This is a genomic window from Kitasatospora sp. NPDC028961 (assembly GCF_055564815.1).
On record NZ_JBVHVO010000020.1, the window covers coordinates 1 to 43766 of the forward strand.

37 protein-coding genes are annotated in these 43766 nt (G+C 74.3%); 17 read left to right on the forward strand and 20 right to left on the reverse strand.

Features of this window, described 5'->3' with window-relative positions; all coding sequences use genetic code 11:
* Positions 1-179 precede the first annotated feature (179 nt).
* From ACZ4UX_RS26945 to ACZ4UX_RS26980, 8 genes are all read right to left on the reverse strand, one after another.
* Positions 180-800, reverse strand: a complete 621-nt coding sequence (locus ACZ4UX_RS26945; RefSeq protein WP_352286824.1) for an L-threonylcarbamoyladenylate synthase — start codon at positions 798-800, stop codon at positions 180-182.
* A gap of 198 nt (positions 801-998) precedes the next feature.
* Positions 999-1838 carry a hypothetical protein gene (locus ACZ4UX_RS26950; RefSeq protein WP_465708583.1) on the reverse strand — a complete coding sequence of 280 codons (840 nt, stop codon included), beginning with the start codon at positions 1836-1838 and terminating at the stop codon, positions 999-1001.
* Positions 1839-2110: 272 nt separating this feature from the next.
* Positions 2111-3214 (reverse strand): o-succinylbenzoate synthase, encoded by a 1104-nt coding sequence (gene menC, locus ACZ4UX_RS26955; RefSeq protein WP_352286827.1) that lies wholly within the window; start codon positions 3212-3214, stop codon positions 2111-2113.
* Positions 3211-4053 carry a GNAT family N-acetyltransferase gene (locus ACZ4UX_RS26960; protein ID WP_465708584.1) on the reverse strand — a complete coding sequence of 281 codons (843 nt, stop codon included), beginning with the start codon at positions 4051-4053 and terminating at the stop codon, positions 3211-3213. The genes menC and ACZ4UX_RS26960 overlap by 4 nt, the downstream gene beginning before the upstream one ends.
* Positions 4050-5132: a M20 family metallopeptidase gene (locus ACZ4UX_RS26965; RefSeq protein ID WP_465708658.1), complete on the reverse strand. Its 1083-nt coding sequence runs from the start codon at positions 5130-5132 to the stop codon at positions 4050-4052. Before ACZ4UX_RS26965 ends, ACZ4UX_RS26960 begins: the two co-directional genes overlap by 4 nt.
* A gap of 232 nt (positions 5133-5364) precedes the next feature.
* Positions 5365-7107 carry a PucR family transcriptional regulator gene (locus ACZ4UX_RS26970; RefSeq protein WP_465708585.1) on the reverse strand — a complete coding sequence of 581 codons (1743 nt, stop codon included), beginning with the start codon at positions 7105-7107 and terminating at the stop codon, positions 5365-5367.
* Positions 7108-7172: 65 nt separating this feature from the next.
* A complete protein-coding gene (locus ACZ4UX_RS26975) occupies positions 7173-7469 on the reverse strand; it encodes a hypothetical protein (protein ID WP_465708586.1) in 297 nt (98 codons plus the stop codon).
* Positions 7466-7774 carry a hypothetical protein gene (locus ACZ4UX_RS26980; RefSeq protein WP_465708587.1) on the reverse strand — a complete coding sequence of 103 codons (309 nt, stop codon included), beginning with the start codon at positions 7772-7774 and terminating at the stop codon, positions 7466-7468. Before ACZ4UX_RS26980 ends, ACZ4UX_RS26975 begins: the two co-directional genes overlap by 4 nt.
* 13 nt (positions 7775-7787) lie before the next feature.
* On the opposite strand from ACZ4UX_RS26980, the gene ACZ4UX_RS26985 reads away from it, so the two are divergent.
* The 4 genes from ACZ4UX_RS26985 (at position 7788) to ACZ4UX_RS27000 (ending at position 12324) form a co-directional block, all read left to right on the forward strand.
* Positions 7788-8531, forward strand: coding sequence for a class I SAM-dependent methyltransferase (locus ACZ4UX_RS26985; RefSeq protein ID WP_465708588.1), 744 nt, complete (start codon positions 7788-7790; stop codon positions 8529-8531).
* Between the two features lie 148 nt (positions 8532-8679).
* Positions 8680-8964 carry a pyrimidine/purine nucleoside phosphorylase gene (ppnP, locus tag ACZ4UX_RS26990; protein ID WP_465708589.1) on the forward strand — a complete coding sequence of 95 codons (285 nt, stop codon included), beginning with the start codon at positions 8680-8682 and terminating at the stop codon, positions 8962-8964.
* Between the two features lie 251 nt (positions 8965-9215).
* On the forward strand, positions 9216-10382 hold the full coding sequence (locus tag ACZ4UX_RS26995) for a 4-hydroxybenzoate 3-monooxygenase (RefSeq protein WP_465708659.1): 1167 nt from the start codon (positions 9216-9218) through the stop codon (positions 10380-10382).
* 163 nt (positions 10383-10545) lie between these two features.
* Positions 10546-12324 (forward strand): methyltransferase, encoded by a 1779-nt coding sequence (locus tag ACZ4UX_RS27000; protein ID WP_465708590.1) that lies wholly within the window; start codon positions 10546-10548, stop codon positions 12322-12324.
* Between the two features lie 885 nt (positions 12325-13209).
* Here the strand turns inward: ACZ4UX_RS27000 and ACZ4UX_RS27005 are convergent.
* Positions 13210-13644, reverse strand: coding sequence for a hypothetical protein (locus ACZ4UX_RS27005; RefSeq protein ID WP_465708591.1), 435 nt, complete (start codon positions 13642-13644; stop codon positions 13210-13212).
* 229 nt (positions 13645-13873) lie between these two features.
* Between ACZ4UX_RS27005 and ACZ4UX_RS27010 the strand changes: the two genes are divergently transcribed.
* The gene (locus tag ACZ4UX_RS27010) at positions 13874-15019 is read left to right on the forward strand and encodes a serine hydrolase domain-containing protein (protein ID WP_465708592.1); all 1146 of its coding nucleotides are present in this window, start codon (positions 13874-13876) and stop codon (positions 15017-15019) included.
* Positions 15020-15221: 202 nt separating this feature from the next.
* Positions 15222-16337, forward strand: a complete 1116-nt coding sequence (locus tag ACZ4UX_RS27015; RefSeq protein WP_465708660.1) for a serine hydrolase domain-containing protein — start codon at positions 15222-15224, stop codon at positions 16335-16337.
* 59 nt (positions 16338-16396) lie between these two features.
* Here the strand turns inward: ACZ4UX_RS27015 and ACZ4UX_RS27020 are convergent, their stop codons facing one another.
* Together ACZ4UX_RS27020 and ACZ4UX_RS27025 are read right to left on the reverse strand one after the other, a co-directional pair.
* A complete protein-coding gene (locus ACZ4UX_RS27020) occupies positions 16397-17644 on the reverse strand; it encodes a sensor histidine kinase (RefSeq protein WP_465708593.1) in 1248 nt (415 codons plus the stop codon).
* A 541-nt stretch (positions 17645-18185) separates the two neighbouring features.
* Entirely contained in the window at positions 18186-21356 is a 3171-nt protein-coding gene (locus ACZ4UX_RS27025; RefSeq protein ID WP_465708594.1) for a TIM-barrel domain-containing protein, read from the reverse strand.
* A 571-nt stretch (positions 21357-21927) separates the two neighbouring features.
* Between ACZ4UX_RS27025 and ACZ4UX_RS27030 the strand changes: the two genes are divergently transcribed.
* Positions 21928-22647 (forward strand): 2-phosphosulfolactate phosphatase, encoded by a 720-nt coding sequence (locus tag ACZ4UX_RS27030; protein WP_465708595.1) that lies wholly within the window; start codon positions 21928-21930, stop codon positions 22645-22647.
* 60 nt (positions 22648-22707) lie between these two features.
* Here ACZ4UX_RS27030 and ACZ4UX_RS27035 read toward each other — a convergent pair whose 3' ends face one another.
* Positions 22708-25023, reverse strand: coding sequence for an ATP-binding protein (locus ACZ4UX_RS27035; protein ID WP_465708596.1), 2316 nt, complete (start codon positions 25021-25023; stop codon positions 22708-22710).
* Positions 25024-25221: 198 nt separating this feature from the next.
* On the opposite strand from ACZ4UX_RS27035, the gene ACZ4UX_RS27040 reads away from it, so the two are divergent.
* The gene (locus ACZ4UX_RS27040) at positions 25222-28068 is read left to right on the forward strand and encodes a helix-turn-helix transcriptional regulator (protein ID WP_465708597.1); all 2847 of its coding nucleotides are present in this window, start codon (positions 25222-25224) and stop codon (positions 28066-28068) included.
* Between the two features lie 74 nt (positions 28069-28142).
* On the opposite strand, the gene ACZ4UX_RS27045 is transcribed toward ACZ4UX_RS27040, so the two are convergent.
* Positions 28143-28334, reverse strand: coding sequence for a hypothetical protein (locus ACZ4UX_RS27045; protein WP_465708598.1), 192 nt, complete (start codon positions 28332-28334; stop codon positions 28143-28145).
* A 470-nt stretch (positions 28335-28804) separates the two neighbouring features.
* Here ACZ4UX_RS27045 and ACZ4UX_RS27050 point away from each other — a divergent pair, with 470 nt between their 5' ends.
* The gene (locus tag ACZ4UX_RS27050) at positions 28805-30421 is read left to right on the forward strand and encodes a DUF6351 family protein (protein WP_465708599.1); all 1617 of its coding nucleotides are present in this window, start codon (positions 28805-28807) and stop codon (positions 30419-30421) included.
* A 294-nt stretch (positions 30422-30715) separates the two neighbouring features.
* Complete coding sequence (locus ACZ4UX_RS27055; RefSeq protein WP_465708600.1) at positions 30716-31504, forward strand: alpha/beta hydrolase; 789 nt, start codon at positions 30716-30718, stop codon at positions 31502-31504.
* A 186-nt stretch (positions 31505-31690) separates the two neighbouring features.
* On the opposite strand, the gene ACZ4UX_RS27060 is transcribed toward ACZ4UX_RS27055, so the two are convergent.
* Together ACZ4UX_RS27060 and ACZ4UX_RS27065 are read right to left on the reverse strand one after the other, a co-directional pair.
* Positions 31691-32122 carry an Ohr family peroxiredoxin gene (locus ACZ4UX_RS27060; RefSeq protein WP_465708601.1) on the reverse strand — a complete coding sequence of 144 codons (432 nt, stop codon included), beginning with the start codon at positions 32120-32122 and terminating at the stop codon, positions 31691-31693.
* Positions 32123-32270: 148 nt separating this feature from the next.
* Entirely contained in the window at positions 32271-33113 is an 843-nt protein-coding gene (locus tag ACZ4UX_RS27065) for an alpha/beta fold hydrolase (RefSeq protein ID WP_465708602.1), read from the reverse strand.
* Between the two features lie 402 nt (positions 33114-33515).
* On the opposite strand from ACZ4UX_RS27065, the gene ACZ4UX_RS27070 reads away from it, so the two are divergent.
* On the forward strand, positions 33516-33944 hold the full coding sequence (locus tag ACZ4UX_RS27070) for an SRPBCC family protein (RefSeq protein WP_465708603.1): 429 nt from the start codon (positions 33516-33518) through the stop codon (positions 33942-33944).
* 413 nt (positions 33945-34357) lie between these two features.
* Here ACZ4UX_RS27070 and ACZ4UX_RS27075 read toward each other — a convergent pair whose 3' ends face one another.
* Positions 34358-34942, reverse strand: coding sequence for a TetR/AcrR family transcriptional regulator (locus ACZ4UX_RS27075; protein ID WP_465708604.1), 585 nt, complete (start codon positions 34940-34942; stop codon positions 34358-34360).
* Between the two features lie 88 nt (positions 34943-35030).
* Between ACZ4UX_RS27075 and ACZ4UX_RS27080 the strand changes: the two genes are divergently transcribed.
* On the forward strand, positions 35031-36242 hold the full coding sequence (locus ACZ4UX_RS27080) for an alpha/beta hydrolase family protein (RefSeq protein WP_329485325.1): 1212 nt from the start codon (positions 35031-35033) through the stop codon (positions 36240-36242).
* Positions 36243-36477: 235 nt separating this feature from the next.
* On the opposite strand, the gene ACZ4UX_RS27085 is transcribed toward ACZ4UX_RS27080, so the two are convergent.
* The 3 genes from ACZ4UX_RS27085 to ACZ4UX_RS27095 form a co-directional block, all read right to left on the reverse strand.
* Positions 36478-37203 carry a rhomboid family intramembrane serine protease gene (locus tag ACZ4UX_RS27085; protein ID WP_465708605.1) on the reverse strand — a complete coding sequence of 242 codons (726 nt, stop codon included), beginning with the start codon at positions 37201-37203 and terminating at the stop codon, positions 36478-36480.
* Positions 37204-37379: 176 nt separating this feature from the next.
* Positions 37380-38036 (reverse strand): DUF6215 domain-containing protein, encoded by a 657-nt coding sequence (locus ACZ4UX_RS27090; RefSeq protein ID WP_465708606.1) that lies wholly within the window; start codon positions 38034-38036, stop codon positions 37380-37382.
* A 278-nt stretch (positions 38037-38314) separates the two neighbouring features.
* Positions 38315-39145, reverse strand: coding sequence for a hypothetical protein (locus ACZ4UX_RS27095; RefSeq protein WP_465708607.1), 831 nt, complete (start codon positions 39143-39145; stop codon positions 38315-38317).
* Positions 39146-39899: 754 nt separating this feature from the next.
* Here ACZ4UX_RS27095 and ACZ4UX_RS27100 point away from each other — a divergent pair.
* Positions 39900-40238, forward strand: coding sequence for a DUF6247 family protein (locus ACZ4UX_RS27100; RefSeq protein ID WP_380390529.1), 339 nt, complete (start codon positions 39900-39902; stop codon positions 40236-40238).
* Positions 40235-40495, forward strand: a complete 261-nt coding sequence (locus ACZ4UX_RS27105; protein WP_352292661.1) for a hypothetical protein — start codon at positions 40235-40237, stop codon at positions 40493-40495. Before ACZ4UX_RS27100 ends, ACZ4UX_RS27105 begins: the two co-directional genes overlap by 4 nt.
* 155 nt (positions 40496-40650) lie before the next feature.
* Here ACZ4UX_RS27105 and ACZ4UX_RS27110 read toward each other — a convergent pair whose 3' ends face one another.
* Positions 40651-41622, reverse strand: a complete 972-nt coding sequence (locus tag ACZ4UX_RS27110; RefSeq protein ID WP_465708608.1) for a LuxR C-terminal-related transcriptional regulator — start codon at positions 41620-41622, stop codon at positions 40651-40653.
* Between the two features lie 390 nt (positions 41623-42012).
* On the opposite strand from ACZ4UX_RS27110, the gene ACZ4UX_RS27115 reads away from it, so the two are divergent.
* The 3 genes from ACZ4UX_RS27115 to ACZ4UX_RS27125 form a co-directional block, all read left to right on the forward strand.
* On the forward strand, positions 42013-42156 hold the full coding sequence (locus ACZ4UX_RS27115) for a hypothetical protein (RefSeq protein ID WP_465708609.1): 144 nt from the start codon (positions 42013-42015) through the stop codon (positions 42154-42156).
* Between the two features lie 7 nt (positions 42157-42163).
* Positions 42164-42481, forward strand: coding sequence for a hypothetical protein (locus tag ACZ4UX_RS27120; protein ID WP_465708610.1), 318 nt, complete (start codon positions 42164-42166; stop codon positions 42479-42481).
* Between the two features lie 283 nt (positions 42482-42764).
* Positions 42765-43766, forward strand: a 1002-nt coding sequence (locus tag ACZ4UX_RS27125; protein WP_465708611.1) for an NlpC/P60 family protein, incomplete at its 3' end; no start/stop codon positions are given.

Below are 43766 nucleotides of genomic sequence, written 5' to 3' on the forward strand. Positions count from 1 at the left end.
GCACGATATATAGTCAGAGGGTGCAGAGATGGGAGGAACGTGTGCGATGTGGGGGGGGGGGGGGGGGGACCGGCCCCCCCCCCCCCCCCCCGCCCCGACGTCGCCGACGGTGTCACCGGCCCGCTTTCAGCCCCCGGCGAACCGGTCCTGGACTCCCCGGTCGGCCCGTGGCCGGGGCGTCACTCGAAGCGGGCGGGGTCGCCGGCGCCGCGCCGGACGATCTCCGCCTCGCCGCTGGAGAAGTCGACGACCGTCGTCGGTTCCGTGCCGCAGTCGCCGGAGTCCACCACGGCGTCCAACACGTGGTCGAGGCGCTCCTTGATCTCCCACCCCTGGGTCAGGGGCTCGTCCTCGCCGGGGAGGAGCAGGGTGCTGGAGAGAAGGGGCTCGCCGAGTTCGGCGAGGAGTGCCTGCGTGACGACGTGGTCGGGGATCCTGACCCCCACCGTCTTCTTCTTCGGGTGCATCAGCCGGCGCGGGACCTCCTTGGTGGCGGGGAGGATGAAGGTGTAGCTGCCCGGCGTCGCCGCCTTGATGGCGCGGAAGACGGCGTTGTCGATGTGGACGAATTGGCCCAGCTGGGCGAAGTTCTCGCACATCAGGGTGAAGTGGTGGCGGTCGTCGAGCCGCCGGATCGTCCGGATCCGTTCGAGGCCCTCGGTGTTGCCCATGCGGCAGCCGAGGGCGAAACAGGAGTCGGTCGGGTACGCGATCAGGGACCCGGAACGGAGGCTCTCGGCCACCGTGCCGATGGTGCGGGCCTGCGGGGTCTGCGGGTGAACGTCGAAGTACTTCGCCATTGGCCGACCCTACGGGATCCACGGCCCGCCCCGCGCCCGGCCCGCGCCGGAGGCCGGCGCCTTCCCCCGGCAGCCGGCGCGGGCCGGGCGCACGTGCGCTCCTTCCGGAGGGCGGCCGAGAGCCTGACACCGGGCCGGTTCCGCGAGGATCCGCGGGCGGTGCCGGGCACGGCCCGGGCGGTGCCGGGTCCGCGGATGTCAGGGCGTCGGCGGTCGGAAGAACCAGCTGCCGAAGTGCGGGTCCATGCCGTCGATCCGCTGGTGGGGGTCGGCGAAGGCCGGGGTCAGCTCGCCGTTCGGGCCGAGCCACAGGTGGCAGTCCCAGACGCGGTTGTGGGTGGCCCCGGGGTACTTGAGCAGCTCGATCGGCGAGATGGGGGTGTTGCCGTCGGCCTGGCCGTGGAAGGCCTCGATGGGCGGCTCGGGTACGAAGTGCAGCGTCGACGCCGGGTGGATGCCGCGTTCGTGGATGAACCAGTCCTGGCGGGTCAGGCAGGCGGGCCCCTTCTTCAGCGGGTGCTGGGCGTAGTGGTAGGAGTCCGCGTAGGCCCAGCCGGCCAGCGTGTAGGGGTAGTTGGGCGTGAACCCGTCGTTCGGACCGGCGGCGGCCGGTGGCGGGGCGAAGAGCAGCAGGTCGGGCATGTCCTGCGGCAGGACCGCCGGGGTGCCCGGCACCGGGATCAGGACGTTCGAGGCGGAGAGCGGGGAGTCGGTGCGCGCGATCGCCACGCCCGAGCCGGCGAAGCTCATGTAGCCGTGGGTCAGGGCGATCCAGCCCTTGGCGCCCAGGGCGATCAGTTCGGCCTCGTTGTTGATCACTGTGGAGCCGCCGACGGCGGCCAGGACCCGGGCGCGCTCGGCGGCCAGCGCGGCGGTGCGCCGGTCCGGGGTGCAGGGCGCGGCGGCGCTGCGCGGGGTCGGACGGGCGTCGGCGGACTGGGCCGGTCCGCCGAGTGCCAGCAGTGTGCCGGCTGCCAGTGCCGTGGCGGCGGCGAGGGCCGCGAGGGCCGCGGGGCGGGGGAGTCGGAAGGACGTCATCGGCGCTGGTCTCGCTGTTCGATCGGGAGGCGCGGCGTTGTCCGGCCCCTGGGCCGTGGCTGCGCCGCTCCGTCGGCTGACTGGGTCCGGTTCCGTTCGTTCACGGAGCCATCGTCAGACTACGGTGCGTGACAGCCGGGGGAGGGGCGCCTCGCCCGGAACGGCTGTGGGCGGCGCGCAGTTGCCCGGGAGAGGACGGCGGCACCGACCGGCGTCGTGGCCGGCTCATCGGTCGTCGCGACCGATGAGCCGGCCACCCTCCCCGCGTTCGGTTACAGGGCGATCCACTCGGTGGAGGTGGTGACCTCCTTCAGGAGGTCGGGCAGGGGTTCGACGCCGAGGCCGGGGCCGGTGGGGACGGCGAGGTGGCCGTCGGCGAGGACGAACGGCTCGGTGATGTCGGTGGCGAAGTAGCGGTGGGAGCCGGAGGTGTCGCCGGGCAGGGTGAAGCCGGGGAGGGCGGCGAGGGCGACGTTGGCGGCCCGGCCGATGCCGGTCTCCAGCATGCCGCCGCACCAGACGGGTATGCCGTGGGCGCGCGCCAGGTCGTGGATGCGGCGGGCCTCCAGGTAGCCGCCGACCCGGGCCGGCTTGATGTTGATGACGGAGCACGAGCCGAGCGAGATGGCGGCCGCGGCGTCCGCGGCGGATTCGATGGACTCGTCCAGGCAGATCGGGGTCCTCAGCAGTTCGGCCAGCCGGGCGTGCTGCACCAGGTCGTCGTTGGCGAGCGGCTGCTCGATCAGGAGCAGGTCGAACGCGTCGAGTTCGGCGAGCTGCCGGGCGTCGACGAGGGTGTAGGCGGCGTTGGCGTCGACCTGCAGGAGGAGGTCGTCGCCGAAGCGCTCGCGGACCGCGCGGACCGGTTCGACGTCCCAGCCGGGTTCGATCTTCAGCTTGATCCGGGCGTAGCCCTCGGCGACGTAGCCGTCGACGGCGTCCAGGAGTTCGGGGATCGAGTCCATGATGCCGACCGAGACCCCGCAGGGGACCTTGTCGCGGGAGGCGCCGAGGTACTGGGCGAAGGACTCGCCCGACGCCCGGAGCTGCGCGTCCAGGACGGCGGTCTCCAGGGCCGACTTGGCCATCCGGTGGCCGGTGAAGGGCTCCAGCACCCGGCCGACGGTGTGGGCGTCGATGCCGTCCTTGGGCAGCGCGGGGACGAGGAACCGGCGCAGGACGTCCTGGACGCCGTCGACGTACTCGGAGCAGTAGCGCGGCTCGGACATCGCGGCGCACTCGGCCCAGCCCTCGCCGTCGGCGGTCTCGACGCGGACCAGCAGGACGTCGCGGCCGGTCTCGGTGCCGAAGGAGGTGCGGAACGGCGAGACGAGCGGCAGCTGGATCCGGCGGAGTTCGATCCCGGAGATCTTCATGACTGGTGGCTCCTGAGGGTCGGGGTGGCGGTCGTGGTCAGGGTCGTCCGCGGGGCGGTGGCGCCGGTGCGTCGGACGAGGTAGGAGCGCCGGTCGTGGAGGCCGGTGACCCGGGCACCGTCGGCGAGCAGCTCGCCCAGGGTGTGGCGGACGGCCAGTCGCCAGGCCCGGGCCGCGCCGGGGTCGGTGCGGCGCAGCGCCTCGATGTCCTCGGGGAGGTCGATGAGGACGCACTCGGCGTCGATCGGGCCGGTCTCGGGCCGGCCGTCGCGGTCGCGGACGGCGTGAGCGGTGCCGGGCGGCGCGGTGACGGGCGGGCAGGTGCCGGCGACGGTCGCGGTGACCGGCGGGGCGCTCAGGTCCCAGGTCGCCAGGACGCGGTCGGAGTCGTCGCCGCCGTTGATGGCGTCGTCCATGCGGCCGTAGAAGGACTCCAGGTACTCGGTGGGCCGGGCGCCGAGTTTGACGAGGTTGAAGTAGGCGTTGCGGCGGATCAGCGGGTCGTAGGTCCAGGTGATGCGCCGCAGTCCGTAGTCGAGTGCCCACCGGCGCTGGTGGAGCTTCAGCGCCAGGCCGATGCCGCGGCCGGGGGCGGCGCCGGTGATGTGGGAGTGCAGGGTGGTGCCGGGCGGGGTGGCGAGGAAGGCGATCGACGCCCCGACCAGGTGGCCGTCCCGGTAGGCGCCGGCCACGTAGTTGCCGGCGTGTGCGAGGGCGCGCATCACCTCGACCGGGACGGGTGTGCCGCCGCTGTCGGTGCGCCAGATGTCGGCGTAGAGGCGCTTCACGTCCTCGAAGTCCTTGAGGTCGTGGAGTTCGCGTACCTGGAACGCGGTCATTGCAGGGCTCCGGTGAGGTGGGCCAGGAGGCGGGCGCGGTGCGGCATCTCGGCGGTGCGGACGTGTTCGTGGTCGGCGTGGGCGCCGTCGCCGACGGCTCCGAGGCCGTCGAGGGTGGGGCAGCCGACGCCGGCGGTGTAGTTGCCGTCGGAGGCCCCGCCGACGGCGGCCTGCCGCAGGGGAGGGAGCCCGAGCGCGGCGGCCTGCTCGGCCGCCAGCGTGAACAGCGCGGCGGAGGCGGTGGCGTCCAGGGGCGGGCGGTTGGGGCCGCCCCGGAGGTCGAGGCGCGCGCCGGGCAGGTGGGGCCGGAGCGTGTGCACGAGGTGGTCGACCGTCTCCTGCGCCGCGGTGCTGGGGACCCGGACGTCGATGTTGAGGTCGGCCCGGGCCGGGACGGTGTTGGTCGTGGTGCCCGCGGACAGGAGGGTCGGGGTGACGGTGGTGCCGGGTCCGGTCCGCCCGACCACGGTGTCGGCTATGTCCTGCAGCGCGAGGACCTGGTGGGCGAGTTCGACGGCCGCGTTGACGCCCTTCTGCGGTTCGAGTCCGGAGTGCGCGGCGCGGCCGTGCACGGTGAGGTCGTAGATCGACACGCCCTTGCGGGCGGTCTTCAGCGCTCCGCCGTCGGCGGAGGGCTCGGCGACGAGGGTCGCGGAGCAGCGGCGGGCGGCCTCCTCGACGAGGGTGCGCGAGGTGGCGGAGCCGACCTCCTCGTCGCCGGTGACGAGCACGCAGATCCCGTCGAGCGTGGGGAGGGAGGCGAGGGCGTGGAACATCTGGACCAGGCCGGCCTTCATGTCGAAGACGCCGGGTCCGCGCGCGATGCCGTCCGCCACGGACCACGGGTGGGTCCTGAGCGAGCCGACCGGCCAGACGGTGTCGTGGTGGCCGAGCAGCAGGACGCGGGGCGTTCCGAAGGTCCACTGGACGTGGGTGACGCCGCCGTTCACCAGCAGCCGGGCGGGGGCGCCGAGCAGGCGGGCCCCCTGGGCGGCGACGACCCGGGCGCTGCGGGCCACGGCCTGGTGGTCGGCGGAGTACGACTCGCAGGTCACGAGCTCTTCGAGGTCGGCGAGCATCGCGTCGAGCTCCGGCGCGAGGTCTGCGGGCGGGGGCGCGGGCAGGGGCGGGGTTCCGAGGTCGGCCGGCACGGGTGGGTCCTCCTGGGGTGGGGTGACACCCACGCTAGGCAGCGCCGGCGGCCGCGCGTTCGTCGTCCCGTCACAACGTGGACGGCCCGTTCGTACGCGGGACCCAAGTGCCCGGACGCCGTGGTGCGCCGGAGGCGGCGGCGCCCGGACACCCGGGCGGTCAGCCGGAGGCGGTGGTCCGGCCCCCGCCCGCTCCTGAGTCGGGGTCCGCACCACCGCGCTGCGAGGGCATCAGGCGCAGTTGCAGCATCGCCGCGAACCGGGCGGCCGGGTCCTGCAGGTCCAGGCACCCCACCTCGGCCACCCGGCGGATCCGGTAGCGGAAGGTGTTGGGGTGGACGTACACGCTCGCCGAGGCGGCGATCACGTCGCCGAAGGCGTCCAGCCACGCCCGCAGCGTCTCGACGAGGTGGGCGTTGTGCTTGGCGTCGTAGGCCACCAACCGGGCCAGTGGCGCGGACAGTTCGTCGCCGTGCGTGGCGGCGAGGTCGCGCAGCTCCAGCAGCAGCGCGTCGGTGTGGACGTCCGTGATCGACGCGACCCCCGCGCCCGACCGCCGCTCGAACAGCACCCGCAGCGCGCGGTCGGCGTTCGTCCTGGACCGCGCCAGGGCGGTGGACTCCTCCGCCACCGACCCGATGCCGATGACCGCGCCCGTCCGGTTCCCGGTCCGCTCCAGGAAGTCCGAGGCCACCTGTACGGCACGCTCGCGCCGATGGGCCGCCTCGCCCCGCACCGGGAACAGCGCGTAGGCCACGTCGCCCAGGAGGGCCACCGCCGAACGCGGCTGGACGGCGGTGAGGTGGATGGCCAGCGCGCCGGCCAGGCGCTGCCGCTCCGCGGTGACGTGGGCGTGGTCCTCACCCGGGCGGTGTGCCAGCCCCAGGGCCATGACGAGGGTCGGCTCGTTCGCCAGGCCCAGCCGGCCGAGCGCGTCGGGCGCGCCGGCCCCGCCCTCCAGCACGGTGGTGACCAGGTCGGTGCGCAGCCGGTTCTCGGCGTCGGCCCCGGCGCGGTGGCGCAGCATGTGCAGGGCGACGAGCTTCGCGGCGTCCTTGAACGCGGCCTCCCTGGCGGGGGTGAGCGGTTCGCGGACCGCGGCCCACACCGAGCCGAGCACCTCGTCGCCCGCCCGTACCGCGATCGCCACGCGCGGCAGTGCCGTCTCGCCCTCGCCGACCGCCGCCGGTGCGATCCGCACCGGGTCCTCGCTGCGGTAGATCTCCCGGAAGACGCCGCGGCTCTCCATGAGCCGCACGTACCGGTCGGGGACCTGGCGGGCCAGGATGGTGGCCACCCGGGCGGGGTCCGCTTCGTCCTGGCGGCCCGAGAAGGCCAGGATGCGCTGGCAGCGGTCCTCGATGGTGACCGGCGCGTCCAGCAGGGTGGCGACGGCGTTCGCCAGGGCGAACAGGTCGCCCGAGGGCACCCCTCCCAGGGTCTGCCCGCCGCTGTCCCCGATGTCGCCCTCGGCCAGCAGGGTGCGCAGCATCGCCGCCAACTGGGCCCAGGAGGCGCCGCGGGTCAGGGCGAGCAGGGGTATCCCGGTCTCGGACACCGCCCGCGCGAGTGCCTCGCCGTCCGCGACCGAGCCGTCGACGACCGGCCCGCTCCTGGCCGGCCCGCTCCCGACCGGCCCGTCCCCGACGGGGCCCCGTACGACCAGGGCCGCGACGCGGTGGGTTGCCAGTTCGTGCAGCAGCCGGACGATCTCCTCGGAGCCCCGGACGCCGGCCCCGAGCACGATGGCCCGCGGCGGGTACTGCTGCTCGTCGTACGGGTCGTGGATCCCCACGCCGCCGATCTCCGGGGCCAGGCCGACGTCGCCGTGCAGCAGGTCGAGCAGCGTGGGGCCGAGGTCCCGCAGTACCCGGCCCAGGCCGCCGGCGGAGTGCGTCGCCATGTGCCTGATCATCTCCGCAGGTTAGGGGCCTGACCGCGCCCCCGGCTCGGTACCCTCGGACAAGGCTAAGCCCCCGGGTTCGTCGCCCGGGACGAACGCGGGGGTGGGCAGTTCGACGGGTCCGGTGCCGGCACCGGACCGACCGACGGTGTCAGCCCTTGCCGCCGGCCTTCAGGACCTCGGCCGCGGCCGCCGCCCTCGACCTCGGCCGCCACCGCGAGGTCGTCGCGGTAGGCGATGAACCAGCTGTTGGTGCCCTTGCCGGCACCGGCCTCGACGGTGCCGGTCTTGGCGCCGATCCGCCCGGACAGCCCGGACATCGGTGCCCGGGCGGCGCCCTGGGTCGCGGTCTTCGCCATCATCGCCCGCAGGACCCGCTGCCGATGTGCCACTCCAGGCCGAGGCCGAACTGGTTGCGGGCGACCTCGGGCACCGTCCCGAGCTGCAGCTTCTCCAGGCCCTTGTCGATGAACCCGGTGTTGCAGGAGCAGGTGAAGTCGTCGGTCAGGGTGCAGCCGGGGAAGACCGGCTTCGCGCCGCACGGCCCAGGACGTACGCGGCATGCAGGGGCGAACGCCTTCCTCGTTCCGGTACGGAGTTGTTCGTCGGGCCGGTCACGCGGAAATGCCGGGCCCCGATGGGGTGGCGCGTGCCAGGATCTCGGCATGTCTGGTCGCGCGTTGAGTTTCGGGGCAGTGGCGGGGGCCTATGAACGGTTCCGCCCGGGGTATCCGGAGGAGCTCTTCGACCTGGTGGCGGCCTACGCGGGCCGGCCGGTGCGGACCGCTCTGGAGGTCGGCGCCGGTACGGGCAAGGCGACCCGCCTGTTCGCCCGGCGGGGCGTGGCGGTCACCGCGACCGAGCCCGACGAGGGCATGCTCGCCGAGCTGCGCAGGCACGTGCCGGCGAGCGTCCGGACGGCGCGGGCCGCGTTCGAGGACGTGCGGCCGGGGGAGCGCTACGGACTGGTCTACGCCGCGGCGGCGCTGCACTGGACGAGGCCGGAGGGCCGGTGGTCGCACATGGCCGCGCTGGTGGAGCCCGGCGGCGTGTTCGCGTCGTTCGGCGGGCCGACCGAACTCGTCGACCCGTCCGTGGAGGAGGCCGTGCGTGCCGCGCGGGCACCGTTCCTGGAGCGCGACGACGTACCGCCCCCGGACGAGGAGCCGGACATGCGGTGGCCGGGTACGGAGCTGCGGCGGTCCGCGTGGTTCACCGACGTCCGACAGTCGGTGATCGAACGGCGGTTGAGCATGAGCGCGCGCGACTACGTGGGCCTGCTGTCGACGATCTCGGCGTACCTCATGCTGGCGCCGGGGGACCGGGAGCTGTTGTTCGGCCGGCTGCTGCGGGTGCTGCCCGGGACGGTCGAGATCGCCGCCGACATCACCGTCCATCTCGCACGCCGGTGCCACGAGCAGTAACGGAGGCGTGATCACCCGCGGGTGGGGGCCGTGGGCGCGTGGGCACCCCGCCTACTCGGAGAAACAGCTGCTCTCGCTAGCCTTGCCCATCGGGTGCCGGCGCGTCGAGTCGGCCGCCCGGCTCCGCCCGTCTCCCAGGAGGACCCCCATGTTCAAGGTCAACGAGTACTTCGACGGCACGGTCAAGTCGATCGCCTTCACCACGGAGGACGGTCCCGCGACCATCGGCGTCATGGCCCCCGGGGAGTACGAGTTCGGCACCGCGGTCCGCGAGGTCATGCACGTGGTCAACGGGGCGCTGACCGTCAGGCTGCCCGGCGCCGAGGGCTGGGAGACCTTCCGGACCGGCGAGCGCTTCGACGTCCCGGCGGACAGCAAGTTCCAGCTCAAGGTCGAAGCCGACACGGCCTACCTCTGCGAGTACCGCGACTGACACCGCCCCGGACCACCCGTTCCGGCGGAGCGGCAACGGCGGTGCCTCCCCCGGGGCGCCGTCGTTGCCGCACGATTTCCTCGCGCCGGCGAATATGACGGTCACGCGCCGATATCTGTGGCTGGCGTAAAGATTGTCATCCTATTGGCCAATTCGGGTTACCGGCGCCATGGCGGTCGCGGATCGGTGACTATGATCCACTTCTTGTGACGAACAGTCAGAGCAACATAACGGCAGTGCAGTCGGCCGACATCGTGATCCTCGGGGCGGGTCCCGCCGGTCTCCTGCTGGCCAATCTGCTCCAGCGCGGCGGGATCGACTGCGTGGTCCTGGAACGCACCGACCGCACCCGCGTACGGACCCGGGCGCGCGCGGGCTTCCTCGCCCCCAACACCCTGCGGATCCTGGACCGCCACGGCCTGGCGGAAGGCCTGCACCGCGACGGCAAGCAGCACGGCGCCTGCGAGTTTCGCACCGCCGAAGGCCGCTTCCGCCTGGACTACGGCAGCCTCGGCCGACGCGAACCGCACACCGTCTACCCCCAGCAGTACCTGGTCACCGACCTGCTGACGTCCTACCTGGAGGCGGGCGGGCGGGTGCACTTCGAGACCGAGGCACTCGCCGTGCACGACACGGGCACCACCCGCCCCACCGTGGCCGTACGGGAGGCGGACGGCCGCCTCGCCCGGTGGCAGGCCAGGTACGTGGCCGGCTGCGACGGCCGGCACGGCGCGGCCCGGCGGTCCCTGCCGCCCGGCACCGTACGCCACCACCGGGACCACGGGATCTCCTGGCTCGGCCTGCTCGCCGAGGCGCCGCCGAGCCTGGACGCCGTGGGCTACGCCGTCCACGACCGCGGCTTCGCCGGGCACATGGCCCGCACCCCGGAGGTCACCCGCTACTACCTGCAGTGCGAGCGCGGCACCGCGACCGGAGCCTGGTCCGACGGACGGATCTGGGACGAACTCGACACGCGGATGTACGCCGCCGAGCACGGGCCGCTGCACCGCGGCCGGATCCTCGAACGCGGGGTCGTCGACTTCGAGTCCGACGTCATCGAACCGCTGCGCCACGGATCGCTCCTGCTGGCCGGGGACGCCGCGAGCCTGATCAGCCCGTCCGCCGCCAAGGGCGCCAACCTGGCCGTCCTGGAGGCGGAACTCCTCGCTCAGGCCCTGATCGCCGACCTCGCGCACGGCGACTCCGAGGCGCTGGACCGGTACTCGCGGCAGGCCCTGGAGCACATCTGGCGGGCGCAGGAGTTCTCGCTCTGGATGATCCGGCTGCTCCACCGCGAGCCCGCCGCCCCCATAGGCGAATCGTTCTTCCACGAATCCTTGCGGCGCTCGCGCCTCGAATCGCTGCGCACCTCGCGCTCCCACCAGGACTGGTTCGCCGAGAGCTACACCGGCGTCTGAGCCCTCCCGCTCCACCCCGCTCCGCTCGATTCCGCTCCGCCCGACCTCGTTTGTGCCCGGCCCCGCCGCGCCCGCCACGCTCCGCCCGGCCCCGCGCCGGCCGGAGGCTGTCGGCTGCCCGCCGTCCGTCGGACTCCCGAACACCCGGACAAGGAACCGCACCATGCCGACCACGATGACGCCCCCGGACACCGACGATGTCACCCGCCTCCTCGCGGCGGCCACCTTCGTCCGGGAACACGACAGCACCACGCTGCTCCGCCTCCTGCTGCCCGGCCTCCCCGGCTCGCGGCTGCGGGCACTGGCGGACCACTGCCGCTTCGCCCACGCCGCGGTCCTGGTCTTCCCCTCCGACCGGGACGCCCTGCACGATCAACTGGCCGCCTGCGACCTGGCCGTGGACGTACCGTCGACGCCCAGCACGGTGGTCCGCGAGCGGCTGGCACAGCGGCACGGCCACGACCCCGCGGGCCTGGACGTCGCCATCCTGCGGCCACCGCTGCGCGGCCCGCTCGGTGAGCGCCGGGTGGTCGAGGTGTTCGCGCTGACCGTCCCGCCGGGCTCCGACCTGGCCGCGCTCGCCGCGCACGAGCGGGTCACCCAGCACGAGGCGCACCTCGCCTTCGAGGTCGAGTCCGCGGACCCGCTGGTGCTGGACGGCCTGTGCGCGCTGCTCGCCCGGCACGGCGCGAGCCCCGACGGCGGCGGCTACAACCCGCACGAGGACGGCACCGTCCTGTACTTCACCGCCCCGGCCGGGTCGCAGACCGGGTACCGGCGGCTGGAACTCCACATGGCGGGCGCCCACCCGGACACCCTGGCCGCACACCTGGGCCGGTACCCCGCCGGGCCGGACGAGGACCGGGGGCAGGACCGCCCGGACGGGCCCGCCGATCCGCACCGGGAAGCCGAAACGCTGCTGCACCTGCTCACCGGGGCCTGGACGACCCAGGCCCTCGCGGTGTTCGCCCGGCTGGGGCTGCCCGACGCCCTGGACACCCGCACGGGAGCCGGCGCCGAGGCACTGGCGGACCGGATCGGCGCTCACCCGCAGAGCCTCGCGACCCTCCTGCGCTACCTGGTGATGCTGGACGTGGTCGCGCAGCACCCGGACGGCTTCCGGCTCACCGGCACCGGGGCGCTCCTGAGGGCGGACGCCCCGGGGTCGATGCGGCCGCTGGCACTGATGTACGGCGGCCCGTTCTACCACTCCTTCGCGGAACTGGAGCACACCGTGCGGACCGGCGAGGCCGCCTTCGACCACCTCTTCGGCGAGAACCACTTCGACCACTTCGCCCGCGACCCCGAACTCGCCGAGCAGTTCGACCGCTCGATGGTCGCGAGCACCCGGATGTTCGAGCCGGTCCCCGCACATCCGGCGATCCTGGCCGCAGGCCGGGCCTCCGTTCCCGGCACCGTCGTCGACATCGCCGGCGGGACGGGCGAGCTGCTCGGACGCGTCCTGGCCGCCAACCCCCGCCTGCGCGGCGTCCTGCTGGAACGCCCGCACGTCGTCGTCGCCGCCCGCGGGCGGCTGGACGCGGCGGGCTGCGGCGAGCGGTGCACGTACGTCACGGGTGACTTCGCGCACGTGCCGCCGGGCGCGGACGTGTACCTGCTCTCCCGGGTCCTGCACGACTGGAACGACGAGCGCTGCCGGGACATCCTGCGCCACGTGTCCCGGGCCATGCCCGCCCACGCCGACCTGCTCATCGTCGAGCGGGTCCTGCCGGCCGACGGCTCGACCTCGCTGGCCACCGCGTGGGACCTCCACATGATGTGCAACACCGGCGGCCGCGAACGCCGCGCCGATCACTTCGCCCGGCTGCTGGCCGACGCGGGCCTCGAACTCGTCGACGACTCGCCGCTGCCGCTCGGTGGCACCCTGCTGCACGCGCGCAAGGCCGGGGTGCCGGCCCCGCGCGGCCTGACCGCCGAATGACGGTCGCGGCGGGGTGAGGGTGATCGGTGATCGGGCCCTGCTGACGGTCCTGGTGACGAGGGCCTCGACCTCGCCACCCTGCACCTGACGTCGCCCGCCATGCTCCGCCGGCTGGGCGAGCTGCTCGGACTGGTGCCCGCGCTCTGAAGCACGTCCGAAGGTGCTGGAACACGGCCGTTCCCGCAGGCGGCGGTGTTCGGGCCGGGTTCCGGCACTCCGGAGGGCCGACCTCCCGTACCGACTGCCGGCCCGGTCGGCGTGGACGCCGCGCCCGCTCCGGCCGGGACGGCGGCCTGTTCGCGGCCTACGCCCCGCTGATGGAGAACCCCGGGCGGTGCGTCGTGCGGGGGTTCAGTGCGCTTCGCGGGGGTGCCCGGCGACGCGGCGGGCACCGGCGGTGATCCTCTTGAGGAGCAGGCTCGGAATGGGCGTGCTCAGGGGCCGGTACGCGGCCGGTGAATCGGTGGCGCCGGGGCGAAGTGTCGAGGGGACGGCGGGGACGGACCGCGTCGCGGCGGGGCCGCCGCCGGTGAGTGTCTGCCGGTTGCGCACGTGCTGCTCCAGGTGGCATTGAGGCGATGGTGATGTCGGCGGCCGCGGGCGTCGAAGTCGAGGGTCGGCGTCGAGCCGTACGGCCTGCGGATGCTCGGTACCGCGCAGTGCAGAAGCAGGTAGGTGAGCGTCGCCCCGACGCGGTCTGCGCTGTCTCCGCGGACGGCGGCGAAATGCTCCCTGCGCGTTTTCTACCCGCTCCGCATGCGCGGAGTCCAGGGGTTGCCCGGAGTTCCGTGTGTTCGTCCGAACGCTCGTACCGGCTCCGTGGCGGGTGCTCCACGGAGGGCCACCGCCGGGACTCCGCCGGACCGTGTGTGCCGCCCCGCGGCCTCAGCCGGCCGGGCCGGGGAGGGACGCCCAGCCGCCGGCCGGGGCCCGGCCGACACCGAGCGAGCGGAGCTTGCGGAGGGCGGACCGGTCCTGGGCCTCCAGCCACTCGACGAAGTGCCGGAAGGAGAGGAGCCGGACGTCGGGCTTGCCCGCGAGGGTCCTGATCGTCTCGGTGGAGGCGCGTTCGAAGGCGGCGAGGTAGGAGTCGCGGGCCTGGGCGCGCCACTCCGGGTACCTGGCCGGGGGCCGGTGTCGGCGGCGGAGCCGTCCCCGATCGGCGCCGCCCGACCCACGCGCCGCACCAGGCGGCGGCCCGTGCCCGGAGTGCTGCCACCGTCCGCCGAACCGTCCGCCGAGTCGACCGGACTTCCGGCCGCGCCGGGGGTCGACGCGCTCGGGTGGAGGTCCGGTGGCGGGGCCCGGAGGCCTCGCCACCGGTGCCGTGCCCGGGAGCGCTCCGGGCCGATGTCCCTCCCGCGCGGACCCGCTGACGCCACGTCAGTTTCCGTCGGTCCCAGGAGTACGGTCCCGGCCGGGACCGCTCGCCCGGAGCCTGCTCCCACCGGCGGTTCGTCCTGGCTGCGGACGAACTCCGCGGTCCCCGAATGGTCTTCTTGATCAAGGCCGGGAACCACCGGCGCCATTGATCAAGAGAGGTCCTTCCATGAACGAGTACGTCCCGCAGAGCCGGAGCCGCCACCGTCGGCGTTGGGTGGCGACCACGGTGGCCGCGGGTGTGGTGGCGGCCGGGGCGCTGGCGCCGACGACGGCGTTCGCGGGCGGCCGGCCGGACAGCGTCCAGTCGAGTCTGAACGCGCTGGTGAAGGAGGACGGGGTGCCCGCCGCGCTGGCCGCGGTGAAGGGCCGGGACGGCCGGACCCGCAACTACACCGCGGGGGTCGGGGACCTCGCCACCGGGGCCAAGGTCCCCGTGGACGGCCAGATACGGATCGGCAGCAACACCAAGACCTTCACCGCCGTCGTCGTCCTCCAGCTCGTCGCCGAGGGGAAGGTCGGCCTCGACGCGTCCGTCGACACCTACCTGCCGGGCCTGCTGCGCGGCGACGGCATCGATGGGCGCGCCATCACCGTCCGCCAGCTGCTCCAGCACACCAGCGGCCTGCCCGACTACGTGGACAAGGACGCCATCCTCAGGGACCCGACGCGGTACTACGAGCCGCGCGAACTCCTCGACGCGGCGCTGGTCCAGAAGGCCCACTTCGCCCCGGGGACGAGCTGGGACTACAGCAACACCAACTACCTGCTGGCCGGCCTGATCATCCAGAAGGTCACCGGGCGGCCGCTCGGTGAGGAGATCGGGCGGCGCATCGTCGACCGGATCGGTCTGCGGCACACCTACTTCCCCGTTCCGGGGGACATGGGCATCCGCGAGGCCCACCCCAAGGGCTACGACCGCGGTGCGGACGGCTCGCTGCGTGAGTACACCGAGCTGGACCCGTCCTGGGGCTGGGCGGCGGGCGCCGCCGTCTCCACCCCGAGCGACGTCACCCGCTTCTTCACCGCGCTCCTCGGCGGCCGCCTGCTGCCCCCGGCGCAGCTCGCCCAGATGCGGACCACGGTGGCCGCCGACGCGGTCGCTCCGGGTGTCCGCTACGGGCTGGGCCTGCTGAGCCGGCCGCTGTCGTGCGGTGGCGTCGCCTGGGGCCACGGCGGCACGATCCCGGGCTACTTCACCGCCGGGGGAGCCACCGACGACGGCCGCGCCGTCAGCCTCGCGGTGACCATGATCCCGGGCGACGAGACCGGGGACCACGTGGAAGCCGCGGTGGACGCGGCGCTGTGCCGCTGACCCTCCCCGTACGGACCGGAGCGACCGTACCGGCATGACCGGCATGACCGGCGGGTGCCGCGCGCCACGGCGCGCGGCACCCGCGCCCCATTGGGCCCCTGACCGGCCCCCCATCAGTTCCTCCAGTATTTCCCAGCAGAGGAGTTCCATCGTGAGCGAATACGTCCCGCAGAGCCGGACCCGCCGTGGCCGGCACCGGGTGGTGGCGGTCGTGACCGCCCTGGCCGCGGGTGCCGTGGCGGCCGGAGCGCTGGCGCCGACGACGGCGTTCGCGGGCGGGCGGCCCGACAGCGTCCAGTCGAGTCTGACCGCCCTGGTGAAGGAGGACGGGCTGCCCGCCGCGCTGGCCGCCGTGAAGGGCCGCGACGGCCGTACCCGCACCTACACCGCGGGCGTCGGCGACCTCGCCACCGGGGCCAAGGTCCCCGTCGACGGCCAGATACGCGCCGGCAGCAACACCAAGACCTTCACCGCCGTCGTCGTCCTCCAGCTCGTCGCCGAGGGGAAGGTCGGCCTCGACGCATCCGTCGACACCTACCTGCCGGGCCTGCTGCGCGGCGACGGCATCGACGGGCGCGCCATCACCGTCCGTCAGCTGCTCCAGCACACCAGCGGCCTGCCCGACTACATGGACGCACCCGCCCTCGCGGACTTCACCACCGTGCAGTACCGCTACTTCGAGCCCCGCGAGCTGCTCGACGGCGCCCTCGTCCAGAAGGCCCGCTTCCCCGCCGGCGGCGGCTGGGAGTACAGCAACACCAACTACCTGGTCGCCGGGCTCCTCGTCCAGAAGGTCACCGGACGGCCGGTCGGCGAGGTGATCACCAAGCGCGTCATCGACCGCGTCGGCCTGCGGCACACCTACTTCCCCGCCCCGGGCGACACCGCCGTCCACGAGGCCCACCCGCACGGCTACTTCCGCGGCTCGCCGGACGCGCCGCTGGTCGACTACACCGAGATGGACGCCTCGATGGCCTGGGCGGCCGGGGGGATCGTCTCCACCAACACCGACCTCAACGCGTTCTTCGCCGCGCTGCTCGGCGGCCGTCTCCTGCCGCCGGCCCAGCTCGCCGAGATGCGGACCACCGTGCCCGCCGAACTGCTGGGCCCGGGGGTCCGCTACGGACTGGGGCTGCAGAGCAGGCCGCTCTCCTGCGGCGGCCTCGCCTGGGGCCACGGCGGTACCTCTCCCGGCTACCGGACCAGGGGCGGGGTGACCGACGACGGGCGGGCCGCGACCATCACGGTCACCACCGTCCCGGGCGCCACCGGCGCGCAGCACATGGCGGAGGCCCTGGACGCGGCCCTCTGCCGCTGACCCGGCCCGCTGACGGCCCCGCGGCCCCGCGGCCCCTTGGACCAGGGGCCGCGGGGCCGTCAGCCGAGCTCCTCCGGTCCGCCGCCGACCGCCGCGACCGGCAGGGTGGCCAGCACCCGGAAGCCGCCCCCGTCGACGCTGCCCGCCACCAGGCTGCCGCCCTGCAGCGCGACGCGTTCGCGCATGCCGATCAGCCCGTACCCGGTGCGGCCTGCCTGCGGCCCGGGCCCGGCGGCGCCCGCTCCGCCCCTCGCTCCGGCGCCCGCTCCGGCACCCACCAGGGCGTCCGCCGGTGCGGCGGCGCCGTCGTCGGTCACCTCGACGGTGATCCGGTCCTGGTGGTACGTCAGTTCCACGCTCGCCCGGGCCCGGCCGGCGTGCTTGCGGGTGTTGGTGAGGGCCTCCTGGACGATCCGGAACACCGCCAGGCCGGTGCTCGGCGGCAGCGGGCGCTCCTCGCCCCGGACGGTGAACCCGGTGGGCAGACCCGCCCTGCGGGACTCCTCGACGAGCCCGCCGAGGTGCCCGACCCCGGGTTGCGGCGCGGACGGGGCCCCGTCGTCCGGCTCGTCGCCGGCCCGGAGCACGTCGAGCAGGTGACGCATCTCGCGCAGCGCCATCCGGCCGGAGCCCTCCAGGGTGACCAGGGCGTCGCGCACCACCTCGGTGTCGCGGTCGAGGTGGGCGCGGGCACCGCCGGCCATCAGCTGCATGGTGGTGATGTGGTGCGCGACGATGTCGTGCAGCTCCCGGGCGATGCGGCGCCGCTCCTGAGCCACCGCGCGGTCGGCCAGCAGCCGGCGCCTGACCTCCACCTCGTGCTGCCAGCGCTTCAGCACCTCGGCCGCGGCGACGACCAGGGCCGCGGCGAGCAGGTTGACCGCCACTCCGGAGACCGGCGGGGGCCACGGGTAGCCCCGCCCGAGGAGCGGCACCGCGGCTGCCACGAGGCCGGCCGGCGCCGCCACCGCGATGCCCCGGGACCGGGCCACGGCGAACAGCGCGACGCAGAGCGCGCAGTTGAAGTGCTGCGGCACCGCGACGCTCAGGTTCAGCGCCAGGCCGAGGGCCAGCACGCCGGACAGCGACGCCAGCGGGTAGCGGCGCCTGGTGAGCAGCGGTACCGCTCCCAGGACGAGCAGGACCACGGCGGTCAGGGCGATCGGCCGGCTTCCGTCCGGGCCGCCCATCGAGTAACCGAGGAGGTCCAGGACCGCCGCTGCGACGGCCACCAGCGCGTCACTGGCCGTCCAGGGCAGGCCGTCGGTTCCCGGTGAGGGCGGCGGGGGCCGGTGGTGCGTCGACATGCTGGTGGTGGTCCTTTCCGTGGCCGGGCGAACCGGCCCTCGCGGGTCCGCCGCAGCCGTCGTCCGTGCGCCGTCCCCTGCGGTGACCTGTGGTGACCTGTGGTGACCTGCGGTGACCTGTGGTTCCGGGGGCGTCGGTGGTCCCATTGTCGCAGCGGCTCCCCTCCCCGAACCGGTACCGGGGGCCGATCCCCGACCGGGCCCCTGGTCCTGGTCGGGGCCGTGCGGCGGCCCCCGGGCCCACCGCGCGACCCCGCCGCCGGGCCGGGACGGGCCCAGGGGGCAAGGGACGGGGGTGTGCCGACCGGGGGTGTGCCGACCGCGCCGCGTCGAGCAGAACGCACGCGTCGACATCGGGGCGGGGATTCACGGCCGGAGAACGAGCTGCCCGAGTACGTCATGGTGTCGGAGGCGATGACCACCGCGAGGCCACGCCTGCCGGCCTACCTGCGGGCACCGGTCGCCCCCGCGTCCTCCCGGACGGAGGACGGCCGTCCACGCTGCCCGGTGGGGGCCGGGCAGCGGGAACGGCCGTCGGGGACTACGGGGTGGGCGTCCAGCGCTGGGCGCCGGTGCCGTTGCAGGTGGCGAGTTCGAGCTTGGTGCCCGAGGCGGTGGCCGCGCCGACGGGGGCGAGGCAGCGGCCGCCGTTGGTCACGGTGCCGCCGCCGCCGAGCTGCCACTGCTGGCCGCTCGACCCGTTGCAGGCCTGGACGGCGGCCACGGCCGCGCCACCGTCCAGGCAGCTGCCACCGAGGCCGGTGAGGGTGCCGTTCGGCTGGAAGGTCCACCGCTGGTTGGGCCCGCCGTGGCAGCCGTAGAGGGCGGGCTGGGTGCCCGGGGTGCTCGCGCTGCCCGGTAGGTCGACGCAGCTGGAGGAGGCGGCGTTGACCAGCTCCGCGTTGCTCGGCAACGGGGTGGGCCGACCGGTGGCGGTGATCTCCGCCGCACTGGTCCAGGGGCCGCGGCCGCCCGCCTCGGTGAGGGCCCGCAGCCGCAGGTAGCGGCCGGTCGTCGGGCTGAAGGTGACGGTCTTCGCCCCGGCGGAGTCGGCGAAGGTCCCGGTGGCGACGGGCGTCCCCCAGGTGTCGGCGCTGTCGGAGACGTACACCTCGTACGACCCGATCCGGCCGTTGCTGCCGCCGTCCTGGCGCGGCAGGTAGGTCATGCCGTCGACGTTGTAGCGGGCGCCGAGGTCGATCCGGACCTCGTGCGGCAGCGGGGCGTTCCCGGCGGACCAGGCGGTGTGCCAGAGGGTCGCGGGGTCGCCGTCGAAGGCGTTGGCGGCCGCGCCGTTCTCGGCCGCGGTCTCCTGGCTGTCGGCGGAGACGAGCTTCCAGCCGGCCTGCGGGATCGGCGTGGCGGAGGTCGGGATCGCGCTCCCGGCCGGGACCGTCACACCGGACGCGGTCACGGTGAACGCGCCGGACCTGTCGCCGGCCTTGATCCACAGCACGCCCGAGCGGTCGGCCGCGTCGAAGTACCAGCCGGTGGCGGCGCTGTCGTAGGCGCTCTTCGAGCCGTACGCGGCCAGCCGGGTGCCGCCGACCGAGACCGCGCTGGGCGCCGAGGCCGCGTGCACGCTGAACTCGTAGCCCCGGGAGGCCGGCTTGCCGGTGTAGGACCCGGTGCTGGCGCCGACGTCGATGGTGACGGTGCCGGTGCCGGCGGACGGCGCGGTGACGTTGACCGGTTGGGTGGCGGAGGCGCCGCCCTGGTAGGCGCGGGTGATCCCGTCGTCCTCGTAGAGGCTGAAGGAGGAGGTGCCGCGCGGGTAGACGTCGTACGTCAGGGTGGAGACCGGCTTCTCCCCGGTGTAGTTCATCTGGGGCCACATCGGGACGATGCCGCCGCCCTTGACGAACAGCGGCAGGGTGTCCAGCGGCGCCGCGTAGCCGTTGAGCCAGCCCGGACCGTTGTAGGCCTTGCCGGTCCAGTAGTCGGTCCAGGTGCCGGCCGGCAAGTAGATGCCGTCGCGGGTGGTGGTGTCGGTGACCACCGGGGCCACCAGCAGGGAGTCACCGGCCATGAACTGACCGCTGGTCAGATTGCCCCGGGCGACCGGATCGTCGGGGTACTCCAGCACCATCGCCCGGGTGGAGGGCACACCGGTCTGGGCGGCGGTGTGGCTCATCGTGTACAGGTACGGCATCATGCGCATCTTGAGCTGGAGGTACTTGCGGTTGATGGACAGGTACGGCTCAGAGAAGCGCCAGGGCTCCTTGTCGTTGTACCCGGCCGAGGGAGCGGTCGGGCCCCAGCCGGACATGGTCATGAACGCCGGGGTGAACGCCTTCCACTGGAGGTCCCGGACGTAGGTCTGCGGGCTGCCGCCGAAGATGCCGTCGACGTCGCCGGACGCGTAGTTGAGGCCCGAGAGCCCGGCTCCGGTGATGGCCGGCACGTGCCAGCGCATCGCGTCCCAGGTGCCGGAGGTGTCGCCGGTCCAGACGACCGCGTTGCGCTGGGTCCCGGCCCAGCCGTCCACCGTCCACACGTAGCGCCGGGCGTCGGAGTTGTCCTCGATGCCCTTGACGGCCTGCTGGACGCCGTCGAACGCGTACTTGTAGCCGCCGCCGATCCACGCGACGTCGGTCTTGACGCCCCGGCTGCCGGCGGTCCTGACCTCGTCACCGATGTTGGACAGACCGGTCGACGTCCACAGGCCGGTCTGGAACCCCTTGGCCTTCAACCCGCTGACGGCGCCGGTCAGATCGGTGTAGCCGCAGCCGTAGCCGTCGTTGGGCAGGAACCAGCCCGACGGCATGTCGGCGTTGCGGGCGTCCGTCGCGTAGCCGACCACGTCGGGCGTCGTCTGGTGCCGGACGCGGTCGTGGTCGCCCTGGTAGGTGGGGTTCGAGGCGTTGAAGCAGTCGGCGTTGCCCAGTTCGAAGCCCCACATCGGGGCCAGGAAGGGCTTCCCCGAGACGTCGGTGTAGGAGTTCAGCACGCCCTTGAGCGAGTCCCCGACGACGTACCAGGCGTCGAACCGCTTCTCGTTGTGCGTGAACGAGCCCGGTGCGCCGAAGCTGTAGCTGCCGGGGGCCCAGGTGTTGCGCATGACGCCGTAGCCGTTGGTCGACATGTAGAACGGTGCCGGGCTGGCGTTGTCGTTCTCCCGCCAGGTGTTGCTCACCGAGATCGGCACCGTCTTGCCGCGCAGCGCCCACTCGCCCAGCCGCAGGCCGGTCCCGTAGAACTGCTCGTCGGCGCCCTGGGTGAGGTACTGGGTGGTCTGGGAGGCCGTCCAGCTGGTGGGCTGGGCCTCCTGCCAGATCGGCGTGGTGTTGTCCGCCCGGTAGAGGGCGAACCGCAGCGGCGACTTGTAGACCCTGATGGTCATCGCGTCGGTGTTGATCCGGTAGTAGGCGCCGGCGTCGGAGTGACTCGTCACCACCGGGCCGAAGTCGGTCTTCACGGCCAGCGCGGAGCCGGCCGGGTCGTCGGTGAAGGCGCCGGTGGGGGAGAGCCAGATCCGGAAGATGTCCGCCCGGGCGATCGCCACCCGGGCCTTCGCCCCGCTGGACGTGCTCACCGTGTAGGTGCTCCCGGACTGCGTGAGCGCGGTGGCGTTCCCGGCGGTCGAGGCCGCGGCGGCCGAGGCCGGACCGGTGACGGAGAGCACCGCCCCGACCAGTACGGCGACGAGCCCGGCCGCTAACGGCCGCCCCCCACCCCATCGTTGCCACCAGCGGGTTGTGTTGCGAGGCATGCGACGTCCTTCACGGGAGAAGGTCCGAACCCGCCGGCGAACGCGACGGGCGACTGGCCGAGTGGGCAGCGTAGGCATGACACCACTCACCAAAAGTGCAGTCAAGAGAACGAACATGAGCGCAAGTGCTTCTTTTGGCTCAGATAACTGCAACTCCGCCCTGGCCGGGACCGCTCGCGCGGGGGTCACTCCGCCCGCTAAGCCGCCGTCATGGTCGAGTTGATGCAGGTGCGGGAGTTCGATGGGCGATTTGTCCAGGAATAGCGGCGTGATGGTGCAGAAATCTGCAGGGAGATGCCAGGAAAACCGCATCTGTGATCAGACGTGCGGGGTATCGGGCTCCGTGGTGCCGGTTCGGGCGAGGGCGTCCCGGTGGGCGGCCCAACCCCGAGGTGCTGGCGGTCGTGGGCCCCGCCGACCGTACCCGGCGCCGCGGCGTGGTCCGCCGGGTGGCCGCCGCCCTGGTGGGTGACCCGCGCTGCGCGGGGGCGGCTGTCCGGCGGGGCCACCGTCGCTGTGAGGCGCGTCACTGACCGGGCGCGCCGGGGCCGCCCTGCGTGATCATGACCGGATGGACACTCGTTTCCTCGGCATCGCCGAGTTGGCCGAAGCCCCGTCCGTGGCCGTCGTGGTCGACGTCATGCGCGCCTTCACCGTGGCCCCCTGGGCCTTCGCCCGAGGGGCGGAGAAGATCGTCCTCGCCGAGTCGCTGGACGATGCCCTGGCGCTCAAGGCCCACCACCCGGAGTGGCTGGCGCTCAAGGACGGTCCGCCCGCGCCCGGTTTCGACCTCGTCAACTCGCCCGGCCTGCTGCGCTCCGCCGACCTCGGCGGGCGCACCGTGGTGCAGAAGACCACCGCGGGGACGGTCGGCGTACTCGCCGTCAGGGACGCGGCACTGGTGCTGTGCGCGGGCTTCGTGGTGGCGGAGGCGACGGCCCGGCTGCTGCGGGCGCGTGCGTGCGACAGCGTGACCTTCGTGGTCACCGGCGAGGACGGGCACGCCGAGGAGGACCGGGCCTGCGCCCGGTACATCGCCGGGCGGGCCACCGGTGCCGGGACGGACGCCGCCGAGTACCTGCGCCGCGCCGGCGGGTCACGCGCCGCCGCCGAACTCGCCGAGGGGGTACGGCAGGGAGCCCACCCCGACGACGTCGCGCTCTGCCTCGAACTCGACCGGTTCCCGTTCGCCGTGGTGGCGACCTGGGAGGACTCGCTGATGGTCCTGCGCCCCCACCCGGTGCCCCCGCCGGCCGACGGGGCTTCGGCCCGGGCGCTCCCGGGCGGGTGACGGGGCACCGGTCGGCGGCGCGTGGGGAGCCGGCCCGGGCCCGGGGCGCCCGACAGGCCGTCAGTCGACCGCGTGGGCGGACGAGCCGGCCGGCTCCCGGCCGGTCAGGGCGCGGGCCCGCATCCCGTCCGCGCGGGAGTTGCCGAGCGCGCTCAGCAGGTCCGCGGCCCGGAGCCAGCTGGCCCGGGCCGCGCCCGCGTCCCCGAGGGCCTGCTGGGTCCCGGCCAGGTGGTCGAGCACCTCGGCCTGGTTGTACCCGTCGAGCAGCTCCTCGTAGAGCCCCAGCGAGGTCCGGAAGTGGTGGACGGCCTCGTCCAGTTCGCCCAGGTGGTGGAGCGCGTAGCCGATGCTGTCCCAGGTGGCGGCCTCGCTGAAGCGGTTGCCGGTCTCCTGGAGCAGCGGCAGCGCCTCGCGGCAGGTGGCGATGGCCTCGCGGTGCCGGCCCAGCAGGGTCAGGTACCAGCCCACGGCGTTGAGTTCACGCGCGATGAGGTTGTCGTCCGCCAGGGTCCGGTAGATCGCCAGGGCGGTGCGGGCGTGACCGAGGGCCTCGTCGTGCCGCCGCTGCCGGCCGCGGACCCAGCCGAGACTGCGATGCGCGTTGGCCTGGGCGAGCAGGGGCAGTAGGTGGAGCCGGCGTTCGACGTGGCCGACCGCCCGGTCCGCCTCCTCGCTGCGGCCGGTCTCGGCGAGGGCGCGGGCCAGCGAAGCCGCGGTGCTGCAGATGCCCTCCGGATCGTCGAGCAGGAGGGCCGCCTCCAGCGCCAGCCGCTGCATGGCGATCTCGTCGGCCCACTGCCCCCGGGCGGAGAAGTGCGGGATGCAGTCGTGGGCGAGGCCCATCCGGTAGTGGAGCAGCCGGGGGTCGTCGCCCGTCCGCAGGGCGGCCAGGATGGTGCGCTCCTCCCGCTGGAACCAGGCCCGGCCCTGTCCACGGCCGTCGAAGGGCAGCAGCACCGTCCCGGGCGCCGGTGCGTGGTCCAGCTCGTGGATGGGGCGGGTCTCCGACGCCCGGACGGCGGCCCGGGCGTTGTGGCGGAGGTAGTCGAGCAGTCGGATCTCGGCGGCGTAGCGGTCGTCGCGCTCCTGGTCGAGCAGGTCCCCGGCGTGCTCCCGGACCAGGTCGTGCAGGACGAAGCAGCCGTCCGCGTCACGGCTGAGCAGACTGGCGGCGACCAGGGAGCGCAGCAGGCGGCGCGCCGTCGCCATCGGCTCGCCCGCGGCGGAGGCCGCCGCCTCGGCGGAGAACACCGGGCCCGGCAGCACGGTCAGGTGGCGGAAGAACCGGGCGGCCGCCGGGTCGAGCGCCCGGTAGGACCAGGAGAAGACGGCCCGGACGTCGGAGTGCGGGTCGTCGGTGGTGAGGGCGTCCAACCGGGAGCGGGCCCCGGTCAGTTCACCGGCGGCGACCCGCAGCGCCAGGGCGGGCTCCGCGGCCAGCTGGGCGGCGACGATCGCGACGGCCAGCGGGAGGCGCCCGCACAGCTCCACCAGCTCGGCCGCCCCGGCGGGCTCGGCGGCCACGCGCTCGGGGCCGATCCGTGCGGCCAGCGCGTCCAGGCTCTCCTCGGCCGTCCACAGGCCGAGGTCGACCAGCCGGACCTCGTCGGTGGTGGCGAGTCCGGTCAGGTGGTTGCGGGAGGTGATGACCGTGAGGCAGTGCCGAGACCTCGGCAGCAGCGGCCGTACCTGCTGCGAGTCGCGCGCGTTGTCGAGGAGCACGATCATCCGGCGGTCGGCCAGCAGCTCCCGGAACACGGCGGCGCGCTCCTCGGCGCCGTCGGGGATCGACGCTCCCGGCACCCCGAGCGCGCGGAGGAAGCCACCGAGCGCCTCGGCGGGGTCCAGCCCGGTGCCCGAGGGGTCGAAGCCGCGCAGGTTCACGTAGAGCTGGCCGTCGGGGAACCGGTCCGCGACCCGGTGCGCCCAGTGGACGGCCAGGCTGGTCTTGCCCACTCCGGCCATGCCGCCCACGGCGACGACCGGCGGGTGCTCGGCCCGGTCGCCGGGGCCGCCGCCGAGGTGCCGGACGCGGGCCAGGACGTCGTCCCGCCCGCGGAAGGTCCGGAGGGCGGGCGGCAGTTGGCGGGGGACCGGCGGAGTCGTGGCGGCGGTTGCCCCCGCTGCCGTCGTCGTCGCCGGGGCCGGGTCGGCGGTGCGCCGGGCGGCGGCCGTCAGCGTGCGCCGTTCGTCCTCGTCCAGGGCCAGGGCGTCCATCAGCTCGTCCAGCGTGCCGTGCCGGGGGACGCTGCGGCCGCGCTCCATGTCGCCGATCGCCCGCACGCTGACGCCGGACGCGCCGGCGAGCCCGTCGAGCGTCAACCGGGCACGCCCGCGTGCCGCCCGCAGCAGCGCGCCGAAGGTCGCCTGCTCCATCGCCCCACACCCCCCGACCTGCTCCCTCGACGGAGATCATCTCATCCGGGCGGGTCGGTTGTCGCACCCGTCCACCGGGAGGCAGCGGGCGAAACCGCCTGCCAACCGCCCGTCAACTGCCTGGCCCCCGGGCACCGGAGGAGGAGAGAGTGGGCGCGGGGCCACAGCCGGCCCGCCGGGCGGAAGGAGCAGCACACGGTGGAGTCCCTCGCCACGCCCATGGTCGGCCGGGAGGCCGAGCGGGCCGTCCTCGCCTCGTTCCTGGCCGCGCCGCAGGGCCAGGCCTTGGTGCTCAAGGGCGAGACCGGTGTCGGCAAGAGCGCCCTGCTGGAGCACGTCGCCCAGTACGCGGGCGGCGTCGGCTACCGGGTGGTCCGGGCGGTCGGCGTCGAGGCGGAGTCGCACCTGCCCTTCGCCGGTCTGCACCAGCTGCTCCACCCCTTGCTCCCGTACGCCGAGCGCCTGGACGACGTCCACCGGGTCGCCTTCGACGTGGTCTTCGGACGCAGCCAGCAACGGGCCCCGTCCGTCATGGCCCTGGGGATCGCGGTGCTCGACCTGGTCGCGGTCGCGGCCGCGCAGGAACGCCTCCTGCTGGTGCTGGACGACGGCCAGTGGCTCGACGCGGCCAGCGTCGAGGTCTGCGGGTTCGTCGGCCGCCGCCTCGCCGGCAACACCGTGAAGCTGCTGGTCGCCCTGCGGCCGGAGAGCTCCGCCGGGTTCGACGCGGCCGCGCTGCCCGCGCTGCCGGTGCCGCCGCTGGACGGGCCCGCCGCCGAGCGACTGCTCGACGAGCGCCACCCGCACGTGGACCCGCGGGTCCGCCGCCGGGTGCTCGACCAGGCCCAGGGCAACCCCCTCGCCCTCCTGGAACTCCCGTCGTACCTGGGCGGGAGCGCCGCACGGCCCGCCCCCGGGGAGCCGGACGGCCATGAAGTCGTCCCGCTTCCCGACCGGTTCCGCCAGGTCTTCGGCGCGCGCATCGCGGCGCTGGGACCGGCCGCCCGCGCGGAGCTGCTGCGCGGCGCCCTGGACGGCGTCAACGCGGGGGCCCCGGCCGGTCCGACCGCGGGTGCGCGCTACCGCATGCGGGACGTGGACGAGGCGGCGGCCGTCGGCCTGCTGGACCAGGACCACTTCAGCGGCGAGTTCGTGTTCCGGCATCCGCTGGTGCGCTCGACCGTGGTCCGGGCGGCCACCCCGAACGAGCGGCGCGCCGCCCACGCGGCGCTGGCCGAGGTGCACCGGGACGACATCGAGCGCCGGGCCACCCACCTGGCCGCCGCCGTGGTCGATCCGGACGACAAGGTGGCCGCCGCCCTGGAGCAGGCGGCCGCGTCGGCGACCCGGCGCGGCGGCGCGGCCGCCGCGGTGACCTGGCTGACCCGGGCCGCGGAGCTGAGCCGGACCCCGGAGGACCGCTCCCGCCGGCTCGGCGACGCGGCGTTCGTCGCGGGGCACGCCGGACTGCTCGACCAGGCCCAGCGCCTGGTCGGCGCGGACGGCGCGCCCGGCCGGGCCGGAACGACGGCCTCCGCCCTGGCCTTCGCGTACGCCGTCCTCTACGAGGACGGGGACGTGCGGTCCGCCCATCGCCAGGTGGCGGCGGCCGTCGAGCGGATCGTCGACGGCGCCGCCGGGCAGCCGGTCGGCGGCGTCCCGGGGCGGACCATCGGGGGTGCGGCCGGGCGGACCGTCGGTGATGCCCCCGCGCCGAGCGAGGAACTCACCCGGCTGGTGAACCTCCTGCTGGCCGTCAGCCAGTACGCCGGCGACAGCGCGTCCTGGCAGCGGACCCACCGCCTGCTGGACTCCCTGGGCGGCCTGGTCCCCCCGAACTCGCGCCTCTACCAGGACGCCTGGTGCGACGTGGTGCGCCGCGGCGCCGGGGTCGGCGAGCGCGTCGCCGCGGCGTTCGCCGCCTACCCGGACCTGGACCCGTGGGACATCACCCGGCTGGGCGTGGCCGCCTACCACGTCGACGCCCTGAGCCACTACCGGACGTACCTGCGGCGGAGCGTGCAGCGCGAACTGCGGGCCGGGGCGGTGGGCACCGGCATGACCATGCTGCACCTGATCATGCTGGACCAGACCGCCTCGGGTGACTGGGAGGCAGCCGAGCGGACCGGACAGCAGGTCCTGGAACTGACCCTGGCCCACGGCCATGTCCTTTTCGCCCAGCAGAGCCGGGCCTACCTGGCCGTGCTCGCGGCGCTGCGCGGCGACCTCGACCGCGCACGGGACCTGCAGGCCGTGGTCGACCGGTGGGCCCGGCCGCGGCGGATCGGCTTCCTCACCCAGATCGCGGACACGGTGGGGACGACGGCCGCCCTCAGCGAAGGGGACTACGAGGCCGCCTACCTGTGCGCGATCGGCATCACCGCCCCCGGCGTCCTCGAACCCTGCGCGCACCAGGCCTCGCGCACCGTGCTCGACCTGGTGGAGGCCGCCCTGCACACGGGCCGTGCCGAGCAGGCCCGCCGGCACGCCCTGGCGGCCCGGGACGCGGGCCTGCCCGAGGTCTCGCCCCGGCTGGCCGTGATCACCTTCGGAGCCCTCGCCATGACGGCCGAGGACGGCGCCGAGGCGGCCGAGATGTACCGCCGGGCCGAGGAGCACCCGGCCGCCGGTGACTTTCCGTTCGAACTGGCACGCATCCGGCTGGCGCACGGCATCCGGCTGCGCCAGCACCTGGGGCCGCGGGCCGCCCGCCCGGTGCTCGGCGGGGCCGTCGAGACCTTCGGGCGGCTGGGCGCCCGGGGCTGGGCCGAGCGGGCCCGGGCCGAACTGCGGCTCTGCGGCGCCCCGGCACACTCCGCCGCGGCGCACCTGGCGGCGCTGACCTGGCAGGAGCGCCGAATCGCCGACCTCGCCGCCGGCGGCCTGACCAACAAGGAGATCGGCGAGCGGACCCACCTCTCGCCGCGCACCGTCAGCTCCCACCTGTACCGGGTGTTCCCCAAGCTGGGCGTGACCTCCCGCGCGGCCCTGCGGGACGCCCTGGCCGCCCTCCCGGACCAGCCGGGGGAGCAGCCTCGGCGGTAGGGCTCGTCCGACGGTTCCCGCCGCGCGTGCGACCCGAATCGTCAGACAGGCCCAGGGCCCGGACCGCCCCCGGCTCAGAGCAGGGTGCCGCACCACACGTTCCGGGCCAGCCAGTCGTCCTGGCTGAACGAGCCTCGTGCGGGGCCGGCCGGTGAGGCCGGCAGTGAGGTGAACGTCCGGTCCGGGCGGATCCGTTCGGGCAGCGTGCGGAAGCGGGCCCGGCCGGCCTCGGCCGCTTCGTCGGTGCCGTGTTCGCGGGGCTTCACAGGGACCTCCGGCTGGCAGGTGGCGGATGTGTCGTACCCGGGGAACGTGGCAGCGGTCCGGCGGATTCCCGCGCCGGGGCGGGAGTTCCCACGACCCCGGAAGCAGACCCCGGAGGCTGACCCCGGAGGGACCCCGGGAGGGGGCGGCCCGGGTGGCCGGCCCTGCCCGCAGTCGGTCCGGCCGTGTGCCGAACCGGTTTGACGGTGCGTGAGGTGTGCACCGCGGCCCTGTCCGGCCGGTACGACTGCGCCGACGGCGCTGCCCGACCGGCAGTCGGATGACTGATGTGGCGGTGGGCGGCCGGGGCACACAGTTGACCGGCGATCCCCGGTCGCGGGCCCGACCCCGGTCCCCGCGAATCCGCCGGGAGTCGTGGTCCGCCCCCGACCGGCGGCCGCCGCCCCCGCCCGACCGAACAACGCCGTTCCTGTCGGGCACCACACCACACCACCCCTGGGAAGGGACCTCCATGAACCGACGCTTCCTGGCCGCCCTCGCCGCCGCCGTGCCCCTCGCCGCCGCGGTGTACGCACCCGGCGCCTCGGCCGCCGCGCCCGAGTCCGCCGCCCCGCACGGCTGTACCAGCCCCGCGGTGCACGCCCCGGCGGGCACCGCGGTGGAGCGGGTCGCCGCGGTCGCCCACGCGGCCGGCACCTTCGACGTACCCGCGGTGTTCCCGCAGCCGGCGGCCCAGGTCCCGGACGTCCCGGCGTTCTGCGACGTGACGATCACCCTCACCCACCCCGGCCAGGGCGACCACGCCACGGTGCGGGTCTGGCTGCCGCAGCAGAACTGGAACGGCCGGCTGCAGACGGTGGGCGGCAGCGCGTACGCCGCCGGCGACTACGGAGCCGGCCTGGCCGGCGCGGTCAAGGGCGGCTACGCCGCCGCCACCACCGACGCGGGCGTCGGCACCTACCTCGACACCACGTGGGCGCTGAAGGCCGACGGCCGGGCCGACCGGGCGCTGCTGGAGAACTTCGCCTCCCGCTCCGAGCACGAGGCCGCGGTGGTCGCCAAGGAGGTCGTCGCCGCCCACTACGACCGGGCCGCGTCCTACTCCTACTTCAACGGCTGCTCGACCGGCGGGCGCCAGGGCTACGCGGAGGCCCAGAAGTACCCGGCCGACTACGACGGCATCCTCGCCAACGCGCCCGCCGTCAACTGGGACGAGTTCGAGGTGGCCACGCTGTGGCCGCAGGTGGTGATGAACGAGGCCGGGACCTTCCCGACCGCGTGCGAGTTCAAGGCGTTCACCGACGCCGCCGTCCAGGCCTGCGACCGGCTCGACGGCGCCGCGGACGGGCTGCTGACCGACCCCGACGCGTGCGGCTTCGACCCGCGCCGGCTGATCGGCACCACCGTCGAGTGCGACGGCGGGCGGCTGACGATCACCGCCGCCGACGCGGAGGTGGTGCGCCGGATCTGGGACGGCCCGCGCACCGCCTCGGGCACGAAGCTGTGGTCGGGCGTGCCGATCGGCGCCGACCTGGCCGGCCTCGCGGGCAGCAAGGTCGACGAGACCACCGGCGAGCGGGTCGGCACGCCGTTCCCGGTACCGGCCGCCTGGGTGTCGACCTGGCTGAAGAAGCAGCCGGCCTTCGACCTCACGACCCTCACCACCGGCCGGTTCGCCCAGCTGTTCCGGCAGTCCGAGGCCGAGTACGACCGGATCATCGGCACCGACGACCCGGATCTCTCCGGCTTCCGGAAGGCCGGCGGCAAGCTCCTCACCTGGCACGGATCCGCCGACCAGTTCATCCCCGCCGCCGGCACGGTGCAGTACCGCGAGCGGGTCGAGCAGCGGATGGGCGGTGCGAAGAAGGTCGACGACTTCTACCGCGTCTTCCTCGCCCCGGGGGTGTCGCACTGCGGACTCCTCGGCCAGGGCGCCGACCTCGCCGCACTGACCGCCTGGGTCGAGCACGGCGAGGCCCCGCGGACGCTGCCCGCGACCCTGCCGACGGCCGACGGCCGGACCGTCACCCGCGACCTGTGCGCCTACCCGCTGGTCCCGCGCTACCAGGGCCACGGCGACACCGCCGAGGCCGCCGACTTCCGCTGCGGGCCCGCCACCCGGCACTGACCCGCCACCCGGCACTGACCCGCCCCCAGGCCGTCCCGGCCCGTACCCCTCTCCCCGGGGTGCGGGCCGGGACGTTTCGGTGGGGGCGGCCGCTGCGCCGCTCCGGTGCCGCGCCGCCCCACCGGTACCGCGCCGGGCGGGCCCGGTGGTGTCGCCCGTTGGCGGGTGTCGCCCGGTGGTGTCGGTAGCCCACGGCGTCAGTCATTCGACTGATCCCGTGGGCGACGCCCGGACGGATGCTGGAACGGTCGCCGCACGCCGGTGCAGGCCGACATCCTGCTCGGAGGGCCCGTTGTGATCCGTACTCCCGTCGTGTTCATCCATGGCGCGTGGCTGCACGCGCTGTCCTGGGAGTGCTGGGTCGAGCGCTTCACCGGCCACGGCTACCTCGCCCACGCGCCGGGGTGGCCCGGCGAGGCCGCCACCGCGCGGGAGGCCCGCGAGCACCCGGACCGGGTGCCCGACCTCGGCCTGGACGGCCTCACCGACCACTTCGCCGGGATCGTGCGCTCCTTCGAGGTCCCGCCGGTGATCATCGGGCACTCGGTCGGCGGACTGGTCGCGCAGCACCTGGTCGGCGCCGGTCTGGGCCGGGCCGCGGTGGCCCTCGCCCCGGCGCCCGTCAACGACGTGGCGATGCGCTGCCCGGACTGCGCCTGCGCGTCCGCGCGCCTCGCCGTCCCGCTCACCCCCGAGCGCTTCCGGGACCTCCTCGGCACCACGGTCGGCGGCGCGGAGGGCGAGCGGCTGTACGACCGCTACGTCGTGCCCGCCCCGCGCCGCCTGCTGGCGGACCTCGGCTGCGGCGGCGGCCCCCGGCACCCGAGCACCTCGGCGGACACCCGGAACGCGGCCCGCGGGCCACTGCTGCTGGTGTCGGGGCAGGAGGACCTGCTGGTGCCCGACTGCGTGACCCGCGCCGTCTACAAGGCGTACGGCGACTCCACCGCGACCACGGACCTCAAGCAGTTCGCCGACCGGGGCCACTCCCTGGTCATCGACAGCGGCTGGCGGTCCGTCGCCGACTACGTCCTCGACTGGCTCGCCGAGCGGGGCGTCCGCCCCACCGCCCCGGCCCGCTGACCGGCCGGGAGCCCGACCGGGGCCGCGCGCCTGTGCCGGCCCCCGTACTCCCGGCCGGTCCGGTCGGGAACACGACACGACCGAGGGCCCCGCCGTGGCGGGGCCCTCGGTGCGTGCGCGTGATTCGCTCTGTGCGCTGTGCGCGTCAGAACGTGTTCACCGCCGCCGCGGGTGACTCGGGCCGCGTCAGCCGGCCACCGCGCTCGCGCGGACGGTGACCGGGATGTTGCCCCGAGTCGCCTTGGAGTAGGGGCACAGCCGGTGCGCGGCGGCTCCCAGCTCCTCGGCCATCGCCTGGTCCACGCCGCCGAGTTCGAGGTCGAGCACCGCGCTGAGGCCGAACTCCCCGTCGTCGCCGTGGGTCAGCGTAACCTCGACCGTGATGGCGGTGCTGGTCAGCCGGACCTTGCGCTCCGCGGCGGCACGCCGCACCGCGCCCAGGAAGCACGCCCCCCAGCCGGCCGCGAACAGCTGCTCCGGGTTGGTGGCGCCGCCCGCGCCGCCCAGCGCCTTCGGGATGGCCAGTGCGGTGCTGAGCAGGCCGTCGCTGGCGGTGACCTGCCCGCCGTTGCGCCCCTCGCCGGTCACCGTGACCACACCGGTGTAACTGACTGCCATGTCCTTCTCCTCGTACGTGTCGGTCCGGCGCTCCGCGTCCGCGGTCACCGGTTCGGATGCCGACTCCTGCTGATGGAGCGTCAGATGTGCGGTGCCGCTGCCGGGGCGGGCCGGCCGCCGCGCCCCGGCAGCCGCCGCCCCGGCCGCCTCAGCGGGTGGTCCGGGCGGCTTCCTCGATCACCTGCGCCACGGTCCCCGGATGCGACACGGCGACCGAGTGCGAGGCCGGGACGAGGGTGACGCGGGCGTGGGCGCGGCGGGCCATGAAGAGCTGGGCGGCCTCGGGGATGTTCAGGTCCTGGGTCGTGACGACGTCCCAGCTCGGCTTCTCCGTCCAGGCGGCGACGGTGGCCGGCTCCTGGAGCGCGCTCTGGGCGATCGGGCGCTGGGTGGCGGCCATGAGCGCCGCCTGGGCGGCGGGGACGTCGGCGGCGAACTGGTGGCGGAACGCGTCCGCCCGGATGAACAGGTCCGTGGTGGCCGTGCCGTCGGCCAGCGGGTAGGTGACCGGGTCCAGCGCGTCCCCGAGGGTGGACCCGGGGAACCTGCCGGACAGCTCCAGCGCCGTCTCCCCGGGTGCGGGCAGGAACGCCGCCACGTACACCAGGGCCCTGACCTGCGGGTCGTTCGCGCCGGCCGCGCTGATGACCGAGCCGCCGTAGGAGTGGCCCACCAGGATCTTCGGCCCCGGAATGTGCTGGAGCACGCCGCGCAGCGCGACCGCGTCGGAGGCGGGGCCGCGGAGCGGGACGGCCGGGGCCACCACCGGGTACCCGTCCGCCTGGAGCCGCTTGATCACGCCGTTCCAGCTGGACGCGTCGGCGAACGCGCCGTGTTCCAGGACGATCGTCGGCCTGACGCCGACCGCGACCGGCGCGCTCGCGTTCGCGGTGCCGCCGGCCACGGCCGTGCCCAGTACGACGCTCGCGGCTGCGGCCCAGACCGCCGCCGTCGCCGGCCGGCGCTTCCGGGTGCTCTTTCCTGCTGCCATGGGACAGTCCTTCCGTTCGGTACGGGTACGGGTACCGGTACGCGGGTCAGTGGGCCGATGCGGCGCCCCGAACCCGTCCGAGCGGACGGTGGGCGTCTCGGTGGTTCCACCCTCGCGGCACGGGCGGCGCCGCGGATCCGTCGAATGACGGTCGGTCCCGGCCCCCGCCGACGGCCCGGCCGGGGCGAACGAGCGAGCCGCCGACTGCCCGTCACCGCTCCGCCCCGCCTCCCGCGGCCGGCGAAACCCCCACCCGGCGCGGGTACTTCGTACCCGGCGGTCGACCTAGTGCCATGACGCGGACCCTGTCCTCGGTCAACTGACGGATGCCGTACCCGCGTCCGCGCACCAGGGTGGGTGCGACCGGGCCCAGCCCGCCCCGCACCACCTCCGGAGGACTTCGTGACCGTCGTCAACTTCCAGCTGATCTCCTCGCTCGGCCCGGACGCCGTGCTGGCCGTCCTCACCGACTTCGGCCCGGCCCGCCCCCAGGCGTGGCCCACCATCGACGCGGCGCACTTCGCGGTGCACGGCGCGGGGGAGGGCTGGGCCGAGGTGACCGAGGGCACCGCCGCCGCGTGGGAGCGCGCCCGATACGACTGGAAGCCCGGGGGCGACGAGGTCACCATCACCACCCTCGACTCCAAGCTCTTCGGGCCCGGCGGCGGCTGGGTCTTCCGGCTGACCCCGGAGGGCGACGGCACCCGGGTGGACGTCCGACTGACCAGGACCCCGGACACCCTGAAGGGCAAGCTGCTGGCCTCGCTGCTCCCCGTCGTCGCCCCGTCCTCCCTGCGCAAGTCCTTCGCCGGCCCGCTGCGGTCCCGCTGACCCCACCCGGCGAGGCCGACCGGGGCCGTCCCGCGCCCGGGGCGGCCCCGACACCGGTCAGCCGGCTGTCGCTCCGCGCACTCCGCGCCCGCCCCGGCGACGGAGTGCGCGGAGTTCGAGCGCGCTGAGAAGCACGACGACGGCCGGGCCCGCGTACGCGAGCGGATCCCCGAGGTGCGGCGGACCGGGTGGACAGCCGCGGACAGGGGTGGACAGTCCCCGCCCCGCACGGACCTGGGAAGTGGACACCGTCCGGCGCCAGTCTGTGCGTCATGAACCTCGCACACACCCGGAAGGGCCGAACGGCGCTCAGTCGCCCGGCGGTGGCGGCCCGGCCCGCCGCTGCGTCGGGGGCCTTCTCCGCCGCGCCGACCGGGGTCGGCGCGGCGCCCCGGCTCCGTCCGCCGGTCGCGTCAGTCCGTCGCCGCCGCCGCCAGCGTCCTGACGACCAGGGAGTCGAGGTACGCCTCGTCGATCCCCCCGATCCGGAAGAGGACCCGCAGGTAGAGCGGGGCGACGATCCCGTCCAGGACGTCCATCATGTGCAGCTGCGGCTCCCCGCGTGCCACGGCCCGGTCGAGCATGTCCTGCAGGTCCCTGCCGCGCGGTGCGAGCACGGTCCTGGGGTCGAGGCCGGGGTCGGCACTCCCGGCGGGCAGGGCGACGAGCGCCTGTAGCAGTGCCAGGCCGTCCGGTCCCTCGATCGACGCCGCCGCCCCGTGGGCGTAGGCGACGAGGTCCCCGCGCAGTGTCCCGGTGTCGGGGATCACGGACGTGGCGGAGAGGCGCTCCACCGCGAGCTCCAGCACGATCGCGTCGGTCGACCGCCAGCGCCGGTAGATCGAGGTCTGGTGGACGCCGGATCGTTCGGCGATCTGGGCGATGGAGATCCGTGCGTGGCCGTGCTCGGCGATCAGCTCGGCCGTCGCGCCGAGCACCGCCTCCCGTACGCGGGCGCTTCGGCCGCCGGTCCTGCGCCGTACCTGGTCTTCGTTCACAGCCACAGACTAACGCAAGAGAACTTGCGTCTATGGCTTCGGCTCACTACCGTAATAAACGCAACCAATCTTGCATTAGGAGAACGCCATGAAGCCCCTGCTCTTCGAGAACGACCCGCAGTTCTGGTACGAGACCCTCCGGGCCATCGGCCACGCGGCCTACGGAGGCTCCGACTTCGGCGAGGTGATCGCCACGGCCCAGAGGATCACCGCCGGTGACTACGACGGCTGGTACGAGGAGTGGTCCGCCACCGCCGAGCGCACCGCCGCCGAGGCCGCCACCGCCCTGGCCGGCGGCCACCGGATCAGCGCCCGGGACGCCTACCTGCGGGCGAGCAACTACTTCCGCTCCGCCGAGTTCTTCCTGCACGGCAACCCGAAGGACCCCCGCATCGCGGCCTCCTACGAGCGCGCGGTGGACACCTTCCGCTCGGCGGCCGCCCTCTTCGAGCCCCGCATCGAACCCGTCGAGATCCCCTTCGAGGGCACCGTGCTCCACGGCTACTTCTACCGCGCTCCCGGCGACGCCCCCGCGCCCACGATCGTCATGCACAACGGCTTCGACGGGTCCGCCGAGGAGATGCACTTCTTCGGGGGAGCGGCCGGCCAGGAGCGCGGCTACCACGTGCTCACCTTCGACGGCCCGGGCCAGCCGGCCGCCCGCTTCCGTGACGGGCTGCCCTTCCGCCCGAACTGGGAGAGCGTTGTCACCCCGGTGGTCGACTGGCTGATCGCCGAGCGCCCCGAGGTCGACCCCGAGCGCATCGCCCTGCTCGGCCTCAGCATGGGCGGCCTGCTCGCGCCCAGGGCGGCCGCCTTCGAACACCGACTGGCCGCCGTGATCGCCGTCGACGGCGTGTACGACCTCGGCGAAGTCAGCGTGAAGAACCTGCCGATGCCGCGCCCCGAGGCCGAGGCCCTGCTGCGCGCCGAGCACGCCCCCGAGATCGACGCCTCCATCGAGGCGCTGATGAAGACCAACCCGACCGTGCGCTGGGCCATCACGCACGGCTCCTACGTCATGGACGTGGCGACCCCGCGGGCGTTTCTCGCCTCCTACCTCGACTACACGCTCGCCGACGGCATCGCCGAGCGGATCACCTGCCCCACCCTCGTCTGCGACGCCGAGGAGGACCTCTTCTTCGACGGCCAGGCCCAGCAGCTCTACGACCGCCTCACCTGCCCCAAGACCCTCGCCCGCTTCACCGTCGCCGAGGGTGCGGGCGCCCACTGCCACACCGGCGCCCAGCGTCTCGCCATGGGCCGGATCCTCGACTGGCTCGACACCGTCCTGCGGTGACTGTGACTGTGACTGTGACTGTGGCGGTGACGGAGGCGGTGGCGCCCGGTCCGGTGCGGAGCCGGACCGGGGCCGGCCGCCGAACCGACGGTTCCGGGGTGGCGGCTTCGCCCCGCCCCGCCCCACGCCGGGGAACAGCGGGCCGCGTCCCCGCGGACCTGCCGCGGTTCGGTCGGGAGCCCGCCCACCCCGAGCCGGCCGAGCCGCCTCCGCGACGGGCGGCCGGCCCGCGCCGCTACGCCACGAGGTCCGCCGGCGACAGGTCCCTGCTGCGGGGCGCGAGGGCCAGGCCGGTCAGGCAGCCCGCCAGCAGTCCGGCACCGTGGTTGTTCTCCAGCAGGCACAGGAACGTGCCGGCCGCGGGGATGAGCAGCACGGGCCAGGTGTCCTTGGCGGTCACGCCCAGCGTGCTCCTGCCCAGCAGACAGGTGACGGCCAGTGCGCCCAGCAGTCCGCAGATGGCCACGGAGTCGCCGCCCCCGGTCGGCGCCCAGCCGGCCAGGCTGACCACATGGGCCAGGACACCGCAGGCGAGGAAGACACCCAGCGTCCGCCACCGTCCGAGGACCGATTCGGTGACGGCGCCGATCACGAGCAGCGCCGACAGGTTGAACGCGATCTGCGTGATCCCCGAGGACTGCACCAGCAGCGCGGTCCCGGCCCGCCACCACTGACCGTCCGACAGCGCACCCGGCCGGCGCATCAGGTCCTCGACGACGCCGGGCACCGCGTACTGGACCACCGCCATCGCCGCCATCACCGCGAACAGTGCGAGGGTGACCGCGGGGCGCCGGGCCAGGGCGGTACGGACCACCGCCCACACCTCACCCGGCCCGGAGCCGCCGCTCGCCGAAGCGCCGTGTCCGGAGCCGCCCGTGAGGCCGGCCAGGACCAGGGTCCGCAGCCCCGCACCGACCACCACCGCCGCGCTCGCGTACAACCCGATCTCATGCGGCGACATCGCCGACCCCCCGTTCGACTGCTCGGGGCACCTCGCCCCGTCCAGGTCACCCATCATCGCAACCGGGCGGAACACGGACCAGCCCGGATGATCATTCACGGGCCGTGACAGTCGTCATAGCCGCGGGGCGGCCGCCGCCGGCCGGACGACGGCTGTCGTGGTCGCCGGCGGCGCGGTCAGTGGCCGGACGGTTCCGAGGGCGCCGTGACCCAGCCGGGGAGGGTGGGCATGACGGCCCCGGCGACCCGGTACAGGAGTGCGTCGTCGACGGGACGGCCGTCGTGGCGGAAGAGGGCGACCTCGAAGGCCCGGCCGCCCGGGGCGCCGGGGTCCTGCGCGACGACGAGGTTCCGGACAGGGGAGCCGACGCCGGTGGTGGCCTTCCCGTCCGTGCCGAAGCCGAGGCTCATGGCGTCGGTGTAGTACGTCATGGCGGGATGGCCGAGCACGGTGGCGGGCCGGGGGAGGACCCGCGGCATGTCGGCGATGTCCTCGACCGTGGTGGAGCTGTCCGTCAGGGCGACGGCATTCACCCCCAGCCGGACCTCCACCATGGCGTCCTTGCCCAGGCCGAACGGTGCCGGACCGGCCGTGGAGACCCGGTCCTGCGGCGTGCCCAGCAGGGCCGGCAGGTCGGGGCGGTTGAGGGCGGCGCAGAGCGCGGCATAGCCGGCCGGGTCCGTGGGCCGGGGTGCGGCACACGCGGCCGGGGGTTCGGCCCGCTCGGTGCGGGGGGCGACCAGCGCCCAGGCGCCGCCGCCGATTCCGACGGCGGCGCATGCCACCGCCGTCACCGTGGCCGCGGTGTTCCTGCCTGGCTTGCCTGTCGCCACCGATCGGGCTCCTTCTTCGTCGACGCGGCTCGTCCGCCGTGTCTCGGGGACCCGATGAGCAGGGATGATCATAGGACAGAGCGCTGCGCGGGTGTCGCGGCCGTCCCCTCGGGTCCGCCGCACCGGTCCCTGCGTGCACCGGCCTCGACCCTTCGTGCCGATGCCATGAACCCACCGGCCGGGGCGGGCCCGTCGCGACGGCGCGGCCCGGCCGCTCGACGGACGTCATCGACGGGGGCGTGCACCGGAGTCGACCGGTGCACGCCCCCGTCCGGCGGTCAGGCCTTCGCCCCGGCGACGGCCGTGTAGAGGCCGCGCTCGGGCCGCTGCGCGCGGCCGGCCTTCGCGAGACGCTCCAGCCTGGTGCGGATCGTGTTGATGTTGCCCTCGTGCGTTTCCAGGCCCAGCAGTTCGGTGACCTCGCGGGCGCGCAGCGGGCCCTCGGCCTTCGCGAGCACCGCCACCACGCTGTCCGCGTCGGCCACCTGGCGCCGGCGGTCCGTCGACGCGGTCTTGCCCTCGGCGGTGGTCGCCGGAGCTGTTGCCGCCTTCTTGGCCGGGGCCGCCGCCGGTGCGGCCTTCTTGGCGGTGGTCGCCGGAGCCGGGGCCGCCTTCTTGGCCGGGGCCGTCGCCGGAGTCGACGTGGCCTTCTTGGCAGGCGTCCGCTTCGCCGTGGGCTTGGGCCCGCTGTCCTTGGCCACCGCCTTCGTCGCGGTCCGCTTCTTGCCGGGGACCGACGACGGCGCCGCCTGCTCCGCATCGGACGCGGCACTCTTCGCCGCCACCGCCTTCTTGGCGGCTGCCGGCTTCCTGCTCCGTGCCTTCGCCGTCGGAGCGGTGGACGCCTCCGGAGCGGCAGGCGTGGCCGGGGCAGCGGGCGCCTCCGCCGCAGCCGGTGCCGGTGCCGCCGGGGTCGGCTCCGTCGCTGCGGCCGCCTCCTGCGGTGCCTCGGTCGAAACCGGCTGCGCCTCGGGGGCGCCCGACTCGCCCCCGTCACCGAGCGACACGCCGGCGAGCCCCCGCAGGCCCGCCAGCGCCTTGGCCACCGCCTCCTCCTCGGCCCTGGCGGCGGCGAGTTCCTGCTCCGCCCGGGCGAGCCGGTCCTGCACTGCGGGCAGTCTCCCCTCCAACAGCGAAATCGTCGATCCCACACCGCTGTCCGTACCGAAAGTGTTCCCGTTTCCCACAACCACTCCTACGCGTAGTCCGTCACCAGTCGTGCAGTGAATGTACGGCTAGCCGGGCGGGGTGTACGGGGATTGCGCAATGTTCCATCGCACGGGGTGCCGACAGTGCGTGGCCCGACCTCGGTGGAACCCGGTGTGGAAGCGAACGCGCGGAGGGCGGGCGGGTGTTGGCGGACGGAGGCCGACCAGGGTTCCCGGCACCCGACGCGGTGCTTGAACGGCACCCTCGTCCGCGCCCCATCTCCCCTTGGCCGGAGGGGGGTTGCTCGACGGACCGGTCGAGTGGCGACCGCTGCCGGAGGCATCCGACACGGTGGAGGGGCGTATGCCGCCGAAGAGTCGCCGCACACCCCGACGGTGCGGTCCGCCGCCCCTGCGGCGGTCCGCGCGGCAGCGGGTCCGAGGGGTGAGATTCGTGAGCGGCAGCAGCGGCACGGGGGTTGTCGCGTCCGCGCCGGGCCCGCGGGCGGCCGGGCAGGGGCGCGGACTCGCGACCCGTACGGCGCGGGGCAACTCGACGCGACGGCGCCCCCTCTGGGGCACCGGGGCGGACGAGCACGCCCCGGACCGCCGGACCCGGGGCAGGCCGGACCGACGGCTCGGGACGCACGCGAATCGGCCAACCAGGAGGGAATCCGGTAGCGGCCCCGCCCTCGCGCCCACCGATTGCCGTACCGTGACCGACGACGAAGTGGAGGACCTCTTGAGCGCCCAGCCCGACCACCTGCCCGCCCCGCCGTCGGCCCCGGCGCCTCGCGCCGCCGCCCAACTGCTCGTCCGCATCCACGCCGAGCCGCCCGAGCGGTCCGCCCGGTGGCTGCCGGCCTTCGAGCGGGACTGGGCGAAGGCGCTGGAGGACTCCCGCCAGACCTACGACCTCTCGCCGTTGCACGAGGTGGTCCGCACCTGGCGGTTCCGCCTGGACAGCGCACCGGCGGTCGACGCGTTCCTCGCCGCCGGAATGGACGACGAGGACGGCATCGACCTCGCCGAACTCACCGGGACGAACCCGTGACCGATCGGGTCTGGCCGGCCCGCCTGTCCCCGCAGGCGGCCAAGACCTTCGTCGACCTGCCCCGACACGCCCAGCTGACGGTCCGCGACCTGCTCGACATCGCCTCCTGCACCCCCTGGGGATGGCCGCAGTGGGACGCCACCGACCTCGAAGGCGAGGACCTGCGCTGCGCCTCCGTCGGCCAGCTCAGCCTGGTCTACTCCGTCAACCGCCTGGCCGAGCGCCTGTACGTCCTCGACATCGTCTGGCTCGGCTGACCTCTGGCTCGGCCGACCTCTTGCTCGGCTGACCTCCACCGCGCCCACAGCCTGAACGGGCCGCCGTCATCGCACTGTTGGACGTCCGCGCAGGCCTGCGTCGAACAGTCCACCGTCGCTACCACGGTCCGGCCGGGCAGTGATGGCCCGGGTGTTCAGAGCCAGCCCTTGTGGGCAGCTTTGATGCCGGCCTCGAAACGGCTGCTGGCGCCGAGCCGTTCCATGATCGAGGCCATGTGGCGGCCGACCGTGCGGGAGGAGATTCCCAGGCGCTGGCCCGCGGCGTCGTCGGTGAGGCCGGAGCTGAGCAGGCGCAGGAGATCGCGTTCGGTGGGGGTGAGGCTGGTGCGGGGGTCCTCGGGGAGGGTGGCGCCGAGGGGTACGGCCGTGTTCCAGGCCTGTTCGAAGTAGTCGAGCAGCGCGGTGAGGATTCCGGGTTCGGTGATGTAGAGGGCGCCCCTGCGGTTGTCGGCAGGGTCGATGGGGACGAGGGCCTGGGCGCGGTCGACGACGACCAGGCGCTGGGGGACGGTGGGCGCGGTGCGGACCTCGCTGCCCCGGCTGAGCAGCCAGCCGGCGTAGGTGGCGATGTGGGGCTGGTTGCGGGTGGCGTCCTGGTAGAGGGTGCGGATCGTGATGCCGCGGTCGAGGGCCTCGCTGTCGGCGGGGCGGCTGGCCTTCAGATCCTCGGGCTGCTGGGTGCCGGGCTGGCTGCTGAGGACCTCGGTGGTGGCCGAGTGGCCCATCCGCTCCAGGCGGTCGTGGATGGCGTCCATGCCGAGGAGACGTTCGGCATGGTGGCTGTGCTGCTCGGCGCGCTCGGCGACCATCCGGTTGACGGCGGCGCGTGAGGCCGCGAGCCGGGCCTGGCGGGCGGCGAGGTCGGCCTCCTGGCCGGCGAGGATGTCGGCGAGGCCGATCTCGGGGCTCACCGCGCGCATCTGGCCGGGTCGTTCGGCGGAGGCGCGGATGAGGGTGAGCCGGCTGAGTTCGTCGAGGTGGTCGTGCACCTGGACGGGGGACAGGGCACAGTGTGCGGCGATCTCGTCCAGGCTGTGGCCGGGGCGGTCGAGCATGGCCCGGTACACCGCAGCCGCCGAGGCTGTGAGCCCCAGGACCTCCAACATCGTTTCCCCTGATGTTCAGACCCTGTCGGGCTCTCGGATATCGAACATATTCAAACAGGGTCTCGGCGTTTCCCTCAAGATCGATTCAGACCGTTTTGCCTGCTCTTGCCTCGTTTGTTCGGCGACTGCGGCGCAGGTCACTACCGGTTCGGCACCGGGCCGGCGACGTGTCCGCTCGAGGGGCCGATGATTGTCATGTACACGACTGCCTGTCCGACTCCGGACTGTCCGACAGGCGACAGCCGAACCGTCTTCCGGTGGCGCCGACCAGCGGCGAAGCTGTTCATCGCCGCCAGGGAACACCCGGGCGGCAGCCGGACAGAGCGTCAACCGCGGGGCGCCCGGACGGTACAGGAGTAGCTGCACCACCATGAGAGAAGGACTCCCGAGATGATCCCCACCCGTATCGCGAAGGCCGCCGCGGTCGTCACTGTCGCCCTCGCCGCGATCGTCCTCGTCTCCGCCGAGGCCGGGGCGGCCACGACGCCCGCCCCGACCGACCGGACCCTCGCGAGCCTCGGCTGGGGCGGATGAGCCGGCGGTGGAGATCGTCTACGCCAGCCTGATTCCCAGGCCGTCCGGCACATCCGTGCTGGAGAGCGACGAGGCCGAGGTCGTGGACGCCCTGTGGGCCCACGCCACGTCCGAGGACGGACTCCAACACGCCAATGCGAGGGCCGAATCCGGCAGGACCGACCTCCTGCTCTACCTGCTCGGCCCGGGCTCCCCCGGCAGGCCCGACGCCCTCCGTCGCGCCTACACCCTGATCGCCCGGACCTACCGGGCCTCGCCCCGGCTCCGCCGGCGCTACCTGCCCCCCCAGCCGCCACCGGAGAGCGCCGACGACGCCGCCCGATGACCGGATCCGGCCGACGCGCCGACTCCGCCCGGGCGACCGCTGTTCCTGCAGGACAGCGGTCCGGTCCCTCGCTCCGTCGCTCTTCCTGACGCCCACCCCGGCGGTCTGCCGCGCCCCGCCCGTCCCCGCCCCCGACCCGGCTGGGCCGGAACCGTCGGGCGGCGGGCCGCGCCCCGCTCGGCGCAGTTCTGCCGCGGCCGTCTCCGGACGCTCCCGCACACCGAGTCCCTGACACCCACCGGCGTCGTCCGTTCCTTCCACACCCTTACCGGAGAACTCTGTCATGCCCGTTGCCAAGACCGCGTCCGTCCGTACCACCCTCACTGCCGCGCTTGCCCTCTCCGTCACCGCCGGGGCGCTCGCCCTCGGCGCGGTGCCCGCCGAGGCCGCGTCGTCCATCGGCGGCACGATCACCCGATCCGAGGTGATGGCGCGTGCGAACAACTGGCTCTCCCGCGACGTGCCCTACGACCAGTCGTCGTCGGCTCCCGATGTCAGCGGCACCATGAACTACCGGCAGGACTGCTCGGGGTTCGTCTCGATGGCCTGGCACCTGAGCACCAGCCTGAACACGGACAGTCTCGACAACCGGGCCGTGACCACCCGTGTCGCGCTGTCGGACCTCCAGCCCGGTGACGCGCTCGACAACGACCCGGGCGACGGCAACATCAAGGCGTCCGGCCACGTCGTCCTCTTCGACCACTGGGTCAACAAGGCCGCCGGCCAGTTCGCCTTCATCGACGAGGTCAACAAGACGCTCAACGTCCGAGCCGGAGTCGCCTTCCTGACCGGCGACTACAAGGGGGAGATCGCGGGCCACCCCGCCGGTGAGTACTTCGGCATCCGCTACAAGAACATCGGCAACGACACTCCCGAGATATCGGTCCGGCCGTCCGTGGTCGGGGTGTTCCGTGACGGGACGTGGGCGTTGCGCAGCAAGTCGGGTGTGACGACGTCGGTGGGGTTCGGGCAGGCGGGTGACGTTCCCATCGTCGGTGACTGGGACGGCTACGGCCATGACCAGATCGGTGTGTTCCGGCCGTCGAGCAACACGTTCGCGTTGCGTCATGACGATGGTTCGGCCACGTCGCTGGACTTCGGCAACCCGGGGGATGTGCCGGTTCCGGGGCTGTGGGACAACAACGGGCATGCGCAGATGGCGGTGTACCGGCCTTCGACGAACACCTTTGTGGTCCGGCACGACAACGGCACCGTGACCTCGGCCGTTCTCGGCAACCCGGGTGATGTCCCGATCGTGGGGGACTGGGACGGGGTGGGGCACACC

Coding starts and splice junctions, on each gene's coding strand:
- ACZ4UX_RS26945 (WP_352286824.1), bottom strand. CDS start 800: ATGGCGAAGTACTTCGACGTTCACCCGCAGACCCCGCAGGCCCGCACC.
- ACZ4UX_RS26950 (WP_465708583.1), bottom strand. CDS start 1,838: ATGACGTCCTTCCGACTCCCCCGCCCCGCGGCCCTCGCGGCCCTCGCC.
- menC (WP_352286827.1), bottom strand. CDS start 3,214: ATGAAGATCTCCGGGATCGAACTCCGCCGGATCCAGCTGCCGCTCGTC.
- ACZ4UX_RS26960 (WP_465708584.1), bottom strand. CDS start 4,053: ATGACCGCGTTCCAGGTACGCGAACTCCACGACCTCAAGGACTTCGAG.
- ACZ4UX_RS26965 (WP_465708658.1), bottom strand. CDS start 5,132: ATGCTCGCCGACCTCGAAGAGCTCGTGACCTGCGAGTCGTACTCCGCC.
- ACZ4UX_RS26970 (WP_465708585.1), bottom strand. CDS start 7,107: ATGGCGACGCACTCCGCCGGCGGCCTGGGCCGGGTACTGCGGGACCTC.
- ACZ4UX_RS26975 (WP_465708586.1), bottom strand. CDS start 7,469: ATGATGGCGAAGACCGCGACCCAGGGCGCCGCCCGGGCACCGATGTCC.
- ACZ4UX_RS26980 (WP_465708587.1), bottom strand. CDS start 7,774: ATGCCGAGATCCTGGCACGCGCCACCCCATCGGGGCCCGGCATTTCCG.
- ppnP (WP_465708589.1), top strand. CDS start 8,680: ATGTTCAAGGTCAACGAGTACTTCGACGGCACGGTCAAGTCGATCGCC.
- ACZ4UX_RS27000 (WP_465708590.1), top strand. CDS start 10,546: ATGCCGACCACGATGACGCCCCCGGACACCGACGATGTCACCCGCCTC.
- ACZ4UX_RS27010 (WP_465708592.1), top strand. CDS start 13,874: ATGAACGAGTACGTCCCGCAGAGCCGGAGCCGCCACCGTCGGCGTTGG.
- ACZ4UX_RS27020 (WP_465708593.1), bottom strand. CDS start 17,644: ATGTCGACGCACCACCGGCCCCCGCCGCCCTCACCGGGAACCGACGGC.
- ACZ4UX_RS27025 (WP_465708594.1), bottom strand. CDS start 21,356: ATGCCTCGCAACACAACCCGCTGGTGGCAACGATGGGGTGGGGGGCGG.
- ACZ4UX_RS27030 (WP_465708595.1), top strand. CDS start 21,928: ATGGACACTCGTTTCCTCGGCATCGCCGAGTTGGCCGAAGCCCCGTCC.
- ACZ4UX_RS27035 (WP_465708596.1), bottom strand. CDS start 25,023: ATGGAGCAGGCGACCTTCGGCGCGCTGCTGCGGGCGGCACGCGGGCGT.
- ACZ4UX_RS27050 (WP_465708599.1), top strand. CDS start 28,805: ATGAACCGACGCTTCCTGGCCGCCCTCGCCGCCGCCGTGCCCCTCGCC.
- ACZ4UX_RS27060 (WP_465708601.1), bottom strand. CDS start 32,122: ATGGCAGTCAGTTACACCGGTGTGGTCACGGTGACCGGCGAGGGGCGC.
- ACZ4UX_RS27065 (WP_465708602.1), bottom strand. CDS start 33,113: ATGGCAGCAGGAAAGAGCACCCGGAAGCGCCGGCCGGCGACGGCGGCG.
- ACZ4UX_RS27080 (WP_329485325.1), top strand. CDS start 35,031: ATGAAGCCCCTGCTCTTCGAGAACGACCCGCAGTTCTGGTACGAGACC.
- ACZ4UX_RS27085 (WP_465708605.1), bottom strand. CDS start 37,203: ATGTCGCCGCATGAGATCGGGTTGTACGCGAGCGCGGCGGTGGTGGTC.
- ACZ4UX_RS27110 (WP_465708608.1), bottom strand. CDS start 41,622: ATGTTGGAGGTCCTGGGGCTCACAGCCTCGGCGGCTGCGGTGTACCGG.
- ACZ4UX_RS27115 (WP_465708609.1), top strand. CDS start 42,013: ATGATCCCCACCCGTATCGCGAAGGCCGCCGCGGTCGTCACTGTCGCC.